This is a genomic window from Pseudobutyrivibrio xylanivorans DSM 14809 (assembly GCF_900141825.1).
GTDB lineage: Bacteria > Bacillota > Clostridia > Lachnospirales > Lachnospiraceae > Pseudobutyrivibrio > Pseudobutyrivibrio xylanivorans.
On the sequence record NZ_FQYQ01000004.1, the window covers coordinates 1 to 57,671 of the forward strand.

Annotated in this window: 39 protein-coding genes and 4 tRNA genes (1 of these 43 running past the window's edge); 35 read left to right on the forward strand and 8 right to left on the reverse strand. The window is 39.3% G+C overall.

Going from position 1 to position 57,671, the window contains the following annotated elements; genetic code table 11:
• The first annotated feature begins 20 nt into the window (after positions 1-20).
• From BUA88_RS04190 to BUA88_RS04205, 4 genes are all read left to right on the forward strand, one after another.
• Positions 21-93 (forward strand) — tRNA-Val (locus BUA88_RS04190).
• Between the two features lie 29 nt (positions 94-122).
• Positions 123-204, forward strand: a tRNA-Tyr gene (locus tag BUA88_RS04195).
• A 13-nt stretch (positions 205-217) separates the two neighbouring features.
• A tRNA-Met gene (locus tag BUA88_RS04200) sits at positions 218-291 on the forward strand.
• A gap of 6 nt (positions 292-297) precedes the next feature.
• Positions 298-370: transfer RNA gene (locus BUA88_RS04205), tRNA-Phe, on the forward strand.
• A gap of 97 nt (positions 371-467) precedes the next feature.
• Here BUA88_RS04205 and BUA88_RS04210 read toward each other — a convergent pair.
• Complete coding sequence (locus BUA88_RS04210; RefSeq protein ID WP_072913132.1) at positions 468-1,463, reverse strand: zinc dependent phospholipase C family protein; 996 nt, start codon at positions 1,461-1,463, stop codon at positions 468-470.
• A 321-nt stretch (positions 1,464-1,784) separates the two neighbouring features.
• On the opposite strand from BUA88_RS04210, the gene BUA88_RS04215 reads away from it, so the two are divergent.
• Genes BUA88_RS04215 through BUA88_RS04225 form a run of 3 tightly spaced genes read left to right on the forward strand, consistent with a single transcriptional unit; the run spans position 1,785 to position 5,033 of the window.
• Entirely contained in the window at positions 1,785-3,209 is a 1,425-nt protein-coding gene (locus BUA88_RS04215) for an ATP-binding protein (protein WP_072913135.1), read from the forward strand.
• A gap of 58 nt (positions 3,210-3,267) precedes the next feature.
• A complete protein-coding gene (locus BUA88_RS04220; RefSeq protein ID WP_072913138.1) occupies positions 3,268-4,095 on the forward strand; it encodes a transketolase in 828 nt (275 codons plus the stop codon).
• Complete coding sequence (locus BUA88_RS04225; RefSeq protein ID WP_072913141.1) at positions 4,095-5,033, forward strand: transketolase family protein; 939 nt, start codon at positions 4,095-4,097, stop codon at positions 5,031-5,033. Before BUA88_RS04220 ends, BUA88_RS04225 begins: the two co-directional genes overlap by 1 nt.
• A 185-nt stretch (positions 5,034-5,218) precedes the next feature.
• Here BUA88_RS04225 and BUA88_RS04230 read toward each other — a convergent pair whose 3' ends face one another.
• Positions 5,219-6,253 carry an aldose epimerase family protein gene (locus BUA88_RS04230; RefSeq protein ID WP_242939576.1) on the reverse strand — a complete coding sequence of 345 codons (1,035 nt, stop codon included), beginning with the start codon at positions 6,251-6,253 and terminating at the stop codon, positions 5,219-5,221.
• A gap of 482 nt (positions 6,254-6,735) precedes the next feature.
• Here BUA88_RS04230 and BUA88_RS04235 point away from each other — a divergent pair, with 482 nt between their 5' ends.
• Positions 6,736-8,706 (forward strand): transglycosylase domain-containing protein, encoded by a 1,971-nt coding sequence (locus tag BUA88_RS04235; RefSeq protein ID WP_242939577.1) that lies wholly within the window; start codon positions 6,736-6,738, stop codon positions 8,704-8,706.
• A 28-nt stretch (positions 8,707-8,734) separates the two neighbouring features.
• A complete protein-coding gene (locus tag BUA88_RS04240; RefSeq protein ID WP_072913150.1) occupies positions 8,735-9,673 on the forward strand; it encodes an ROK family glucokinase in 939 nt (312 codons plus the stop codon).
• Positions 9,674-9,733: 60 nt separating this feature from the next.
• Here the strand turns inward: BUA88_RS04240 and BUA88_RS04245 are convergent, their stop codons facing one another.
• Complete coding sequence (locus BUA88_RS04245) at positions 9,734-10,294, reverse strand: TetR/AcrR family transcriptional regulator (protein ID WP_072913153.1); 561 nt, start codon at positions 10,292-10,294, stop codon at positions 9,734-9,736.
• 268 nt (positions 10,295-10,562) lie between these two features.
• Between BUA88_RS04245 and BUA88_RS04250 the strand changes: the two genes are divergently transcribed.
• From BUA88_RS04250 to BUA88_RS04290, 10 genes are all read left to right on the forward strand, one after another.
• A complete protein-coding gene (locus tag BUA88_RS04250; RefSeq protein WP_072913156.1) occupies positions 10,563-11,042 on the forward strand; it encodes a MarR family winged helix-turn-helix transcriptional regulator in 480 nt (159 codons plus the stop codon).
• A gap of 3 nt (positions 11,043-11,045) precedes the next feature.
• Positions 11,046-12,818, forward strand: a complete 1,773-nt coding sequence (locus BUA88_RS04255; RefSeq protein ID WP_072913159.1) for an ABC transporter ATP-binding protein — start codon at positions 11,046-11,048, stop codon at positions 12,816-12,818.
• Positions 12,811-14,721 (forward strand): ABC transporter ATP-binding protein, encoded by a 1,911-nt coding sequence (locus BUA88_RS04260; protein ID WP_072913162.1) that lies wholly within the window; start codon positions 12,811-12,813, stop codon positions 14,719-14,721. Before BUA88_RS04255 ends, BUA88_RS04260 begins: the two co-directional genes overlap by 8 nt.
• 137 nt (positions 14,722-14,858) lie before the next feature.
• Positions 14,859-15,023, forward strand: a complete 165-nt coding sequence (locus BUA88_RS16140) for a hypothetical protein (RefSeq protein ID WP_155942184.1) — start codon at positions 14,859-14,861, stop codon at positions 15,021-15,023.
• 4 nt (positions 15,024-15,027) lie between these two features.
• The gene (locus tag BUA88_RS04265; protein WP_051194840.1) at positions 15,028-15,639 is read left to right on the forward strand and encodes a Fic/DOC family protein; all 612 of its coding nucleotides are present in this window, start codon (positions 15,028-15,030) and stop codon (positions 15,637-15,639) included.
• Between the two features lie 249 nt (positions 15,640-15,888).
• Positions 15,889-26,655 carry an Ig-like domain-containing protein gene (locus BUA88_RS04270; protein WP_072913166.1) on the forward strand — a complete coding sequence of 3,589 codons (10,767 nt, stop codon included), beginning with the start codon at positions 15,889-15,891 and terminating at the stop codon, positions 26,653-26,655.
• Between the two features lie 211 nt (positions 26,656-26,866).
• Positions 26,867-28,288 (forward strand): AAA family ATPase, encoded by a 1,422-nt coding sequence (locus BUA88_RS04275; RefSeq protein ID WP_072913169.1) that lies wholly within the window; start codon positions 26,867-26,869, stop codon positions 28,286-28,288.
• A 151-nt stretch (positions 28,289-28,439) separates the two neighbouring features.
• Entirely contained in the window at positions 28,440-29,618 is a 1,179-nt protein-coding gene (srtB, locus tag BUA88_RS04280; protein WP_072913172.1) for a class B sortase, read from the forward strand.
• Positions 29,619-29,661: 43 nt separating this feature from the next.
• Positions 29,662-31,350: a leucine-rich repeat domain-containing protein gene (locus BUA88_RS16325; protein ID WP_072913175.1), complete on the forward strand. Its 1,689-nt coding sequence runs from the start codon at positions 29,662-29,664 to the stop codon at positions 31,348-31,350.
• Between the two features lie 11 nt (positions 31,351-31,361).
• Positions 31,362-32,009 (forward strand): lysoplasmalogenase family protein, encoded by a 648-nt coding sequence (locus BUA88_RS04290; protein ID WP_072913178.1) that lies wholly within the window; start codon positions 31,362-31,364, stop codon positions 32,007-32,009.
• A 1-nt stretch (position 32,010) separates the two neighbouring features.
• On the opposite strand, the gene BUA88_RS04295 is transcribed toward BUA88_RS04290, so the two are convergent.
• Complete coding sequence (locus BUA88_RS04295) at positions 32,011-34,563, reverse strand: hypothetical protein (RefSeq protein ID WP_072913181.1); 2,553 nt, start codon at positions 34,561-34,563, stop codon at positions 32,011-32,013.
• Between the two features lie 137 nt (positions 34,564-34,700).
• Here BUA88_RS04295 and BUA88_RS04300 point away from each other — a divergent pair, with 137 nt between their 5' ends.
• Positions 34,701-36,887 (forward strand): LTA synthase family protein, encoded by a 2,187-nt coding sequence (locus BUA88_RS04300; RefSeq protein WP_072913184.1) that lies wholly within the window; start codon positions 34,701-34,703, stop codon positions 36,885-36,887.
• A 732-nt stretch (positions 36,888-37,619) separates the two neighbouring features.
• Here the strand turns inward: BUA88_RS04300 and BUA88_RS04305 are convergent.
• The 4 genes from BUA88_RS04305 to murC form a co-directional block, all read right to left on the reverse strand.
• A complete protein-coding gene (locus BUA88_RS04305) occupies positions 37,620-38,798 on the reverse strand; it encodes a ribose-phosphate pyrophosphokinase (protein WP_072913187.1) in 1,179 nt (392 codons plus the stop codon).
• A gap of 26 nt (positions 38,799-38,824) precedes the next feature.
• A complete protein-coding gene (locus BUA88_RS04310) occupies positions 38,825-39,817 on the reverse strand; it encodes an ATP-binding protein (RefSeq protein ID WP_072913191.1) in 993 nt (330 codons plus the stop codon).
• A 12-nt stretch (positions 39,818-39,829) separates the two neighbouring features.
• Positions 39,830-40,957: a DnaD domain protein gene (locus tag BUA88_RS04315; protein WP_072913194.1), complete on the reverse strand. Its 1,128-nt coding sequence runs from the start codon at positions 40,955-40,957 to the stop codon at positions 39,830-39,832.
• Positions 40,958-41,171: 214 nt separating this feature from the next.
• Positions 41,172-42,551, reverse strand: coding sequence for a UDP-N-acetylmuramate--L-alanine ligase (gene murC, locus BUA88_RS04320; protein ID WP_072913198.1), 1,380 nt, complete (start codon positions 42,549-42,551; stop codon positions 41,172-41,174).
• A 310-nt stretch (positions 42,552-42,861) separates the two neighbouring features.
• Between murC and BUA88_RS04325 the strand changes: the two genes are divergently transcribed.
• The 15 genes from BUA88_RS04325 to mfd form a co-directional block, all read left to right on the forward strand.
• Positions 42,862-44,136 carry a glucose-1-phosphate adenylyltransferase gene (locus BUA88_RS04325; protein ID WP_072913202.1) on the forward strand — a complete coding sequence of 425 codons (1,275 nt, stop codon included), beginning with the start codon at positions 42,862-42,864 and terminating at the stop codon, positions 44,134-44,136.
• Positions 44,133-45,266: a glucose-1-phosphate adenylyltransferase subunit GlgD gene (gene glgD, locus BUA88_RS04330; protein ID WP_072913205.1), complete on the forward strand. Its 1,134-nt coding sequence runs from the start codon at positions 44,133-44,135 to the stop codon at positions 45,264-45,266. Before BUA88_RS04325 ends, glgD begins: the two co-directional genes overlap by 4 nt.
• Before the next feature lie 5 nt (positions 45,267-45,271).
• On the forward strand, positions 45,272-45,532 hold the full coding sequence (gene spoVG, locus BUA88_RS04335) for a septation regulator SpoVG (RefSeq protein ID WP_028247506.1): 261 nt from the start codon (positions 45,272-45,274) through the stop codon (positions 45,530-45,532).
• Between the two features lie 6 nt (positions 45,533-45,538).
• Positions 45,539-46,108 carry an aminoacyl-tRNA hydrolase gene (gene pth / locus BUA88_RS04340; protein WP_072913208.1) on the forward strand — a complete coding sequence of 190 codons (570 nt, stop codon included), beginning with the start codon at positions 45,539-45,541 and terminating at the stop codon, positions 46,106-46,108.
• Between the two features lie 130 nt (positions 46,109-46,238).
• Positions 46,239-47,486: a BTAD domain-containing putative transcriptional regulator gene (locus tag BUA88_RS04345; protein ID WP_072913210.1), complete on the forward strand. Its 1,248-nt coding sequence runs from the start codon at positions 46,239-46,241 to the stop codon at positions 47,484-47,486.
• The gene (locus tag BUA88_RS04350) at positions 47,486-47,908 is read left to right on the forward strand and encodes a hypothetical protein (protein ID WP_072913213.1); all 423 of its coding nucleotides are present in this window, start codon (positions 47,486-47,488) and stop codon (positions 47,906-47,908) included. The genes BUA88_RS04345 and BUA88_RS04350 overlap by 1 nt, the downstream gene beginning before the upstream one ends.
• A gap of 23 nt (positions 47,909-47,931) precedes the next feature.
• Positions 47,932-48,906 carry a transglutaminase-like domain-containing protein gene (locus BUA88_RS04355; RefSeq protein ID WP_143151397.1) on the forward strand — a complete coding sequence of 325 codons (975 nt, stop codon included), beginning with the start codon at positions 47,932-47,934 and terminating at the stop codon, positions 48,904-48,906.
• An 11-nt stretch (positions 48,907-48,917) separates the two neighbouring features.
• Positions 48,918-49,970, forward strand: a complete 1,053-nt coding sequence (locus BUA88_RS04360) for a type II secretion system F family protein (RefSeq protein ID WP_072913487.1) — start codon at positions 48,918-48,920, stop codon at positions 49,968-49,970.
• Between the two features lies 1 nt (position 49,971).
• Positions 49,972-50,328: a hypothetical protein gene (locus tag BUA88_RS04365; RefSeq protein WP_083572390.1), complete on the forward strand. Its 357-nt coding sequence runs from the start codon at positions 49,972-49,974 to the stop codon at positions 50,326-50,328.
• Between the two features lie 24 nt (positions 50,329-50,352).
• On the forward strand, positions 50,353-50,892 hold the full coding sequence (locus BUA88_RS04370; RefSeq protein ID WP_242939578.1) for a DUF4860 domain-containing protein: 540 nt from the start codon (positions 50,353-50,355) through the stop codon (positions 50,890-50,892).
• Complete coding sequence (locus BUA88_RS04375) at positions 50,882-51,262, forward strand: hypothetical protein (RefSeq protein ID WP_072913218.1); 381 nt, start codon at positions 50,882-50,884, stop codon at positions 51,260-51,262. Before BUA88_RS04370 ends, BUA88_RS04375 begins: the two co-directional genes overlap by 11 nt.
• 20 nt (positions 51,263-51,282) lie before the next feature.
• Positions 51,283-51,651 carry a hypothetical protein gene (locus BUA88_RS04380; RefSeq protein WP_072913221.1) on the forward strand — a complete coding sequence of 123 codons (369 nt, stop codon included), beginning with the start codon at positions 51,283-51,285 and terminating at the stop codon, positions 51,649-51,651.
• A gap of 9 nt (positions 51,652-51,660) precedes the next feature.
• Positions 51,661-52,767, forward strand: a complete 1,107-nt coding sequence (locus BUA88_RS04385) for a type IV pilus twitching motility protein PilT (protein ID WP_072913224.1) — start codon at positions 51,661-51,663, stop codon at positions 52,765-52,767.
• 7 nt (positions 52,768-52,774) lie between these two features.
• On the forward strand, positions 52,775-54,424 hold the full coding sequence (locus tag BUA88_RS04390; RefSeq protein ID WP_072913228.1) for a SulP family inorganic anion transporter: 1,650 nt from the start codon (positions 52,775-52,777) through the stop codon (positions 54,422-54,424).
• A gap of 32 nt (positions 54,425-54,456) precedes the next feature.
• Positions 54,457-57,671, forward strand: partial view of a transcription-repair coupling factor gene (gene mfd / locus BUA88_RS04395; protein WP_072913231.1) — the 5' portion only. Its footprint extends 313 nt past the window's final position; the window shows 3,215 of its 3,528 coding nt (coding positions 1-3,215); its start codon is at positions 54,457-54,459; its stop codon lies beyond the right edge, outside the window.

Below are 57,671 nucleotides of genomic sequence, written 5' to 3' on the forward strand. Positions count from 1 at the left end.
AAAATTCATATTTTGAATGTGGGATCTTAGCTCAGCTGGGAGAGCATCTGCCTTACAAGCAGGGGGTCACAGGTTCGAGCCCTGTAGGTCCCATTCAATTGAATATAGTTAGTTAATAATATGGGCGGTTTCCCGAGTGGCCAAAGGGGACAGACTGTAAATCTGCTGCAAATTGCTTCGGTGGTTCGAATCCACCACCGCCCATCTTTTTTAATATCGCGGGATGGAGCAGTCTGGAAGCTCGCCGGGCTCATAACCCGGAGGTCGGTGGTTCAAATCCATCTCCCGCAACTACGTGCCCAGATAGCTCAGTTGGTAGAGCAGAGGACTGAAAATCCTCGTGTCGTTGGTTCGATTCCGACTCTGGGCACTTTAATTTTACCCTTCAGTAGAAATACTGAAGGGTATTTTTTTATAAACATATAAAAAAGAAGATGCCTTACGACATCTTCTAAGTTTAATATATTCTATAAAGGAAGTCCGCTTAGATAGCTTAAATCACTTAAGCTAACCAATAAAAGGTTTCTATAGCGAAGATAATTATTGGTTTCTTCTGTTGCGTTCATATCCAAACCAGATAAAGTTGCTATACCAACAGCTTTAGAATATAAGTTAATTCTTTCAATATAAGATGGCATAGTCTGATTTATAAGGTCTAAAACACTTTCCGTCCTGGTAATCTGTGGGTTCCACGGATTATTCCATTCATTATGTTCTAAATTGCATGGATCAGAATACTTAATAATTGTATCACTAGGTATCATAGAAGAAATAAAGGCACACTTAAAAAGTATTTGTTCTATATGTCTTAAATTTCGTTTTTTACGTCCAGTAGGGTCGTGCATAGCATGATTCAAATTAATAAAAGATTTAATAGCATTTTTGATTGTAGCAATGCGTATGCTGTTATTACCATATGTTTTAGTGATAGCTGCGTATAATAAACGTGCTATTACATCCTGTTCATGGTTAGATGGACGTACTGCAGCTGCATAATCAAAGCTAGTAGGCTTTAATTTCTTATAATGGTCCAATAATACGTGGTCTATATCTGTTTCTAAAGACACGTGTTTCCCAAAATCATATCTCCCACTAAGTTTTAAATTATTAAAATGGTCACTTTTATAATAGATGTATGGATGACAAGCTACATCAAGAGAATAATGGCCTATACAGCCTAGAATATAAGCATCGCAAATATTTCTATCATGAGTATCTTCAAAACCGTTTCTCGCATCAAAAAGGCTGTCAAAGAACAACATAACTCTTTCTCGATGCATAACATTTCCAATATTATGTTTATAAAATAAATAGGCTGGAATGTGATAGAAAAAGATGTCTGGCCCCTCTAACCCTAGATTAAAGCAGGTCTGATGGTGGTCGATAATCTTACGAGTTTCTGCGAATTCGATGAATGATAATGATTGTTCTCCAAAAGATAAATGTGCAATAAAACCAGGCATAGGCTAACCCTCATAATATTATATCTAGTAAATATAGAAAAATAACCTTCTTATTAATTATAGCATAATGAGATTTTATTACTGAGAAATAACTGTGTATTCAAATTTCTTTAAAATTTCACCCTGAAAGGTAAAAAAAGGGAAAGAATAGTTGCTAGAAATAAGAGATAATGCTAAAGTAAGAAAAGTAAGTATAGAAATAGTTAAAATACTTTACAATTATTAAAATAAAATAACGAAAATCGGTGATATTGCAGTAATAGTTGAAACGTGATACCATAGATTTGCACGTGCCAATGGGCGCTGCAGAGGAGAGGTGTTATGTTTAAAGGAAGAACGAATGAAATTCAGTTGTTAAATGGTTTTTATGAAGGAGATACCGCTGAAGTTGCAGTAGTATCAGGTTCTATTGGTGTTGGCAAAACAGCGCTTCTACAGGAGTTTGCAACTGATAAGGAAGCTATTTTCTTTGAAGCTTACGAGACTACAGGAAAGCATCAATTAGAGCGTTTAGCTCAATTGATGGGAGTAGAGTCACTTGATGCCGCATCATTCTGCGAAGAGATTGCTAATCGTGCAGCAAGTGCTAAGCAGCTCATTATTATCGATCAATATCCAAACTTTGTTAAGGCCGATCCTGAGTTTGATAAGGCTCTTCATGAGGCTATTAAGGGTTCATGGAAGGATTTGCCAATCAAATTAATACTTTGTTCGGATGCTTTTGTTTTACTTGATAAATATGTAAAGGGCAAGAAAGCAATCTGGAATAAGGATATTTCACTGGATTTACAGGTTAAGCCATTGGGCTTCTATGATTCGTGCCATTTTTTTGGTGATGCTAGTCCAAAGGAAGCGGCATATCTTTACGGAATAACTGGTGGAATACCTCACAATCTCTCAAGAGTAGCCGCGCTTCTTGGATTAGAGGGCTTTGATGGCTTTGGTCTGACTCCTATTAGCGGAGATGACAAATTAAAAGAGATTACTACAAGACTGTTTTTAGATAAAAATATAGCCCTTGGTCTTAATCCTGAAAAGATTATGGCTACAGAGCTAAGAGAGCTTGCATATTACAACTATATGCTTGCTACTTTGGCAAAGGGTCTCAACCGTGTAAATCAGATTTCTGCGGAGGTTGAGAAGCCAAAGGACGTGGTTGTTCCATACCTTAATTCCCTGATGGCTATTGGTATCTGCACAAAAGATACGGCTATTACAGAAATAACTAATCGTAAGAAGACAAGATATTCAATAGTAAATACCAGTACCTTGTTCTGGTACAAGTTTATTGTTCCAAATTATGACGCCTATATATCAGGCGATATAGAAGCTCTTTGGGGTAAAGTAGAAGCTTCTATGGATGAATATATGGAAACTGTATTCATCAAAATCTGTGGCGAATACCTTGCTGACAGAAGTGATAAAAACATGCTTCCATTCACTGTTGAGGAGATTGGAAACTGGTGGGTTAATGATGATGAGGCCGGTACAACAGATGGTTTTGACCTCGTATCACTAGGAAAATGCGAAGGTAAATCAGCTACTATATTTGCTCAGTGCTATTACAATCACGAGCCTATTGAAGTAGCGCAGTTGAAGCTTCTTATCGAGAAGACAAAGCAGCTTCATAGACAGGGGGATGCTTTCTATTTGGTGTTCTCAAATGCAGGTTTCCACGAAAACGCTATCACCATTTCATCAGCTATCAAGAACATCATGCTAATTACACTTGATGAAATGAGATAAAATAAGATAATTCATAGCCACATCGGCATTGGATATTTAAGTAATTAGGAGGAGAAAAATGACAAATCAAGAGCTTAAGAAAACAGCGATTGAGGTCCGCAAAGGCATCATCGAAGGTGTTCATGCAGCTAAGGCTGGACATCCAGGTGGATCTTTATCAGCAACAGAGGTATTTACATACCTTTATTTTGAGGAGATGAATATCGATCCAAAGAATCCTAAGAAGGCAGATAGAGATAGATTCGTGCTTTCAAAGGGTCACACAGCACCAGGTCTTTATTCTACACTTGCACAGAGAGGATTCTTCCCAGTTGAGGATTTAAAGACACTCCGTAGCATCGGATCACATCTTCAGGGACATCCATGTGTACAGCATACACCAGGTATTGATGCTTCATCTGGATCACTTGGACAGGGTATTTCAGTTGCAGTTGGTATGGCTCTTTCAGCTAAGCTTTCAAACGAGAGCTACAGAGTATATACACTTCTTGGTGATGGTGAGATTCAGGAAGGTCAGGTATGGGAGGCTGCTATGTTCGCAGCTGCAAAGAAGCTTGATAATCTTTGTGTAATCGTTGATAACAACGGACTTCAGATTGATGGACGTATCGAGGATGTAAACAGTCCATATCCAATTCCAGATAAGTTTAGAGCATTCAACTTCCATGTAGTAGAGGTTGCAGATGGAAATGATTTTGATCAGCTTCGCGCTGCTTTCGTTGAGGCTAAGGCAACAAAGGGTCAGCCTACAGCAATCGTTATGAAGACAGTCAAGGGCAAGGGCATTTCATTCATGGAGAATCAGGTAGGATGGCATGGAAAGGCTCCTAACGATGAGGAATATGCAATTGCTATGGAAGAATTAAAGAAAGCAGGTGAAGAGTAATGGCAGACGTTAAGAAAATCGCAACTCGTGAGAGCTACGGTAACGCTCTCGTTGCTTTAGGTGAGAAATATGATAATCTTGTAGTTCTTGATGCAGATTTAGCAGAGGCTACAAAGACAGGTATCTTTAAGAAGGCGTTCCCAGAGCGTCATATTGACTGTGGTATCGCAGAGTCAAACATGGTAGGTATTGCAGCTGGTATCGCATCTACAGGAAAGGTTCCATTCTGCTCTTCATTCGCTATGTTCGCAGCAGGACGTGCATTTGAGCAGGTTCGTAACTCAGTTGGTTACCCACACCTTAATGTAAAGATTGGTGCTACTCACGCTGGTATTTCAGTAGGTGAGGATGGTGCTTCACATCAGTGTAACGAGGATATCGCTCTTATGCGTACAATCCCAGGAATGACTATCATCAATCCTTCAGATGATGTTGAGGCTAAGGCTGCAGTAGAGGCTGCTTACAAGATGGATGGCCCAGTTTACCTTAGATTTGGTCGTCTTGCAGTACCTGTAATCAATGATAATGCTGATTACAAGTTTGAGATTGGTAAGGGTGTTGTTCTTAAGGAAGGTAAGGACCTTACAATTTTCGCTACAGGACTTGAGGTTAACGAGTCTCTTGAGGCTGCTAAGAAGCTTGCTGAGGATGGAATCGATGCTGAGGTTATCAACATCCATACAATCAAGCCTATTGATGCAGACCTTATCGTAAAGAGCGCATCTAAGACAGGTAAGGTTGTTACTGTTGAAGAGCATTCAGTTATCGGTGGTCTTGGTGGAGCAGTAGCAGAGGTTCTTTCAGAGAAGTGCCCTACAAAGATGCTTCGCATCGGTGTAAAGGATACTTTTGGAGAGTCAGGCCCAGCTGTTAAGCTTCTTGCTAAGTATGAGCTTGATGCAGAAGGAATCTACAAGCAGATTAAGGAATTTATTTAATCGTAAAGAAAAAGTAAGCCAACTCACATTACAGTGGGTTGGCTTTTTTAGTAAAAGCAATTGAAAAAATTGGCAAGCGCGAGCAAGAGGACCCCATGCAAGCTAGGAGGGAGCCCCGAAGGGGAAAGTTGCCTAGCGCAGTATGGGAGATGGCTTGCGGGAGCATGAAAACCTAAATTTTGCTTTTACAGAAACTTATAAATTGTAGTTGAGTGAGCTTTTTCTCCAGCTTTTGCGATTGGCTGTGCAAAGCTTGGTACATTTAATGCATTTGGGAAGTACTGAGACTCGAAGCAAACGCCGAAACGCTTGTCATATGGAGCTCCACCCTTTCCAATATGAGAAGAGTCAAGGTAATTACCAGCATATAGCTGCACTCCAGGTAAGTCTGTGTAAACTTCCATCTTTCTGCCGCTCTCAGGATCTTCAAGTGTGCAACTTGGCTTAGAAAGTGATGGGTTATTAAGGCAATAATTATGGTCAAAACCGCCTGCCCAGTTGAGCTGGTCGTAATCAGCTTCTGTATCCTTGATAAGTGGCTTTGGAGTAGTGAAATCCATTGGAGTGCCTTTAACTTCGCGACATTCGCCAAGTGGAATAGAAGCCTCATCTGTGTGAGTATATCTGTCAGCATCTATCCAAACGATGTGGTTCATAACTGAACCAGAGTCGTGACCATTCAAATTGAAGTAGCTGTGGTTTGTTGGGTTGAATACTGTATCAACATCAGAAACACCTGAATAATCAAGTCTTAATGAGTTATCATCACCAAGAGTATATGTGATTGTGATATCCATTTCTCCTGGAAAACCGCACTCGCCATCAGCCTTGTGACATGTGAATGTGATGTGCTTCTCATCTACTTCCTTGATATCCCAGATGCGTTTGTGCATTGGATTGAAGCCTGAGTGAAGGTTGTTCTTCCCGTCATTAACGTCAAGCTTGTATTCCACACCATTGAGTGTAAATTTAGCATCTCCGATTCGATTGCCGTTAGGGCAAATGCAGCAGCCAAAGCCAGGACCATTTACAAAGTAATCTTCGATTTTGTCATAGCCAAGTACTACGTCTGAAAGGATGCCTTCCTTGTCTGGTACCCAAAGCTCAAGTAAGTTACATCCGTAATTCATGATTTTAGCCTGCATACCGTTCTCGTTTACGAGAGTGTAGGCAATAATGTCTTCATTATTTTTGGTCTTGCCAAGAATTTCTTTTTCCACGATAAACCCTCCCTATATATAAGACTATATTTTGCCCCAGAAATCATAAAAGTGGGACATTAAACCAAACTATCAATATGATAATGGTCTGTGTTAGTAAATACAAGGGATATGAGACAATTAATCAATCTTTATAATAAAAGAAGTCAAAGAAGTGACATTTGAATTTTCTGTGAGCAATTAGTGAGAGATTTGTGGGGTGTATTGTACAGAAAATGACAAATGCGTAGAATAAAGGTATGAGTGGAACTGCGCAGAAAATAAAGATCGTTGATCGCAAAATCATACGATTGATTAAAGTTCAAATTGTACTACTACTCATATTTATGGCAGGTATAACTTTCTACTATGTGAGTGGTTATGCTTCTAAGGTCTCCATGCTCAAAACGGAGGCTTTTACTATCGTGCGGCATTCCAGCCCGTCAACCTTTAGGCAAACTGAAACAAGTGAAGTTTATGCAGCAAACGGAACTAGGATATCAGTGCTAAAAGGAGAAAAGGACGTCTATTACATAACCTTCGATCAAATCCCAACATACGTTACTCAGGCTATAATTTCAATAGAGGATAAGAAGTTTTATCAGCATGGGGGAGTGGACTACAAGGCCATTATCAGAGCGCTGATTGCAACAATGCGTGATAAAGAGATTACACAGGGCGGTAGTACCATCACACAGCAGTTGGCTAGAACGATTTTCTTAAGCAGCGAAAAAACCTGGCAGAGAAAGGTTGAGGAGATTTATATAGCCTCTGAAATGGAGAAAAAGTATTCTAAAGATCAGATTTTGGAGTTCTATTTAAATAATGTTTATTTTGCAAATGGATATTACGGAATTCAGGCAGCAGCCAAGGGGTATTTTAGTAAAGATATAGGGGATTTAACGCTGTCGGAAATCTGCTATCTTTTAGCGATACCAAATAGTCCAACATATTATGACCCCATTGTAAATCCGGAAAATACAATAACCAGAAGAAACCTTATTTTAAAGGCAATGTATGATGATGGTGTAATTGGGGACAAAACATATCAAGCTGCTCTCGGAGAAGAGATTATACTTAATAGAACCACAAATACTAAGAATAATTATGTGGAAACATATATATATTATTGTGCGACAAGGGAGCTGATGGCTCTTGATGGTTTTGAGTTTAATAATGATTTTAGTACTGCAGAGGGAAAGCGAGCCTATGACAAGGCATACGAGGAGTCATATAATCAGTGGAATAAGAGCCTGTTCACTTCTGGGTATCGTATTTATACAAGTATTGATTTAAATATGCAGACCGAGCTACAGGAGGCTATAGATACAAATCTTGCAGATTTTACTGATGTGAATGAAGAGGGAATCTATGCTTTACAGGCGGCTGCAGTCTGTATAGATAACAAAACAGGAATGACAAAGGCGATTGTAGGAGGAAGAAGCCAGGAGGTTAATGGATATACACTTAATCGTGCTTACCAAAGCTTCAGACAGCCGGGTAGCTCAATAAAGCCATTGATAGTATATACGCCTTCGCTTGAGCGAGAGTATACTCCGGACACTCTTGTTGTGGATGAGGAAATAGAAGATGGTCCTGAAAATGCAGGAGGAACCTATGCTGGAGAGATGACCTTAAGACAGGCGGTGGCTTTATCAAAGAATACTATCGCATGGAAATTATATGAAGAACTGACTCCACAGGTAGGTATTGGATATCTTAAAAAGCTCGGTTTTTCTAAGATAGAAAGGGATGATTACGGTATGGCTGCATGTCTTGGTGGTCTTACTGTTGGTGTAAGTCCTCTTGAAATGGCAAAGGGATATGAAACGATATATAACGATGGCTACATGAGAAATCCTACATGTATTACAAAGATTACCGATTCAAAAGGAAATGTAATATATGAGACAGCCGAGGAAGAAGTTGAAGTTTATAAAGAAAATGCTGCACGAACAATGACAGATATGCTACAATCGGTAGTGACTGACGGTACAGCGAAGGGTATTGACCTTGGGGAAATGCCTGTTGCGGGGAAGACAGGTACCACCAATAACAATAGAGATGGGTGGTTTGTGGGTTACACAGATTACTACACGACCAGCGTATGGGTGGGATATGATATTCCTAAGGAAGTTCCTGGTTTAAAGGGATCTACTTATCCGGCGAAGATTTGGAATGAATTCATGGCAAAGATTCATGAAGGTCTGACACCAGTGCCTTTCAAGAAACCAGTAGAATATATTGGTAATGAGGAGCAGGAAGCCGAGGCAGAAGTCCCAGAAGACATGGAAGATATGGAAGGCGAAGAGCCATATGGTGTCTTTGACGAGGAAAATCCCGAGGGAGTGGAGCAGCAGGAAGAACAGCCGGCATACAGAATCATAACGCAGACATTTGAAGGAACGGAGATTCCAGCGGGCGCAATACCTGAAGATGCTACAGATATTGAGATTACTACGGTAACCGAATAATATAGTTACGAAAGGGAGAGAAGAAGTAATGGCAAAGTATGGATTTGGCCTTGATTTAGGCGGAACAACATGTAAGTGTGGGTTGTTTACCACAGAGGGAGAATTAGTTGAAAAATGGGAGGTTCCTACAGATACTACTAATGGTGGTGTTAACATTTTAAAGAATCTTGCACAGGCAGTTATCAAGAAGATGGAAGAAAAGGGTATTTCTGCTGACGATGTTTCAGGCGTTGGTATTGGTATCCCAGGTCCTATTTCTGATGATGGCGTTGTAAATCGATGCGTTAACCTTGGATGGGGCGTATTTAACGTAGAGAAAGAGTTCTCAGAGTGCCTTGGTGGTCTTAAGGTTAAGGCTGGTAACGATGCAAACGTTGCAGCTCTTGGCGAGGCTTGGATGGGTGCTGCTAAGGATTACTCTAGCTCAGTAATGGTAACACTTGGTACAGGTGTTGGCGGCGGTGTAATTATAAATGATGATATTATTAGCGGTGCAGCAGGTGCAGCAGGTGAAATCGGACATATTCGTGTAAATTACAACGAGGAGAACGCTTGTGGTTGCGGAAATCACGGATGTCTTGAGCAGTATTGCTCAGCTACAGGTATCGCTCGTCTTGCTAAGATTCGCCTTGCACAGAATGAGGATGCAAGCTCACTTAGAGAAGTAGAGACTCTTGATGCTAAGGCAGTATTTGACGAGGCTAAGAAGGGTGATGTTGTTGCTAAGGAAGTTGTTAAGAGAGCATGCGAGTACCTTGCACAGGGATTAGAGGTTATTTCTTGTGTAGTAAACCCAGAGGCATTCGTTATCGGTGGCGGTGTTTCTAAGGCTGGCCAGTATCTTATTGATGAAGTTGAGTATAGATTCAACGAAATCGCATTCCACGGCTGCAAGAACACAAAGATCACTCTTGCTACACTTGGAAATGATGCAGGTATCTATGGAGCTATGAAGCTCATTCTTTAATATTAAATTTAGATAAAAAAATGGCCCGGATTATCCGGGCCACTTTTTTGTGTTCTGAATTTATTTCTTTTTAATAATTCCAGCATATCCATTCTCAACAATCTTACTAGCCTGTGCTGTAAGAACATCAAATGGAATCTGCTTACCGCTCTTAAGCCAATCTCTATAGATAAATGTGATAGAGATTGTGTATGAACGAACAATTGATGGATACTCTGTACGCTCAAAGAATCTTGAGAATGGAACGCTACGGAGAACGCCCTCTGTAACAGACTCATAGAAGAATGAGTAATGTTCGTCGCAAAGAAGCTTCTGCTGAACTTCATTACAAGACTCAAGATACAGATAGAAGTTTGTGATACATCCAGCTAAGTCAAAAGCTTCAGCATTTGATCCGATATGATCGAGAATGTCAGCCACAATCTCTTCTTCAATCTCAGCTACAAAATCATCAAGAGATGAAAAATGTAAATAGAATGTCTTTCTGTTAATGCCAGCTCTTTCTGTAAGTTCGGTAATAGAGATTTCGTTATAGTTCTTCTCTAATACAAGCTCGAAGAACGCACGTCTGATTGAATTGATAGTTCTTCTAACTCTTAAATCCTTACTTCTTTCTCTCATATTTGTACTCCTTATTGTATTATTTATCCCCTCGAAACACATATATATGGAGTAAACACATGATGTCGCCTAAAACCCATAATAACAGAACTATTTCTTTTCTTAGTTCATTGTCTACTATACCACGTGAAAGGCCTCTCGTGGAATTTTTAATAGATTTTTTATAAATTGTTTGTTGAATGAACACATTTTAGAGTGTATAATGTGGATTAGTTCGGAACCGGACAATTCGGAATCGAACTAAAATATAAGGGAAAGGAGAAGAAAAATGCTGGCAGATTTTGATAGCAGAAGACATTTAGGAATTTTACTGTATTGTGTATCTAGAGAAATTAGAAAAGCTGTAAACCGAGGAGTGAGTGAAATAAATGTAGAAAATTGCAACGTCAATCACGGATGGTTGGTAGGTTTTTTAGAGCGTCAGACAGAGCCAGTCTTCCAAAAAGACTTGGAAAAGATATTCCACTTTCCAAAATCTACTCTTGCCGACATGGTACAAACCTTGGAGAAGAGTGGGTACATTGCTAAGGCTCCAATAGATGGAGATGGCAGAAAAAAACAAATCATTGTCACTGAGGAGGGCAAGAAGTTCACAAGTCTAGCTGAAACTCAGATATTGGCAGTTGATGAGTATATTACTAAGGACATAACTCCAGAGCAGATGGATCTTGTTGTGGAGGTCCTTGAAAAAATGAGAAAAAACGCAGAGGACTACAAAGCCTATGTGGAAATAAAGAAGGAGGATTAAGTTTTGGTCAAGAGAATTTTACAGGAAATAAAAGAATACAAGCTAGCGGCTATAATGACTCCTGTATTTATGGTTCTTGAGGTTGCTATGGAAATGCTTATACCACTTCTTATCGCAGATCTTGTAGATAAGGGTGTTGAACAAGGTAACCTTACAGAAATATACAGCATAGGAGGTCAGATGCTGATATGTGCCTTAATTGGATTGTTCGGTGGTATTATGGGAGCAATCTTAGGAAGTAAGGCATCAGCCGGCTTGGCAAAGAATCTACGTAAGAAGATGTTTGAGAACATTCAGACCTTCTCATTTGAGAATATCGATAAATTCTCTACAGCAGGTCTTGTAACAAGACTTACAACAGACGTAACAAACGTGCAGAATGCGTTTATCATGGTTCTTCGAATGGGATTTAGAGCCCCTGTTACAGTAGCAGTTGCCATGATTCTTTCATTTAAAATTAATGTACGTTTAGCTTCTGTATATTTAGTTGCCATGATTGTATTGCTTACAGTTATGGGCTTTGTAATGGCAAAGGCACGTCCATTGTTTGATACATTATTTAAGAAGTATGATGCTTTGAATGCTTCAGTACAAGAAAACATCACTGGTATGCGTGTTGTTAAGGCATACGTACGAGAGCAGTTTGAGAAGAAGAAATTTACAGATGGAAGCCACGGAATATATAAGGCAGCAACCTCTGCTGAGAAGATGGTAGCTTTCACAATGCCGTTCATGAATGTAGTTGTTTATACATGTATTATTCTTATCAGCTGGTTTGGAGCAAAGTTTATTGTATTAGACGGCACACTTACAACTGGTGAGCTTCTTTCTCTTTTCAGCTACTGCATGAACATTCTTTTCTCACTTATGTTCTTTGCTATGATTTTCATTATGATTACAATGTCAATCGCCAGCATGCAGCGTATATATGAGGTACTTGAAGAGAAGAGCACTATTACAAATCCTGAGAATCCTGTTTATGAGGTAAAGGATGGTTCTATCAAGTTCAAGGATGTAGTATTTGGCTACAATAAGACTGCTGACAGACCAGTACTTGATCACGTTAACTTAGAGATTAAATCTGGTGAGACAATCGGTGTACTTGGTGGAACGGGTTCAGCAAAATCAACACTGGTTTCCATGATTTCACGTCTTTATGACGTAAATGAGGGCGAAGTTATTGTCGGTGGAAGAAACGTAAAAGATTATGACGTGGAGACAATCAGAAATGAGGTTTCTGTGGTGCTTCAGAATAATGTGCTTTTCTCAGGAACTATCGCAGAAAACCTTCGCTGGGGTGATAAGAATGCCACTGATGAAGAAGTAAAGCATGCAGCTAAGCTCGCATGCGCAGATGAGTTTATCGAGAAGTTCCCAGATGGTTACAATACCCACATCGAGCAGGGGGGTACAAATGTATCCGGTGGACAGCGTCAGAGACTTTGTATTGCAAGAGCTCTTCTTAAGAAGCCAAAGATACTTATTCTTGATGATTCAACCTCAGCTGTAGATACAGCTACTGATGCAAAGATTAGAAAGGCTTTCCGTGAGGAGATTCCAAACACAACAAAGCTTATCATTGCTCAGCGAATTAACTCAGTTATGGATGCAGACAGAATCATTGTTATGGATGATGGTAAGATTGATGATTTTGGTTCCCATGATGAGTTGTTAGCAAGAAATCAGATTTACCGCGAGATTTTCGAGCAGCAGACAGGTGCTGGAAGCGGTGATTTCGATAAAGTAGATGAGGAAGGAGGTAAGGACAATGCCTAGAGGACCACAACCAGGATCAGTTCCTAAATTGACAGCAGAGCAGAAGGCAAAGCGACGCGGAGTCCTTGGCCGCCTGTTCAAATACATCGGAGCCAATTACTGGCTTCACCTTATAGTAGTAGTTATAGGAATTTTTACTGCAGTTATCTGCAATGCCAAGGGAACTGCTTTCATGCAGACTCTTATCGATTCCTATATTGTGCCAATGCTTAAGTCAGGAAGCACAGATTTTGGACCACTTGCAGCAGCTATTAGAGAGCTTATTGTTTACTATGCACTTGGTGCAATTGCTATCTTTGTTTACAACTATACAATGATTTTCGTAGGACAGGGTACACTTCGTTCCCTAAGAGATGACATGTTTGAGAAGATGGAGGATTTACCAATTCGCTACTTCGATACACATCCACACGGCGATGTAATGTCAATCTACACTAACGATATCGATACAATGCGTCAGATGATTTCACAGAGTTTTCCACAGATTCTCAATAGCGCAATCACAATCGTTACTGTATTTACATACATGGTGCTTACATCATGGCCACTTACAATCGTAACAATCATTATGATTGCCCTTATTACTTTTACAACAGCAGCAGTAGCTGGTCGTTCTGGAAGCTATTTCAGAAAGCAGCAGAAGGCTCTTGGTGCAGTAAATGGAAATATCGAAGAGATTATGAAGGGTCAGAAGGTTGTAAAGGTATTCTGCCATGAAGACGAAGTAATGGAGAAGTTTAATGAGCTTAATGAAGAGCTTTACAACAATGCATACAAGGCTAACCGTCTTGCGAACTGCATCGGTCCTGTAAATATGCAGATGGGTAACATCAGTTACCTTGCATGTGCCGTAGTCGGTGGTGTCCTTGCCATAAATGGTTGGACAGGCCTTACACTTGGTGGTCTTGCAGCATTCCTTCAGTTCAACAGAGCTTTCAATATGCCTGTAAATCAGATTTCACAGCAGTTCCAGTCAATTGTACTTGCTATGGCTGGTGCTGAGCGTGTATTTGACCTTATCGATGAGAAGCCAGAGGCAGATGAAGGTTATGTAATGCTTGTAAATGCAAAGGAAGAAAATGGTGAAATCGTAGAGTGTGAAGAGCGTACAGGTATGTGGGCTTGGAAGCACTATCATAAGGCAGAGGGTACAACAACTTACGTGAAGCTTACTGGTGACATAGTATTCGACGATGTTGATTTTAGTTACAACCCAGACAAGCCAGTACTTCATAACATCAAGCTTTTTGCTACTCCAGGACAGAAAATTGCCTTTGTAGGAGCAACTGGAGCAGGTAAGACTACTATCACAAACCTTATCAACAGATTCTATGATATTGCTGATGGTAAGATTCGTTATGACGGCATCAACATCAACAAGATTAAGAAGGCTGATTTACGTAAATCGCTTGGTATCGTTCTTCAGGATACACACCTTTTCACCGGCACTATCGCAGACAATATCCGCTACGGTAAGCTAGATGCTACAGATGAAGAGGTTGTTGCAGCAGCTAAGCTTGCCAACGCAGACAGCTTTATCCACAGATTACCACAGGGTTATGACACAGTAATCACAGGAGATGGCGGAAACCTTTCACAGGGACAGAGACAGCTTCTTGCAATCGCTCGAGCTGCTATTGCAGATCCGCCAGTACTCATCCTTGATGAGGCTACATCCTCTATCGATACACGTACAGAGAAGATTGTTCAGGATGGTATGGATAAGCTGATGCACGGACGTACAACATTCGTTATCGCCCACAGACTTTCTACTATCCGCAATTCGGACTGTATCATGGTTCTTGACCAGGGTAGAATCATCGAAAGAGGATCTCATGAAGAACTCATAGGTGAGGGCGGTAAGTATTATCAGTTATATACAGGAAAGATTCAAAATGCTTAATTTACAGGGTTCTGGCGCTTGTCGTCAGAACCCTTTTTTTATGTTATAATGAATAACAATAGATGATGTTTTTATGTAATTACGGGGGAGCAGAGTTCATTATTATGACATTTGAGACGATAACTAAGGAGAGACTAATGTCTACAGACGAGAAGATCGCTAGTGTACAGGCATCCTTTGCTATGGAGGATATGATTCTCACTGCAGAGGAGATTGAGCGTGGGAGAATGATAATTGAAGATAAGGTAGATGTGGAAGATGTAGTTCGAGAGATTACATCCAGATATGTTTCAGTAGGATAAGCCTATGATGGATGAATATTACCGTTATGAGTACGAAGATAACGGCCAGTACTGTTATCCACATACTCACATTCTCAAGAACAAACTTGATATTCATGACAAGGAGGAGCTTTTCAAGGCTGAGCAGGAGCTAACCTCTGCCAGATACTTTGAGCTTGTGAAGCATCCTATTCCTGGAGATTTTTCTTTAGACCATCTTTGTGCCATTCACAGGTACTTATTTCAGGATATTTATGATTGGGCGGGAAAGATTCGCACAGTCGATATTTCAAAGGGCACGATATTCTGCCTTACTCAGTTTATAGAAATAGAATTTAAAAAGGTTCAGGAATGGCTTATAAACAATAATTACTTACAGGACGTGCACGATAAAGAGGTTATGGCCAAGCGTCTGGCGTACCTGATTGGTGAGATAAATATGATTCATCCATTCCGAGAGGGCAACGGAAGAGCCCAGCGTGTGTACATCGAGTATGTTTGCAAGAACAGTAAGACCTTTGATATTGATTTTTCAAAAACTACAAAGAATGACATGATACTTGCCAGCAAGGAATCGGCAGTGCTGAACTACGAGCCCTTTGAGGAATTGCTGTATATGTGTTTGGTAGAAATGTAAATAATAGTCTATTAAGAGGGAATGGTTGAATTAAAGCCATTCCCTCATACTTTATTCATAGAAAATTCATAGTTAATACCCCTTAACATTATAAAATTAATAATAATTACAGCCGATATTGAAAATGTAGTAGTATATCTGCGTTTATTTTTGCGTGCAAAAATATTCACTGGAAGATATGAGAAAAGCTACAAATTTTCAAGAAAGACATGGGAAAATGGGGTTTTTCATGTAAAGGGGAATTGGCCTATGAGAGAGAACTTAAACGCAATCAAAAGATTAGTGGCGTTTACGCTCACGGTTCTGTTGCTGGGAACAACCATCTGGAACGATGTGTTCGTAATAGCAACAGAAGAAAATCACTGCTCGGAGTATGTGGATGAACAGACATATGCAGCCAACATACTTCAGCCAGTGGGAGAAGGAGACGGATACTGCGATCATTGCGGTCAGGTAGAGCAGGCTCATGTGCATGTGGAAGAGGAACCTGTAGTCGAAGAAGATGCAGCAGTAGAAGATGCAGCAGTAGAAGAGGTACAGCCAGCTGAAGAGCTTCCAGCAGAAGAGCCGGTTGAGGATACCTCTGTGCCTGAAGAGCCACAGCCTGAGATTGATAGCACAGAAGAAGCTGTGCCTGTTAATGATGAAGAAATAGTCCCAGAAGATACCCCTGTAATAGATGAAGAAACCCCAGAAGAGAATATAGAGAACCCAGAGGAAGAGATAGTTGAGGAAGAAGAGTGTGAGCATGAGTGGACTTACACCTCTAATGGTGATGGCACTCATGTAAAGAAGTGCTCTAAGTGTGATGAAGAAAGCACAGAGGATTGTGTATTTGGTGAGGACGGAAAGTGCATCCACTGTGGTTATGAGAAGGAAGAAGAGTGCGAGCATGAGTGGGAATACATTTCTAATAATGACGGTACTCATATCAAGAGATGTAAGAAGTGCGGTGAAGAGGTAACTGAGACTTGCCAGCTTGACGAGAACGGTATCTGCCATGACTGTCTGTATGAGGATGAGAGACTGATGTATCAGGAGTTCTCGAAGACAATCCATGGAGTAAAAGTAACTGTAGCCGGTGATATGCCTAGAGGTGCTAAGGCTACTATATTCTCAAACCCTCTAGATAGAGCAAATAGAATCGTCAATGAAAGTCTTGAGGAAGGAACATTTACTGCCTTCGAGGTGTTTGATATTGACATTTATAGACGTGGTGGAGAGAAGTATCAACCAGATGAAGATGGAAATACAGTTAATGTATCTTTTGCTGGTATTTCAGAACTGAGAGATGTAAATCCTGAGGAAGAAATTCAGGTATATAGAATTGAGGATGATAATACTGTCACAGAAATTGAAAACGATGTAGTAGGCGAAGAGGTTTATTTCGATGCTGAACATTTCTCACGTTATGTTGCTGGTACATACGAATCACAAAACTGGGTATATCTTGATGAGAGTTTTGCTACGATTCAGACAGCACGTAATAATATTTATACAAAGGTCCTTAAGGCGAAGTTTGATGTTAATGTAACGGATGCAAGCCAAGATTTAATATTTGATGCATATGTTTATAAGAATCTTACAAAAGATAATGATCCAACTTATGGAGGAATTAAGGTTGCAGAGAGTAGAAACGTTACGATAACACCTGATGGTACAGGAAAGGGTTATGTTGAGATTGATTTATCCAACACAACAAATGGATATATTGCTGAGGGAGAAAAGTATTCAATAATTGTAGAGTGTCAGAATGATTTAGTTCAGGTTGGATACGGAAATGTGCATGAACAAACAAATACATACGATGCGCCTACATTCGTTACTAATAGCGATGGTAAATGGGAAGCATCTGATTATGATGAGATCTTCTATATTGTACCAGGTGATACAATTCAGCTTACCGATAAGACTGATGATAGTTATGAAATAGATTCGATTACTGCTGCTACGGGAAAGGCAGATGGCGACGGAGATTTCCATTACAGTAAAGGAGATACAGACAAGCTTACAGCGATAATTAAGGATGCAGCTGGAAATACAGTAGACCGTGCAGTTACTTGGAGTGTAAGTCCTTCGGATAATTCTATAGTTAAAATAGATGAAAATGGTAATATTGAGGCTATTGCAGCAGGTGAAGCAACTGTAACTGCCACATATACGAACAGTACAAAAACCGTTACAAAATCTGTAAAGGTTTTTGTAGTAAGCTTTACTTTAGCTGGTTGGGACCCTGATGCTCCTGTCGATCCACAGACAAACGTCAAACCTACATGGACATATAAGGGAAGTGCTATAACGCCTGCAGTATTAGTGTATGAAGCCAGTGGATCTACCATGCCTAGTGACCAGCTAACTACGGTTTATGCTAATAATGAAGATGCTAGCACATCAACAAATAAAGCCAGTGTTACTATTAGCTTCACAGTAAGTGGTGTAACCTACACCTTTGTAAGAAGCTTTACTATTGATAAGGCTCCTATTACAGGGGATTATTTTACCTCTGCAACACTTGACCCAGCTACTGGAAAGATAAGTGGAATATCTACTGTAAATGGCTTAAAGCCAGTTCAAGATAAAGATTTTATGGTAGATGTTTCGAGTCCTACGGCTAGTTCTACGGGTATGACCTATCAGGTAGATATCATAGCCAAGGAAATAAACTATACCGGAACATATACATGGACAAAGACTATAACTGGAATCGATGTGTCTAAAGTTCTTACAGCAAAGCTTACATCTCAGGGTGTGAACCTTAAGGAAAAACAATTTGATGGAAAGAAGGTAGACCTTACTACCGATGAAGTAACTGGCGCATGGAAAGAAGTAGCTTTCTATAATAATGATGGCTTGCAAGTTTATGACATCATTAAACCAGGTAATGCTACCTATGTGATTACAGATAAAGATGGAACGACGGAGAGTCCTATTTCAGCAGGAAGTAAGACGATAACCTTTACAATGGAACCTAACAAAGGTTATGTTGGAAGTATTTCGATTGATTTTACTATCCGTCAACGTAATATGAATAGCACTACTATAAAGTGGAAACATGGCGGTGTTACAGATAATAGTAGTTTTGACCATACGGGCAGTCCTATTGAAGTAGTACCGGGAACGGATTTTGATGTTTACTATGGAGATATAAGACTTATACCTTATGATGATACAAAGTCTGAAGCAGAAAATAAGGATGCAGATTATAAGATGTCATATGTAGGAGACCGTACTAAGATATCGGATACTCCTATGATTCGTGTGACAGCAGTAACAGATGGTAACTATACTTCTTATAATCAGTCTTCATTTGAAATTGTGCCATGCTATGAAAATGATTTGATGGTAATAATTGACGATGGCATAGAACATATAGGAACAAAAGCTAATGGTTATGTGACAGGTTATAACGAATATTATAATCCTAACCAAACTAGCAAATATTTCGATCCTTCGGATACACAACATTATAGCCCAACAGAGAATAGTCCATATATTAGGGTTGTTCTTGATGGTGTGACGGATTTTACTTTAGGTGAAGATTATAAGATAGAAGTATTTGATGATAAAAATTTAAGCATAAAGCTAACGAATTCTGTTGAAAATGGCACCACAAAGTATATCAAGGTGTCTGCTCTTGATGACGGAAAATATGCCGGAAAGAAACCTGTTGTCGCTACATACATAGTAGATAAGACACCATTATCTACCTTAAATATAACTTATAAGAATAATGTAAGAAGGACATTTACTGGTAAAGATCAGTTTATTACTTATAATACGTCAGGTGCAGATCTTGTGATTAAACAGGGCACTTATGAGCTAGTAAAGGGCACAGATTATGACATTAATTATAAGAATAATATCAATGCAGGAACGGCTACATTTGAAATTGTAGGAATGAATAACTATACAGGAACTTTAAGTAGTGACAAGTATAAGTTTACAATTGAAAAAGCCAGCCTGGCAAAAAATAACGCAGATGGTGTGGTAGTGGGTCTTGATGAGACCACCACATATCCTTATAACGGTAAGGTATACAAGCCAAAGGTAAAGGTTTCAATAGTTAAAAATAATGTAACTACATTTGAAGAAAAACTAGATCCAAAGAATAATACAAGTCTTACAACAAACAATTATAGCGTTACCTATGAGGAAGATCCGTCACCGGGCGTAAAGAAAGTGACGTTTACAGCAACATCAAATGGTAATTTTAAAGATGCGATAGTTGCTGAGCTATATACAGTTGGAAATAATACATCAGGATATAAGATTTATGTAACTGGCGTAAACGGCAGTACTGAGGCTAAAGCTATGCCTTCTGGTCATGAAGTAACAGATGAGAGTTCTGGAGTAATTACAAGATATTATTATCTAGATTCGAATTTTATTACTTATTATTCTGGAAGTACTCAAAGCTGTGCTATTAAGGTTATAGATAGTGAAGGTAACGAGCTTACAAAGAATACACATTACAAGTCATACTATAATCCTACAACATCTGTAAATGCATATACTGGTGATACGACAACTTACAACACAACAGATTCACCATTTATACAGATAACAGGACGAGGTAGTTATAGCAAGAATAATGCTGTTGTTTACTTCAATATTCAGCCAGCATCTATAGAGAATGCAAATATTACCTATAAAGATGATTTAGATTATGATGAATCGGCGACTGACGCTCCAGTGCCTGATTTCACAGTAATGATTGGAACAAAGAAACTTGAAAAGGGCGTTAACTATACAGTAACATCTAAGAATTATGATGAAACTACAGAAACAGAATCCGCTGGTGACAAATCCGCTGGTAAGAAGCATGCTATTATAACAGGTACAGGTAATTACACTGGTACAGTTATTAGGGAATACACAGTAGGTTTAAATATTGCGGATGCAACTGTTGAGTTGAAGAATCCATATGACGAAGATGATACTACTTATCTTAAGACATCTGCAAGTGGAATGTCAGTAAGATGGGAAAACGGGAATGCACCTATAATCTATCTGAAATGGAAAAATGGAGCAGTAGTAGAAACTTATAATGGAAAAACTGATATAGCAAGTGCAGTTAGCAGTTCTAACTCTCTGACTTATACACCAGTAGCAAGTATAACGGCAGACGGAATGGGACTGTATGATGCACGTGCGCCAAAAAATAAGGTAGAAGAATATAACGTTATTACCTTATCCATAATGCATAAGGAGGGAACATCAACTCAATTTTATGGCAGCAAGGATGTAGTATATACAATTAAGGCAGTCAATATCAATCATAATAATTCTGAGCCATACAAAGTAACCTATTCAGGACAAATGTATAAAGACTATACTGGTGCAGATATTGAGGCTGATATTGGTGGAAAATATAACTACGGCAAACAAGATGGAGACAAGTATGTACTTACTGAAAATGATTTCTATTTGGAACCAGAAGCAATACCATCCACAGTAGGTGCAAATTCTACTCAAAACCTTAAAGTATATGGTTATGGTAATTTCTACGGAGAAGATGTCGCAACTTACCATATAGATCAAGGTAAAGTAAAGGCATATCGTATAGTTGGTGCAGACAAGAAGGCATTGGGTATCTCTGATGAAAATGGAGCAACTTATGATTTGACTGATGCAACAAAGGATTATAAGGTTACATACACATATACTGGCGAGTCACAATATCCAGAAATAGTTCTTACTGCAGAAAAATCTGAAACTACTGAACTTATTGAAGGTACAGATTATGAAATAAAGTATGAAGATGATACAAAACATACAGATGATAGAGTTTCACCTGGACCTAAAACTATAACAGTAACTGTAAAGAATAGTACATCCTCAAATTATAAAGCTCAGGTTATAACAATAAAGTATGAGATTGTATCGAAAGAATTAAAGAATTATGATGCGGTATTGTCAGATGTGCCATATAACGCAATATCAGCAGCAGATGGTGGAATTTCGCCTACATTAATACAAACATATATTGCGAATAAAACTTGTACTCTGAAAGTAAGTTCTTCTACTGAATCATTAGAGTACGGTGAAGACTATGTTATTGTAACAGATGCGTCAGAATTAGCTGCTATTCAGGCACAAGATAGTACAGAGACATCCATAAAGGGTGAGAATCTTATTCCTAGCTATATGTATCAGGATGATGAGAATGGTGTTAAGAAGGCGGTAAACTGGATTTATATTAAAGGTCGAGAACCGTTTAGCGGATATAAAAAGGTACCATTTACTATTCAGTTGAATCTTAATTCAAATATGGCATTTGTTTCAATTAAGAAAGCTTCCTATAAGCTTAATGCTGATGGTACACCTAGTGAAGCAATCGAGCCAGTGATCTACTATAGAGCACCAGGTGGAGCAGATGGTTCATATGATAGAGATAATCCATTGGAAAGCAGCTTCAATTTGAACGGTACTACAGTTTACAACTATACCGTTGAGAGAAGCAGAGATGGAAAACCTGGTCCTGATGAAAACATTACAATAAAGGGTCAATATGTCTGCAAAAATACTAAAACAAAATGTAAGTATTACACTGATATAACAAAAACAGGAAGTGTAGTATATTTCTTGGTAGATTTGAAGACTTATACAAAGATTAACATGACCAGCGCAAAGGTTAGAGACTACACTGGACGGGCAATTACGGCCACTTTCTCAGGATTAGATGGCGCTACTATGGTTGCAAATAGTGATACATCAACAGACGCCCAGAGTGGAGATTATAGAATAGCATATACAACGGATTATGATAGCTATAATACGACAGCTGATGCCATAAATGTAGGTGCATGGTACGCAGTTATTGTACCTACAGAGGGTAGTAAATACTTTGTATATGGCGAGGATGCAAATCATACATCAGGAAATAGATATAGCTTCACAATTAAATATAACCTGAGTACAGCCAAGATGGTATTTAAAGAAGGAACAAAGGAAATTACATCTACAGGTTATACGGGAGCAGAAATAAATGTGCCCGCTGTTATAACAATACCAGGCTCAGGTAATGGCACAGATCCAGATACAGATACTATAATTTATACTTATAGTGATTTAAGCAAGCCATATGTAACGCTTAATCCTAATAAGGTGAAAATGATGCAGACATATTCCATTGTTGCAGAAGCTAATAGCGATACCACTGAGGGACAAAATTATGTTTATGGAAGCATACAACGTAATTTTACTATTACAGGTATATCGTTGAAGAGTGATAATGTTACAGTAACTGCTACTCCTAGTAGTACTGTATACACAGGAGAGAGGATTACAGCCACAGTTAAGGTAGAGGTTGATGGACTACCTGATTTGAAGGAAGGTACTGATTATACTGTTTCTTATAAGAATAACATTAACGCCAGCACAGATACACAGAAGATGCAGGTAATTGTGACGGGTATTAATGCTTATTCTGACAGTGTAACCAAGGAGTTTACAATTAGTCCTAAGCCTATAACAGCAGACATGATTACTGTGGAACCATGTAATTACCTTGGTGAAAACTATGATGATGATGATGGTAGAATTTATCTTTATCCTAAGGTTACTGTATTAAATGGTACTACAGAGCTTATGGAAGGTGTAGATTATGAGGAATTGGACTCTGGTTCTTATGCAAACAATCAATCTATAGCCACAAGTGTATTTAATTCTCAAATACCGAATGAAAGTGACTGGACATATCCTCAGGTTACCGTTACAGCTAAAGAGGGTGGAAATTATACTGGTTCAGCAATAAAGACCTTTATAATTGATAAATTGGATCTTACAAATATTAATGAGGTAAGTATTTCTCCAAAATCTGTTGAGTATACTGGAGAATTTATAGACCCTTACGAAATTATAAAGCTGAAAGTAAAGGCAAATGGTAAGACTGCTACATTAGAGCCGTATGACCAATCTACTCAATTGGGTGATTATACAATAGCAGTACTCAATTCAGCTGGTAAAGCTACCCAAATTAAGGCCATGGGTACCTATAATGTAGTAATTACTGGAACGAACAGCTGTGATAGCGATAAAGCAGTAACCATAGACTTTACAGTTAATAAGCGTTCATTGGCGGACAATTACCACTATTATTTCCAGGAGGGTGAAGAGCAAGGTTATTGGCATTATGATAAGAATCTATTTGGTACAGGCAAACCTGGATTTATAACTAATGGTGGATTAACAGGAGACTCATTAAAGATTAAGATTGCCGATGTAACATCAGTAACTGAGAATGCAGATAATAGACCAGATGAAGCGGATATTATTATTGTTGATGAAGAAGTTGATGATCCTGATAATGATGACTCAACTGTGAAATACCAGTTAGTAGAGGGTAAGGATTATAAAATATCTGTTACAAATGCGAAAAAGGCAGGTACAGGTGATTGGAACAGAGCTGCTACTGCAGATAAACATGCCAAGGTAGCTGATACATCACCAGCTATAACAATCACTGGAATGGGTGATTATACGGATAGTATTACTCTGCCATTTAACATTGGTAAGAATATTAATACTTTAGGATTAACAATTAAATACTATGTTCCAAATGCAGATTTGCAGGATTCTAATGATTGGTATACATATCAGGATACAAAAGAAAATGATGTGGCATGGCATTATACATATAATGGTGAACCACAAATTCCTGATGTTTCAGTATACAATGGAACAAGTCCTATTTCCTTGAAGAATTACACTATTACTTATACTAATGGAAATAGTGAAGAGGACGAATCTATTGATGCAGGCTACAAGTATGTGGTAATTACCGGAACGGGTGATTATTGTGGAATTATAAAACAAAAGTACGCAATCAATAGAAAAGCATTGTTGGATACAGGAGGTCCATATACAAACGAGGACCCTATGGAAACAGCAAAGAAGCAATTATCATTTGAGATAGTAAGTACAGATGTAACGAAGTTGACGGATGCAAACATACAAACCTACTTAGTTGATGAGGGTATTATCAAGAATTCTAGTGATCCTAAGAAGACTGCGTTCAAGAACATGTACTATGCTATATACAATGGAAATGATATCAAACCATCGGTAAGAGTTACAGATCATACTTTAGGAGGAAATGGTAAGACTTCTTATGAAATCAAGGCAAGTGATTTGGATATAGAATATAAAAGATCCAATGAAGTCGCTAAATTTAGCTATAATTCTGATGGAATGATAACAAATCCTGAATTCGCTGAAATACATGTGACGTTCAAAACGCCAACTAATTCTACAACGCCAGAAGAGTCCTTTGGTGAAGGTAATTACTACGTTGGAGCAGGTGGTTCTAATGAGTTTGTAATTCAGTACATGATTATTAAGCATAATATCGTAAATGACTTTAGTATTCAGGTATTGAACGGATTAAATGATGATCGTACAAGCTTTGATGAAGGAAAACAAAAGATTCTGGATATATTAGTAACTAATGGTAATGGCATAGACCTGGTAGAAGGCACAGATTATACTGTTTCCTACAAAGACGACGATGGAAAACTGACTAACGTCTTACCAGGAAAAGCTACATTACGAGTTAAAGGTATAGGAAATTATACAGGCGAGAAGACAAAGGATTTCTATATTGATGCTGATTTGTCACTTACAACACCTTATTATGATAATGGTTCAGGTGTGCTTGTGCCGGGAATACCTTTACAGACAGAGCCGGGAGCTCCAATTACACGTGGTAATCCTGAAATAAAACTTGTTTTAACTCGTAGGGGCTATATGACAGAAGACTTAGTACTGACTTATGGAAATCAGTACAACATTGTAGATACCCCTGAGACTGATGATGATTTTACAACAAATGGAAAGGTTACTTATTCAGGAATACAAAGCAAGTATTGGACTGGCAAGAAAGAAATAGAATATAGCATTAAATTCACACCGTCTGCAGTTAAGATAATGAACTTACAGTCTTCTTACGAATATACGGGCTATCCAATTATTCCTAAGTTAGAGTTAACGGTATCAACCGCAGATTTCGATGAGAGTGACGCTAAATTCTATCGTGATGATGATAAGACTAAAGAAACAACTGATTTCACAACACCAGGTAAGATAACTATCGACTTACCATATTCTATAGGTGGTCGTAGTTACACATTATCTGAAAGCTATGAAATCATAAAACGAAGTCTTACAAGCTGTAAGGTAGTTGTATCTCAAGAACAGCGCTACACAGGTAGAGTTGTAAAGCCAGCATTCACGATTTATGTTGATTCAAAGAATCTGGAGACTGGAAAATCACAAATCTATACTATACCAAAGTCTGAATACACTCCTGACTATGGTGAGTATAAGACGGGAACGGCATGTAAGCTAAAGATTGATGCAAATTCTAATTCTGAATTCTTTAGGAATACTACTTATGCTACTTATAATATAGTATTAAGTGAAGTTGCTAATTTGAGAGTAGATAAGAAAACAGGTACAGAACTAACAGTAGAATGGGATAATGATTTATATGCTGATGGTGCTGAGCTCAAGTTGGAAAAACTTGATTCTACAGGAAAATATGTAGAGATTGAATTAAGTGCAGCAGGAAATCAGTATTATCCATATGTCAGAGTACCAAAGAGTACAGGTAGCAGCTATGTATTAGCAGGACTTGATAGTAGTACTCAGTATAGGGTAAGCGCAAGATCATACTCATCAGCTTTGGCTTCAAGCAACTGGCAAACAATTATTACCAATACACAGGTTAAGGCTGAATCTATAAATGTTGAATGCTATTCACCAGGTACGGCTACAATTGAGTTCTCAGATCCTGGCTCAGTAACTCTTTACTACATTTATAGATGTAACACTAATGCATCTATTGACGATGATCCAGGCAAACTAGTAGCTATAATCCCTGCAAGCACAGGTAGATATACTAACTCAGGATTATCAAGCGGAACATATTACTATTATGTAATTGGTAAGTATCTGCATAATGCAACACTTACAGAGGTCGGAAGATCATCTAAGGAAAAGGTAGTAGTAGAGTAGAATAGTTAGTGTGGTAGACCAAGGGCAGTAAAACTTGCCCTTGGTTTTTTTAGGATATGAATACTTGAGAATAGTTTCAACCCCACTTAATCTATCGTAAAAACAAAGATTTAGTGGGGTTGAATTGCGTTAAAGGTTGAAAATGGAAAATAATTGAGTTAGACTTTACTTAAAGTAATAATAAAATGAAGATTAAGTGGAGTTGAATCATATGATTATTGGAAGAGAAAAAGAAATAAATGTTTTCCATAAGGCTATGAGTGATGATAAACCGCATTTTATTGCTGTATATGGTCGAAGAAGAATAGGAAAAACCTTTTTGATAAGAGAAGCTTTCAATTACAGATTTACATTTCAGCATGCGGGATTATCTAAGGGAACCTTAGGTGATCAAATTTTTGCGTTTCAAGCATCAATAAAAGATGCAGGTGGCAAACCTAATGAAAAATGCAAAAATTGGCTTGAGGCTTTTGAGGATTTAAAAGATTTAATAAGAGCTTCTCAAGAGAAGAAAAAGATTATTTTTATAGATGAGCTTTCTTGGATGGATACGCAGAATAGTGATTTGCTTGTTGCGTTGGAGCATTTTTGGAATGGTTGGGCTTCAGCGAGAAATGACATAATCCTAATAGTGTGTGCGTCAGCGACCTCTTGGATGCTTTCAAACATAATACATAACAAAGGTGGGCTGTATCATCGATTAACTGAAGAAATCTCATTACCTTCGTTTTCTCTTTCTGAATGTGAGCTGTTTATAAAAGAAAAAGGCCTTGCACTTACAAGAAATCAAATTCTCCAATATTATATGATTTTTGGGGGAGTGCCATTTTATTGGACTTTCTTGGAGAAAGGATTGAGTTTATCGCAAAATATTGACAATATCTTATTCGCAGAAAACGCTCCTTTAAGAGATGAGTTCGAATATCTATATGCATCAATTTTTAGACACCCTGAGATGTATATTAAGATAGTAGAAGCTCTCGGTAAAAAGAAGGTTGGTATGACACGCGAAGAGATTATAAAGGCAGCCAAGTTAAGGAATTCTGGGGAGTTAACAAAGAAGCTTGAAGAATTAGAGAGTTGTGGGTTTATAAGAAAATACTATGCATTTGGTATGAAAAAGAAAAATGCTGTGTATCAGCTTATAGATAATTTTACGCTTTTCTATTACCAATTTATGGAGTTAGAGCCAACAGATGAACATTTTTGGTCACATCAAATAAATACACCTTCTATAAATACCTGGCTTGGCTTGGCATTTGAGAGAGTATGTTTGGAGCATATAAATCAAATTAAGCAAAAATTAGGAATAAGTGGTGTAAAAACAGATATTAATTCTTGGTACACAAAGGAAGATAAGGAACTAGGAATTAACGGATCACAAATTGATTTACTTATTGTCCGAAATGATCAAGTAATAAATCTTTGTGAGATGAAATATTCTAATACTGAATATACGATTATTGAAAAGGATGATAAGAGTATTAAAAATAAGATATCTGATTTGGTAATTGGTACAAAAACCAAGTTCGCAATTTATCCTACTATTATTACTACATATGGTTTAGTAAACAATAGTTATGCAGGAGAGATACAATCCGTGGTAACTATGGATGATATGTTTGCTAATTAATAGCTTTCAACTCCGCTTAATCTATTAAAATAACAAGGATTAAGCGGAGTTGAGTTGTATTATATGGTAAAAACGAAAAATATGTGGAATAAATGCATTTATAAGTAATAACTGCTAAAATAGAAAAAAAATATATGGGGCGTATTAATGTATGGCGGAGAACAAAAGGTTCATCATAGGTGGCTTCGAGTTTGAGACCTACTATGAGTACAGAGCAGCACAGGAAGATGTAAAGAAAATAGAGTGCATCAATGCGGAGCTTGATATCCAAGATCCTGAGGTTGCTTTGCGCCTTTATAACGACATTCGTGATGGTATTATTACGTTCAATAGCCCTATAGGAAAGCAGTATGTAGACCACGTAGCAGATATCGTTGCAAATAAGTCTGCAGGTATGCTTGATGACAGGGAAATCATAGAGGAAGCAGCAGGAAAGGCTAAGAGTTCTAGGCTCTTTGGCCTTATTTTTGTGGGTATTGCAGCAGTATTGATAGTTATCTTTGCTGGAATTGAAATTAAGGAGATAGCTGAGACCAGAAAAATCGCTAAGTTACAGGAAAGTGTCCAAAAAGCATCGAACACTAATAATTCACAAAATAACGTTAAAATTGATAATGAAATTGACGATATAGGTACTGTAGAGGATTCAAATGCGGGTCAGAGTGAGGAAAATAACTCACCTGCCAAAGTCATTGAGGATGATTTGATCAACAGTCCTTGGGATACTCATTATACCGAGGGCGAGCGAGAGATTCTTCCAGAGCTTACAGAACTATATTCGGTAAATCATGATTTGGTAGGAGTTTTAGAGGTGGTAGATACTGATATCAACTATCCAGTTGTCCAGACACCTAATGACCCAGAATATTATCTTCGCAGGGATTTTTATGGTAATGATAGCACAGGCGGCACTTTATTTGTGGACTATCGTTGCGACATATTAAACCCAACCACCAATACAATAATTTACGGACACAATATGCGTAAAGGTACAATGTTTGGTGGCTTAAAGCGATACCTGAATCATGATTATTATCAGGCGCATAAGAAGATAATATTTAAGACTCTTTATGAAGAGCAGGAATATGAAGTTGTAGGAGTAGGATTATCTGAAGTCGGTTATGATGATGACGATACCTACAAATACTACGATTTTATTGATGCCATTACAGGCGCTGAGCTTCAGGAGTTTTTAGATAACATCCAAAGTTTATCTGCATTTGATGAGACTATCGATATTTCAAGTACTGATAAAATATTGACTCTCAGCACGTGTAATACTTATAAGGAAGACGGTAGAATGTTCATCGTAGCAAAGAGAGTCAAGTAGTTGACACTTAAGTTTTTGCCTTGATATTTTGGGTGGGGATGCTATGGTGAAAAAAGGATTTTTTAAAAAGACAGGATGTATTCTAATTAGCGTATCTATTATTCTTGCGGGCTTCACGTTCTTTGGAAGCACAACCTCAGATGCTGGATATGATTCAGGTGCATTTACAGATGATACGGGTAATGCAAGCATTTCAAATGATGAATATGATGATTATATTGATGATTTCAATCTCGTAACCGCTTCAGGAGATTTAAGAGTAGATGATTTTGGCTTGGATGGGTATCATGCTTTAAGCACCGTAATAGTCACAGGAAATCTTAGCGTTGGTAAGTATGCATTTACAGGAGATTATTCATTAAGTGGAATAAATTGTGGTTCTATGAGTAATGCAACTGGAATGGCTTTTGATGGTTGTAGAAATATTTCGTTCTCAATAGGAGATATTTCCGGTGGTTGTTATACAGATGGCGCTGGTGCGTTGTACAATGGCACAACTCTAGTGTGTGTCCCTAGAAGTGTTGGTACCAGTTATACTATAAAATCCGGTACAACTAAAATAGATGAAGGGGCATTTAACAATTGTCTAGTCTCAGAAATAAATTTTGAAGATAATGCAGGTGCAAATCTAATATCTAGTATTGGAGAACAGACAGGATGGCCAAGTGGAGACTTGGTAGTTCATGCGTATGGTTCAAATAAAGACGACGCGAAGACAGTTCATGATTATTTTACTGCATTGAATGGTGTGGCAGGAGAAGTAACAATATTATATGAAACAGGTGGAGGAACAACACCAACTACAGCGCCAACACCTACTAGTGACCCAGGTGTATCACCAACACCTACAGTATCACCTTCAGGAGATCCAGGCGTTACTCCAACACCAACGGTAACACCTACACCAACAGTAACTCCAACACCTACACCACCACCTTCAAATGGTAAGATGTACACAGTTACTGTAGTGGACGAGTTCTACAAGTCTAATATGTCTACCATAACAAAGACTATTACCCGTTCAACAAACAAGTATGTTGACGGATCTTCATATTCATTTAGCCCTGTAAGCTATACTGGTTATTCACATTGGGGCGGAAGAAATGAGTCAGGTGTAGTACACGGTGATATAAAAGTTTACTTCTTTTACAAGCCTTCTGATGGTAAATCAGATGTTGCTACAACAGGAACAAATGGAACTGTTAATAAGACCGGAGAAGGAATTACAGCGAGTGCAGTAGCACAGCAGACTAATAAGTATTTAATCACCAAGGGCGGTGGACAGGTAGTAGCTCAGAGTGGCGGCCCTGTAACAATCGTATGTAACGGTGAATTAAATAAATTGTTATACATTCTTGTGGATGGAAACGTATTAGATAAGGCCAATTATACAGTGGCATCAGGTTCCACAATCCTGACTCTTACAAAGGAATATATTGCAAGTCTCAATCCTGGAGACCACGTAGTACAGTTCCAGTATGATGATGGTTATGCCATGACAGGTCTTAAGATTACAGCTTCTAAGACAACCACAACTGTATCTTATAAAGTTAGCTCAGATGGTTCAATTTCATCTGGTCACACCAAGGATACAACCCCAAAGACAGCGGATGGATTTGATGCCAGATATCTGCTTTGCCTGGCAATCTTCCTTCTTGGAGCGGGTTCGATCCTTATGGGTAGACAGAGAAAGCTGGAAATGATTTTGGCTGAACAGCGAGATGATTATTAAGGTGGAGAAAAATGATTATTGAGACTATTATTTACGTGGCACTGTTAATTGCATTATTTTCAGTATGTGATAATAGCTTATCTAGGAGGTACTATGTCCCTTTAAAGGTGGTATGTAGTGCCTCCTTTTTAGTGATTCTTTGGATTAATCAATGCTTTTCTAATAAGCTTTGGTTGTTGTTCTGGCCGCTTTTAGCATGTTTTGTTGGAGATCTTTTGCTGGGTCTGTTTAATACATACATGCGAAAGCAGTTTATGGTTCTTGGAATCATTGCATTTATGTTAGGTCATGTTGGTCTCCTTAATTACATGTGTCGAATCACAGATGATACCAGCTGGCTCGTATATATATTGCCGATTGCTGTTTGCCTGTTTATGGTATGGATGAAAAAAGCATGGCATCTGCATATGGGTAGATTATTTGTACCTTGTCTTATTTATTGTTACTTTGTGACGACCATGACATTCAAGGCAATAGAATGTGGAATGAGTGGAATGGGCGAGATTGCCTGTGCTGGAGTACTTTTTTTACTCAGTGATTTCACAATTCTCTTTTTGTACTTTTTCCACTTTCCGGACAAAAAAAATAAGAGACTTGTCCACTTCGTAAATCTTGCGACCTACTACATGGCAATTCTCTTATTTATATTTAGCCTATAGGCTATTTAATATAGCTTACAAATACATTACCAAATGATGCGAAATAGTCCGTGGCTTCGGTCATGGACATTTTTGCGTTTGCACCCTTGATAGGATCAAAGTAAATGATTGAGGTGGAATCATAACCGATTATCAGAACGGCTGTATCTTCACCTGTGTACGCATAAACTGGTGTGCCATTACTTACGTAATAAAGAACCTCGGAAAGAGTGGCACCTGTTAAGTCTAAAATGCTGTAATCCTTAAGTGTTTTTGAAAGGATGGAAATAGGTGTCTCACCGTTTTCTAATAGTGTATGTACCTGTACGTTTTCACCTTCATGCACAAGCATTGCTGAAAGTGCTCTTGCTGAACCGCTGGCTTCAAAATCGCTGGAACCAATAGTGATAGGACTAATGGAGGTCTGGTATGCCTTACGGCCACGCTTCCATATATATTTAGGCTCGTTATCGAGGACGATACCCATTTCCTCATCTGCCATGGCGATTGCATCGATAAGGTTATCTGTAGCAAGCTTAACCTTGCTGCCGGCATATACAAAGTACTGAGTTGAGCTGGTAGCAGAGGCAACAGAAATACTGTGGTTTTCATCAGCAAGAACTAAATCAGTAACCTCGTATTTAATCTTGCCCAGCTTTTCACCCTCCTCAAGTGGAGTCATATTTAAAATGACAACCTGCTGTTTTACATCATCTATATCAGTGGTGATAGGAACGGCCTTGTTCTGCTCACCGGCACTGTTTTTGATATTACCCTGGTCAGCCTGAAGGATATTTCCATCAGCATCAAACTGGATGCGGTCGAGATATATAGAATATGATTGAATAGAAACATCAGTAATATAATATCCATTCTTGCTATAGGTCTTTCTAGGACGCTCTGTACCGCTTGTAATATCAGAAATAGTAAGAGAATACATTGGGTAAATTGTGGCTCCTGCACCGTCGGTAGTAATGTCCTTTTCGTAGAGAGTGCCATAGATTAAATCTTCGTCCATAAATGCCAAAGGTCTAAGTAATTGGCCAGATTCAGCTGTAATATCGAAGTTGTTGCCTGTCTCCAAATCCATTACATGAATCTGCTCGGAGATAGTGGCTTTATCCATCCATGCAAGATAACGACGAGAGCCAGATGATGCATATTGGCGGTCATCAAGTCCGGTAAGGAGCTCCTTTGTAGTTAAATCATTAAGATTCATATAAAGAAGAGTTCCGTTTACCATGATATAGAATTCATTGTCCGCTGTCTCATACAAAAGGTCTGAGAAGTTGGCGTTCAATATCTGGAATGAGCTTGTAGATGGAATAAATATCTGCTCAGTAGAGATATTGTTGATTGCATCGTAATGGTAAAGATTGATACCGCAGAAGCCCTCGTGAGGACCTGCATTCATATATCCGTAAACAACGTAATCCATGGTACCAGACTCATCGATATTAAGGATGAGAACCTGGTGCTGATTGTAAGTGGATCTGATATCAGCAGGATTATCAACAAAGCTGAAGATTTCCTTTACCTGACGGTCATTCTGATTATATTGATAAAGGCTGCCGTTCTGAACGAAGGAAACAATAGTACCAGTTTCGTTTGATAGATACTGAACATCAGCATCTGTTATACCAATATTAACCAGATTATCCTTGATAGAGATGGAATTCTCATCAAGAATCTGATTCATGGTACGGTCGTAGGAAAGTAGATAGATGCGGTCTGCAGTGTAGCGGATACGATAATCCTCAGAGCAGGTGTAGTATTCGTTCTTTCCATTATTATCTAAGTTAAGTGTGTAGTCTAAAGTAAGGCTGATATAGTTTGTGCTTATATCAGTGATAGATACATTAGTGTCGCCTGCCTGAGTAGCCTTAAATGTACCATAGGAAACCTGAGAAAGATTTGAGTTTATAGTAACGTGACTCAAATCCTGGTTGGCCATGGAAGGCTTAGGCTCGATATATGTGGCCAAATCAGCGGCATCCTCAGAAAGAGCTGTATTATGGAAGTACTGGGCAAAATCCAGAATCTCTTCCTCATTACAACCTTCTGGCTGCATAATACGGGTATAGTAATAAATCTTATTAGATTTGCTAGTGACGGTAATTACGAGCAGGTATTCTTCATTGGCGTCGATAAGGTTCTCAGCCTGGAAGCTGGCTGTAAGAGTGCCTTTCTTATTTTTATACTTAAGGGCGTTCTTAGAGATATTTCTCTGAGTATCAAGAGACCGTATCTCATATGAAAGACCATCAACAGGATAATCACCCACGTCTATAGATAAGGAAATATTACGTTCTGAATCAAGTGGGATAATAGCATCACGCATGTATGCTGGATCCATCTCAGAGACATAACCGTGCAGCTCAGTGGAAGCATCATTAAGATAATTCACTCTCACAATAGGAAGAGTAGGAGATGCCTGACTAGAGACTTCAACCACTTCAGATACGTTTGTTATTATTTCAAAAAAGATAAGGGATGCCACAAAAACGACGAATAAAATGGCTATTCGCTTAATTATTTTGGTAGGAATCCCCTTTTTGTAGAATTGTAGTTTCATTAAGGACTCGCTTTCTTGCTTAATAAAAAATAAAGTGATATAATCCGTGAGATTAAAACACGTATTAATAATATCATTCTTTTATAGTACTGTCTTGTTAAATTAAGATAGATGAGGTATTTAATATCGGAGGATTCATGAAGAAAGTACTTAAGAAAATAAAAGCCGGGTTTAGTTGGCTTGGAAATAATATAAAGAAGCCTTTCATAAAGCTCGCAAATTCAAAGGCTGTTCAAGGCTATCTCAGCTCTAAGTTCCATAGAACATGGATGATGCTTTGGGATAAATATTCATTTTGGATGCACATTCCACTTTCGCTAATAATAATATTCCTTATGGAGTGGATGTCCCGTCATTCGTTTACAGCTGCATGCACATTCGTTTCAGACCATACAGGTCCTTACCTATTTAATTCTTATTGTGTATTTGTAGCATTATCTATAGTATTTCTTAGCAAGAGAAGAGGCTGGTGGCGAGTATTTATCAGTATGATATTTATAATTCTTGGAATTATAAACTGTGTCATTCTGTTGAATCGAGTATCACCATTTGGATATACAGATTTATATATGATTAGCGACCTGCTTACTATGCAGGATTCTAATTACTTCTCACCTCAGCAGGCTATGCTGGCCATCATTGCATTGATTGTCTACATTATACTAATGATTATCTATGCAGCGCGTGGTCCTAAGAAGCAGGATGGAAAGCCATTCTGGCAGAGATTGATACTTGTTGTTGCTTTATTCGTATCACTTTATCCATCCACTATCCTTCTTAGAAATTCCGGAATCATGACATCATACTTCGGAAACCTTGCACAGGGATACCTTGATTACGGTTATTTATACGGTTTTTCTACTTCAGTTTTAGACAGAGGTATGAATAGACCCTTCGGATATTCAGAAGCTAAAATCGACACTATTCTGGAGAACGATGGAGCATACATCCAGACACTCCAGACAGCAGATGGAACAAGACCTAATATAGTAGTAATCCTCTTGGAGTCATTCTATGATGTATCAGAATGCAAGTTCCTTGAGACAAGCGAGGATCCAATCCCATTTATTCACTCATTGGAGCAGAACTACTCTACTGGACACTGTATCGTGCCTGTAGTTGGTGCTGGTACATGTAACTCAGAGTTCGAAGTTCTTACAGGCCTCAGCTGTAACTTCTTTGGACCAGGTGAGTACCCACAGAAGACTATCCTTAAGGAAGTAGATGTAGAAAGTTATGCCGATGTTCTTAATGAGATTGGTTACACTTCTCATGTAGTTCACAACAATGGTGGTAATTTCTATTCTAGAAAGAACGCATTCTCCCAAATGGGATTTGATACCTTCACATCGAAGGAACTTTTAGATATCACAGAGTACACACCACTCGGCAACTGGCCTACAGATGATATTCTTCTTCAGGCTACACTTGATGCTATGGATACTACAGAGGGTAGTGATTTCATTTACACTATCACAGTAGAGGGACATGGCTCTTATCCAGAGTACGAGGTGGAGAAGGACCCTGAAATCAAGGTTAAAGCCAATGGAAAGACAGAAGGACAGAATTATGCTTGGGAATACTATGTAAACCGTATTCACAACGTAGATGACTTTATTAAGCAGTACATCCAGGCCTTTGATGAGCGTGGTGAGGACACCATCGTAATCATGTTTGGTGACCACCTTCCAACAATGGGTCTTACAAATGACGAAGTAAAAACTGGTGATTTATACAAGACAAAATATTTCACATGGAATAACTTTGGAATGGAAAAGAATGATATGGATCTTACTTCATATCAGCTTGTATCAGAGTATTTAAACAGACTTGGTATCCACAACGGAAATATCAATGGATATCACCAGACAGCAATGGCTGCAGGTAAGAAATACGGCACAGGCGAGTACATGAATGACCTTAGAATGCTTCAGTATGACATCATGTACGGTGACCGCTATACATATAAGGCCGGTAAAGAATACAAGGCTTCTGACATCATTATGGGTGTTAACGAGGTAAACGTAGACAGAGCTTATTTCTTCAATGGAAGGCTTCATATCTACGGTGATGAATTTACTAAATGGTCTAAAGTATTCGTAAATGATGAGCAGGTATCTACAAAGTATGAGTCTGGTCAGGTTATTACGATAAATGCCAAAGATGTTAAGAATGGCGATAAAATTAAAGTGTGCCAGGTAGGTAGTTCAAATACAATCTTCCGTGAATCCAACGAGTACGTGGTCTACGATCCACACTACGTAGAGGAGACTGAGGAAGAGGCAATTGAAGATGGAGAAGCCGAAGCTGATTCAGCTGACTAAGCCCAGAGCCCCTTTTCAAGGGGCTCTTTTTTAATGCCGCCCAGTACAGACCTAGCCCACAGGCCCTTTCAAAATTCACATATCCTGCCCTCTCAAGCTGGGCCTACTGCCACACTGCACATATACAATCCCATAATACTGATTTTCTAAAATACTGCGTGTCGCTTTCTTATTGATATGTGTCTTTTCAATTCTTTGCACTCCTATCAAGAATGTGTGTCATAGATGGACAATAATAAACTAGAATTTCTTCTTACACTCAAACCCAGTAATAATTGCAATGAATATAGTGAGACTCTAGTAGAGCAAAAATGATGTTTGGATTAGCATAGGCACGCTGAGCCATGGACGGCGAAGCGAGCCTGATAGTGAAACGGACTGAACTTGAAGGCGGTGCCTATGCTAACCAAACTCATTTTGTAGCTCTACTTAGGCGAACGATGTTGATATTGCAATTATACTGGGATTTGAGTGTAAGGAAGAATTGAGAGATAAGAATGTCCATCTCTGACACAGCATTCTCTTCGAAGTGCAAAACCAATGAAAAGACACATATAAAAGCTCCACATGCAGTATTAAGAAAATCTAGTATTCTGCTCAAATGTATATGTGCAGTGTGGCAGCAGGCTCAGCTTGGGGCAGGCATAATAAAGGAGTGAGAGGGCCTGTGGGCAAGAGAACAAGAAGAGGGCATTAAAAAAGAGACTCCACATTGTGGAGCCTCTGGGCTTTTTAGTATTCGCCGTTTTTGTAGCGTGTGATGAGCTTTTCGATACGTCCGTATGGGTTGAGGAGCTCTGAGATTGAGCACTCGTGATTAAGAGTATCGATGATGTAAGCGATGTACTTAGACATATCACACTTGATGAAGTAGTCTTTGCTCTGAACTTCTTCTGGAAGGTAAGTGAGGTTTGTAGTAACAACTCTGTAGATGATGCCCTTTTCTACGGCTTCATCGAACTTAGCCATACCATTTGTGAAGAGTCCGAATGTGGCTACTACGAAGATACGCTTAGCATTACGCTTCTTAAGCTCTGTAGCTACATCTATCATTGACTCGCCTGAAGAAATCATATCATCAACGATGATAACGTCCTTACCGGCAACGTCATTTCCAAGGAATTCATGAGCGACGATAGGATTACGTCCATCAACGATGCGGCTGTAATCACGACGCTTGTAGAACATACCAACATTTACACCTAAAACAGATGCCATGTAAACGGCACGCTTTGTACCACCTTCATCTGGCGAGATAATCATAAGATTATCATTATCAAGCTTTAAGTCCTTGCAGTTCTTAAAGATGCCCTTAAGGAACTGGTAAGTAGGTGATACTGTCTCAAAGCTGTGAAGTGGAATCGCATTCTGAACACGTGGGTCGTGAGCATCAAATGTGATGATGTTATCAACACCCATGTTAACGAGTTCCTGAAGTGCCATAGCACAATCAAGGGATTCACGAGCACTTCTACGGTGCTGACGTCCTTCATAAAGGAATGGGATAATTACAGTAATGCGTTTTGCTTTTCCCATAGCTGCTGCGATGATACGCTTTAAGTCACAGAAGATATCATCTGGACTCATGTGGTTCTCATGGCCACAAACAGTGTAAGTAAGACTGTAATTTGTAACATCAACAAGGATGTATAAATCGAGTCCACGAACAGACTGCTTAATAATACCCTTTGCTTCGCCTGAACCGAAACGTGGACAATCAGCATCAACAATGTAGGAATCACTACGGTAACCTGCTAGGGTGATGATAGACTGGTCGCTCTTGCGCTCCTGTCTCCACTGAAGAAGGTAGTCATTAACTCGCTCCGCGATGGCTGTACAGCTCTTGTGTGGAATTAATCCAAGCTCAGCCATAGGTGGTGTGTTTTCCAACACGATTTCATTATTTGGCATTGTTTGCTCCTTGAAAGATATTTTATTTATTTATTCATCATTACTTTCTTAATACGAATATCGTCTCCAATGAGCCTGATGGCATCATAGTATGAAAATACTCGCGAAGTAATTCTTTCACTGTAAGTATCTCTCAACTCTTCGAGAGAAAGGTTTGTGGAAATAACTGTTGATTTGTTTCTGAGCAATCTTTCATTTAAGCACTGAAATAGCTTTGTAATAGTGAAATTATTAGGAAATTCAGTGCCAAGGTCGTCGATGATGAGCAAATCACAATCAAAAATCTGGTCGTGTAAATCCTCTACATTAACGTTCCTTTTGAAAGTCTGATCCTCAAATACTTTGAATAGCTCAGAGGCTGTAAAGTAAATAACAGATATGCCTTCGTCTAATAGAGCCTTAGCTATGCAGTTGGATAGAAAGGTTTTTCCGCAACCAGTCTGTCCAAGCAACATTAAATTACCACCTTTTGTCTTGAAATTCTGCACAAAGTTTTGCGCTCTTTCTAGGGCTATTTGTGCAGTAGCCCTTGCGCTGACGTCGGAATTACCCTCATAGTAATTTTCGTCGTATACATTTAGGTCAAAATAGTCGAAATTCTCCTTTGAAAGGATGTTGCTGATGTTTGACTGTTTATAAACAAGATTGATGGCAGCCTGAGTGAAACAGTGGCAACGTTTTCCATTGATGTAGCCAGTGTCTTTGCAATCAGGGCAATCGTATGGTGGTTCGAGGTAATCAGCTGGGAAACCTGCTGATTCCATAAGATTAATGCGGCGTAACTTTAATTCAGAGAGCTTGCGTCTAGACTCTGCAGCCGCTGTTTGTAAATCGCTGCCATTGAAAATAGCAGTGATAGAAGATACGGAAATCTTTGAAACCTCTTCATCTAACTGTGAAAGAGCAGGAATAGCTGCGTATACTTCGTCAGTACGGTAAGCAACGATTTGATTGTTACGAGCCTGCTTATGGTTGTACTGACGCATAAGAGCATCATACTGTTCGTTAGTTAATGCCATATGTATTCCCCCTTAATTTCCTAAAATTCTTTTCTCTAATTCATCAAAATTATAATCTCTCTGTGAGAAATTATGGAACTTGGTGTTAGTTCTAGGTTTAGCAGCAGTGTTAGTGTTAGCACTATTATTTCTGGTGCGTGCTGCTGTTGAAATGTTAGCAACGTTTGCCATGCTATGTTCAAGGTCAAGTCTCTCAACATCTCCCATTGTTCTAACACCTGCTTTGTGCCAGCTTGTAAGAATAGAATCTGCATATGGGAATGATGGCTTGTTAGTCTGCATGATAGTACGCTTGCAGGCTTCACATATTAAATCGAGAGCCATTCCGTATGAACCTGACCACTTGTTAACATAGTTGAGCTCGGACTCAACCAAAACTCTTCCTGAAATACCAAAAGACTTCATAATAGAGTAAACAAGATTGTTACGAGCACTTGATGTGCTGATAGCTTCGTCCACAGTAGTTATACCGTCCTCTGCCCAGTTGCGGGCTACAGTGTCCATGTAGTGGAAGCTGTTGTGGCCACCGCCGATGCAAGTCTCGACAAGGTACTGGATAAGATCCACTGAGAAGTGGAGACTGTCATACCAGAATAGAAGGGTGGTAGTATCGCTGATAGACAGTGGACGCTTCAGATAAGTCTGAATAGCGAAAATTAAATCCTCTACCTGCTGGTCTTCGCTGAAAGCCTTGAGCTGATCAGGGCTGTAGCTAGGCTTAGTATCAACGGTGGTGTAAACAGGAGCTATATTGTTATTTGCAGTAGATGTGCAGTGAGTAACCTTGTTCATGGATGTAATGTTGGATATGACAGGGCTTTCAGTCTTGCCATATCCATTACCATTCACATCTACTAAGTAGATTCCAGAAAGCTCATTATCTGAAGAATACTCAAGGCGAAGAATGCCCACTTTCTCCCAATAAGTAAAGGCACGCATTACGTCTTTTTCTGTGTGGTCTAAACAGTCCGCCAACTGCGAGATGGAAAATTCGAACCCATCCCTAGTAAGACAACGAAGCAGATAAAGGTAAACCTTTACATATTCTCCATTAGCGTCTTTCATGAAATCGTCTATGAAAGAATTTGAAACACAGGTAAAGCCTGTGCCCCCAGTTGTGTGCAACATGATGTCAGCCATAAATTATTCATCTCCCTCTTAACTATGTGGCAAATTATAGCAAAGTCACATTGAAAAGAAAAGGGTCTGAAGTCCCGCAAGCCTTGTAAATAAAGGGTTTGTGAGGATTGTGGATAATGTGGAAAAGTGCCCTCGATATAGCAAAAAAGGGACAAAAAAATCCACATCTTTTTGTGGGGAAAAAACCTCAAAAAAATGTGGATAATGTGGATAACTATTTTTTAAGTAGATTTTCGCCTACTAAATACACGTCTCCGGCACCCATAGTTATCAACAAGTCATTGTTCAAAACATTTTTTTCTAAAAATTTTTCACAGGCCTCAAAAGTGGCTAAATAATGGGCTTCTGTTCCGAGCTTTTCCAAACGGTCTGCAATGTCTTTTGAGCTGACACCATAAATGTCTGGCTCACGGGCTGGATAGATGTCTGGAAGGATAACTATATCTGCGGTGCTTAATGCATCTGCGAAATCATCTAATAAGCTGAGTGTACGTGTGTAGGTATGAGACTGGAAGCAAACAATTATACGATTGTGTGGGTAGTTTGCTGCAGCTGCAAGGCTGGCACGAATCTCTGTTGGATGATGAGCGTAATCGTCGATAACAGTAGCACCCTTGTAAGTACCCTTAAGCTCAAAACGACGGTGAGCACCACCAAATTTAGAAAGTCCAGTCTTGATACATTCGTAATCAACACCCATTTCAATACAAAGAACAATAGCTGAAAGAGCATTGCTGATATTGTGGTCTCCAGGTACGTGAAGAGTGATACGCTCAAGAGCCTGTCCATTGTAAACAGGAACAAAAGAAGCAAATCCTTTTTCATCGTAAGAAATATCTGTAGGAACAATATCTGCTTCACCATGAAGAGCATAAGTGATTACCTTGCACTTAAGTCCGTCAGTGAAGTAAGAAACATTTTCAATCTCATTATTAATAATAAGAGCACCATCATCTGATGTGTTCTCTGCAAACTGTCTGAAGGATGCACGAACGTTATCAAGATTCTTGAAGAAATCAAGATGATCAGCTTCTACATTAAGAATAATGTTGTACTTAGGGAAAAAGCTGTGGAAGCTGTTTGTGTACTCGCAAGCTTCTGCAACGAATACATCGCTGTTACCAACGTGAACATTGCTGTGGATGGCATCGAGAATGGCACCTACAGTGATTGTTGGCTCAGTTGTTGTCTCAAGAAGAATCTGGCTTACCATAGAAGTGGTAGTAGTCTTTCCGTGAGTACCTGCAACTGTGATTGAGTTAGCATAGTTCTCCATGATTTCACCAAGGAGCTCGGCACGAGTGAGCATTGGCTTACCAGAGGCCTTTGCTGCCATAAGCTCAGGATTGTCCTCAGAAATGGCTGCTGTGTAAACAATCAAATCGATATCATTTGTGATGTTCTCAGCTGCCTGTGGGTAATTTATCTTTGCACCCATTGCTTCAAGATGCTTAGTCAAATCTGAAGAAGATCTGTCTGAACCAGAAATAGTGAAGCCAGCACCAAGAAGAATCTCGGCAAGGCCACTCATGCTGATACCACCGATTCCGATAAAGTGGACGTGGCACTTGTTATTAAAATCAATTTTATACATTGTTTTTTCTTCCTTTTTTCTTATTAAAGAATAACCTCCCCTACAATACCCCCAATTGCATCTACTTTCAAGGGTCAACTTAAGGAAAATTATGGATTATTTTGTTTAATATGACGGTGAATTGTCAAATAATTAACGAATTAATCGTAAAAAATTAGAATAATATTGCGTGTAAATTATCACTTTGTTATACTAAATGCATAAGAGTGTAGAATTCGTTAGATTTTGCAACTCTTAAAGGGGAGTGCTATGGGTTCTTTTTAATTGGCACATCCTTGACGGACACCATGAGAAAGGCAGATGAAAAAGGATGATTAGAAAAGAAATGATCGCAATGCTTTTGGCTGGTGGGCAAGGAAGCCGTTTGGGCGTACTAACGTCAGACGTGGCAAAGCCAGCTGTCTCTTTCGGAGGTAAGTATCGTATTATCGACTTTCCTCTATCAAATTGTATCAATTCAGGGATTGATACCGTTGGCGTACTAACTCAGTATCAGCCTCTTGTTTTGAACTCTCATATTGGAATAGGTATTCCATGGGATTTGGATCGAAACAACGGAGGAGTTACTGTTCTCCCTCCTTACGAGAAGAGTGACACTAGTGAGTGGTATTCTGGTACTGCTAACGCAATTTTCCAAAACCTTAAGTACATGGAGAGCTATAACCCAGAGTATGTGCTTATCCTTTCTGGAGATCACATATATAAGATGGATTATGAGGCCATGTTAGATTTTCATAAGGCAAAGGGTGCTGATGTTACTATCGCAGTAATACCAGTTCCTATTGAGGAAGCATCGCGATTTGGCGTAGTTATTGCTGATGACGATAAGCGAATCAGCGAGTTTGAGGAGAAGCCACCTCAGCCACGTAGTAATTTGGCTTCAATGGGTATTTACATCTTTAGTTGGAAGGCACTTAAGGAATCACTTTTGGCCCTTAAGGATCAAAGCAATTGCGATTTTGGTAAGCACGTGCTCCCATACCTTCACGAGAAGGGTTCGCCAATGTATGCTTATGAATTTAACAGCTATTGGAAGGATGTAGGAACACTTGGTTCATATTGGGAAGCCAATATGGAGCTTATAGATTTAATTCCAGAGTTTAATCTTTACGAGGAGTTCTGGAAGATTTATACAAATCAGAACATTATCGAGCCACAGTTCGTAGCAAATTCCGCAGTAGTGGAAAAGGCGATCGTAGGTGCGGGTGCTCAGATTTATGGAGAAGTATATAACTCAGTACTAGGCGCAGGCGTGGTTATTGAGGAAGGCACAGTGATTAGAGATTCCATCATCATGGAGGGAGTCAAGATAGGAAAGAACTGTGTAATAGATAAATCGATTGTTGCCGAAAACACAGTCATTGGCGATAACGCTAAGATTGGTCAGGGCGAGGAAGTAGAAAGCAAGCTGAATGCCAGCGTATATTCATTTGGATTAGCGGTAATTGGTGAGAATTCTATTATCCCAGCAAATGTAACTATTGGAAAGAATACAGCTATCAAGGGCGAGACAAGCGAGGGAGATTATCCTGACGGACAATTAGCAAGTGGTGGCTACATTATCAAGGCAGGTGATCGATTATGAAAGCATTAGGAATTATACTAGCAGGTGGAAACAGCAGCAGAATGCAGCAGTTGACGGACAAGCGTGCCATCGCTGCAATGCCAATAGGCGGAAGCTACAGATGTATTGATTTTGTTCTTTCAAATATGACAAACTCACACATCCAGACAGTAGCAGTACTTTCACAGTACAACGCAAGATCTCTAAACGAGCATCTTAATTCATCAAAGTGGTGGAACTTTGGTAGAAAGCAGGGAGGACTTTTCCTTTTTACACCAACAGTAACCACAAATAATAGCTGGTGGTACAGAGGTACTGCAGATGCTATTTGGCAGAATATTGATTTCTTAAAGAAAAGACATGAGCCATACGTAATCATTGCAAGTGGAGATGGCGTTTATAAGCTGGACTTCAACAAGGTTCTCGATTATCATATTGAGAAGCAGGCTGATATCACAGTGGTTTGCGCTAAGCTTCCAGAGGGAGACGACATCAATAGATACGGTGTGGTTACAATGGATAGAGATGGCAGAATCACTGAGTTCGAAGAAAAGCCTATGGTGGCAAACTCTGATATGGTTTCTGCTGGTGTCTATATCATTAGAAGAAGAGCTCTTATCGATTTATTGGAGGAGTGCAATCGTGAGGGCAGGTACAACTTTGTTACAGACATTCTCATAAGATACAAGAGCATGAAGAAGATTTACGGCTACAGGATGGAAGGCTATTGGTCTAACATTGCAGACGTAGATAGTTACTTCAAGGCAAACATGGATTTCTTACGCAAGGATGTTAGAGATAATTTCTTCCACACAGAGCCAGGAGTCTTCTCAAAGACTCACGACCTTCCACCTGCAAAATACAACGCAGGCTCAAAGGTTTCAAACTCACTTATTGCTGGAGGATGTATCATTAACAGCACTGTAGAGAATTCTGTACTGTTCAAGAAGGCGTTTGTTGGAAACAATTCAGTGGTTAAAAACTGCGTCATTTTGAATGGAGCATATATAGGAGACAACGTACATGTAGAGAATTGCATCGTAGAAAGCCACGAGACGTTGCTCAGCGGATCAACATATATTGGGGAAAATGGTATCCGCATCGTTACCGGTAACAAAAACAGATATGATATGCCAGTTGGGGAGGTATAACACAAATGCAAATTACAGACATCAGAATTCGCAAGATTGAAAAAGAAGGCAAAATGAAAGCTGTTGTTTCAGTAACAATCGATGAGGAGTTTGTAATCCACGACATCAAGATTATTGAAGGAGATAAGGGACTGTTTATCGCAATGCCATCAAGACGTGGCTCTGAGGGTGGCTATAAGGATATTGCTCATCCTATCAAGTCTACGACTAGAGAGCAGATGCAGACAATGATTCTTAATAAGTATAAAGAAGAGTTCCCTGAGTAGTATTTTATGTATTTAATTGTAGGTCTAGGTAATCCAGAGAGAAAGTATGATGGAACCAGACATAATGTAGGATTTGAGGCTATCGATGCCATCTCTAAGCAGTTTGGAATCGAGGTGAACCACAAGGAACACAAGGGAATTGTGGGAAAGGGAATCATTAACGGAAAGAAAGTGATTCTTGTAAAGCCACAAACTTACATGAATCTTAGTGGTGAATGTGTCTTGCCACTTACAGATTATTATGAAATTGATCCATCCACAGAAATGGTAGTTATTTCAGATGATGTATCTCTTTCTACCGGAAATATCCGAGTGAGAAAGAAAGGCAGCGCAGGTGGGCATAATGGTCTGAAAAATATCATTAATCTTCTTGGAACCAACGAATTTCCTAGAATTCGTGTAGGCGTTGGAGAGTGCGAGGGCGATATGATTGCTCATGTACTTGGAAGATATGACGCTGAGGACAGGGAAAGAGTAGACGCTTCCATGGAAAAAGTTATTGGAGCAGTTGAATTGTTCCTGGATGGTGATTTGGACGCTGCAATGAATAAATACAATAAGAAAGAAGAGAAATAGGATAAATCTTACGGGCACACTTAAAAGTGTGCCCATTTTTGTAACAATGTTATTTACAATAACGATTAAAAAATCTATACTTAAGGTTGTAACAAGTAGGCAATATCTAGTAGTAGAAAAGGGATGAGTGATGGTTAATCAAACAATTATTATCAAAGCAAGAATGTTGGGAAATGTGGAGGTTTTGTACAATGATAAACCTTTCACAATCGAGCGAAATAATACTACAAAGGTAAATCAGCTTTTCCAGATGTTATTGTATTACACAAACGGTTTACCTCGTGAGCAGGTAATGTATAACTTGTTCCATAACGAGGATATAGCTGATGAGTCTAACAGTTTAAGAGCGCTTGTATTCAGATTAAGAAAGGCACTTCCAAAGGTAGGCCTTCCTGATGAGGATTATGTACATGTAAAGCGCGGACAGTATCGCATCAGCCCTAATGTAACTGTAGAATGTGATGCTATAGAATTTGAAAATATTGCTAGACAGGCTCTTGCTTCAGAGGATATTAAAGAGCAGCAGAAGCTTTTAGAAGAGGCTGTTAAGCTTTACAACGGAGACTTTTTACCAGGTCTCAGTGGTGTAGAATGGGTTGTAACTGTTCAGGTTAAGCTCAAGAAACTTTATGACAGATGCTTAAAGCAGCTTATGGAGATGTATATTCTCCAGGAGAAGTTCGATAAGCTTTATAAGGTTAGTCATAAGGCTGATGGATTATATCCATACGACAACTGGCAGACATACGAGATGCAGGCTCTTATCGAGCTTGGCAAGGCTAAGGAAGCGCTCAAGCTTTATGAGGATACAGAAGCCCTCATGTTCCAGGAGCTTGGTGTTTCAGTTTCTCAGAGTATGTCAGCACAGCTTGATAAACTTGGTGAACAGATTAAGAATAATACAGATGTAATCAGCGAGGTAAAGAAGAACCTCGATACTTCAAAAGAGGATATTGAGGGTGCGTTCTACTGCACATATCCAATCTTCGTTGAAAGTTATAGATACATTAAGCGTGTAATTCGTCGTTCAGGCCAGTCTGCATGGCTTATGCTTTGCACAATTACTGACGGAAAGGGATTTGCCCTCAATGATTCAGATCGATTAAATCTTCTTTCAGACGAGCTTTCTGAGGCTATTAGAACATCAGCCCGTGGAGGCGATATGTATGCAAGATACAGCAACAATCAGTTTGTTGTACTTCTTCTCGATATCACTCAGGAGGACTGTGTATTGGTTCAGGCTAGAATTAATGAGAACCTCAGCAAGGAATCTAGAAAGAGATATATTAAATATCACCTTGCTCCAGTTAATTTGGCAAGTGCAGGAACTGATAACGATACAGATGAGCTTCAGGATATTGTAAGGGGTGAGGATTAATGCCAGTATCAGCTAGAATGAAAAGAACTCCAAATTGTGTTGGAATCTGCATTGAAGAGGCAAAGAAAGGCTTTAAGGGAAGAGTGTATAATTGCTTTTCCAAGGAGCCACAGAGCTTCAACGATATCAATGAAATGTTTTATATAGTAGAAGGTGTTATGGATGCACTGAATTTCCCAGCAGTCAAAACAAAGAACAGAACCTTTAAGAAGACTTCTGTAGACTTTGAAGTAAAACCGCTTGATGTTGAGAATAAGGTTTTGGAAGCTGAGGAATTGATTCCTGCAGATGTTAAGGATGGCTACGTACTTATGGTTACCAGCCGCGATAACGTTACATGGCAGGGAATGATATATGACAAAAAGAAAGATGTTGAATTTACTTTCAATAGTGAGGTAGAACTTATAAGATTGCTAAAATAATGTAGAGCAAGTGGAGGAAGCAAGTGGGAAGATTTAAGTATTTGCTTTCACTGATTGTTCTGAGTATTAGCCTTGTGGCATGTGGAACCCTCGAAGGGACATCCGCTATACAAAGCAGCGGACCAGGAGATACTGTAAGCGTTTCATCGGGAGGCACTCGGGCAAAAGAGTCCAATGGTGTCAGAACCAATGAGATAGTTGTACTTGAACCTGTGGCAAGCGGTGTTACTGTTTATTCAAACAATGATGCCGCAATTGATGCCAGCAATGCTGCTGATGGATATGTGATGGTAAAATATACCGGAAGTGCCGCAAAGGTTAGAATGCTAATAGAGACACCAGCAGGGAATACATACAATTATCTGATGGCGCTTGATGGGAATTATGATGTTTATCCATTGTCTGAAGGTAGCGGAAAATACAAAATCGGTGTCTATGAGAACCTACACGATGACCAGTATGCAGCAGCATTTACTCAGTCAGTGAATGTCACTCTAAAAGATGAATTTAGCATGTTCCTGTACCCAAATGCCTATGTGGATTTCAATGCATCCTCAAAGGCAGTATTAAAGGGTGCAGAGCTGGCAACAGGATGTAATACCGATCTTGAGGTGGTACAGAATGTATATCATTACATTATTGAAAATATTACCTATGACCATCAAAAGGCGGCTACAGTCCAGTCAGGTTATATTCCAACGGTGGACGAAACTTTGGCCACTGGAACAGGAATATGCTTTGACTATGCCTCTTTGATGGGAGCAATGCTAAGGTCACAGGGTATACCAACCAGATTAGAGATTGGCTACGCTGGAACGGAGTATCATGCATGGATATCTGTTTATGTTCCAGATGTGGGTTGGATAGACAAGATTATACAATTTGACGGTAAAAAATGGACATTGATGGATCCAACACTTGGTTCCTATGCAAGTAAAAGTATAGTTAAGAAATATCTAGAAGACGACAGTTACTATCAATTGAAATATAAATATTAATGGGTGGGGCTATGAGTGAGAAATCTAGAAAGAGATTAACGTCAGAAGAACTATATGCATTCTCAGATGAAATGGGAATGATGATTTCAAGTGGTGTATCGGCAATTCAGGGACTTGCCATGATGATTGATGAATCAGAGGGTGGTGAGGAAAAAGAGCTTCTTACAGAGATGGAGAAAGTTGTTGGTGAAACAGGTTCTTTATCCAAGGCTATAGAGGGAGCAGGCGTTTTCCCTGATTATTTCGTAGAGATGGCAAAGATGGGTGAGCAGACCGGTAAAATGGATTCTGTTCTGGTAAATCTTGCGGCTCATTATTCTAGAGAAATGGCTATAAGTAATGCCATTAGAAGTGCGGTTACTTATCCGCTGATGATGGTTGCTATGATGCTAGTAATCATCATTGTATTAGTTACAGAAATTATGCCTGTCTTTGACAGGGTCTTTAAGCAGCTGGGTGGCACAATGGATGGCCTTTCAGCAGGCTTTCTTTCAGTTGGAAAATTCATGAAAAGCAATGGCGTATTATTCTTAATTCTTTTGGCTGCCATTGTGGTATATCTCATTGTTATTAATAAAACTTCATGGGGCAAGGAGCACAGAAACGGCATCCTATATAAGAGCCCAAGATTTAAGTCTATTCATTCAAAGATTGCTACAAGTAGATTCGCATCGGCTATGGCAATGACTCTTTCAAGTGGTATGGATGTAATGCAGTCGCTGGATGTCAGTGGACGAATTGTAGATGCTCCAGAATTTGAGCAGAAGGTTGAAAAATGTAAGGATTCCTTTGCGGATACAATGGATATTGGAAAAGCATTTTCAATGTCAGGAATCTTTGGAGGACTCTATGGAAGAATGGCAATCTTAGGCGCAAAAACAGGTAATATGGAGACAGTTTTAGAGAAGGTTGCTACAACATATCAGCAGGAGGCTGACGAGGAAATTAATGACCTTATCGCAGTTGTAGAGCCAACATTGGTTATTATCCTTTCGGTAATTGTTGGTATTATCCTTCTTTCAGTTATGTTACCACTGTTAAACATTATGTCAGGGATGATTTGATATGGCTAAAACAAGATTTGGAAGCCTTGATGGCATTCATCAAATCAAAAAAAAGAATGTGGCCTCGACAACACTTATATCTGCAGGGCTATTCATTCTCATATTTATAGCGTTCCTGTTTGCTGTATCCAAGGCATCTGAGGGCTCTGTTGAAGAACAGAAAAACAACTTGTCTAATGCGATAGACAGGGCTGTTATGCAGTGCTACGTCACAGAGGGACGTTATCCAGAAAGCTTTGAATACCTTAAGGAAAACTATGGAATTATTTATGATGACGAGTTGTTTAGGGTAGATTATGTAATCTTTGGAACTAATATGAAGCCGGATATTACAATCATAAATATCGGCGAAAGGTAGTTTTGGGAGGAAAAAGCCTTGGCAATGAACAAGAATCGATTGAAAAAACATAATATCGATATCATGTTCCTTATGATTCTTTTCTTGATATTCACTTTTTCTGCAGTGAGTGTTCTTTTGCTGGCCGTTAATTCTTATAAGGCTGTAGTTGTGTCTAATGAGAAGAATTCAAACACAAGAGCAGCAACAGCTTATATTAGAGAGAAGGTGCGTCAGCACGACAAAAGTGGAAGTATAGATATCTCACAAATCGATGGAATCGAAGCTATCAAAATGGATGAAGGAGAAGGATATTATCTTTATATCTATTACTTGGATGGCTATCTGATGGAGTTAGAGGCTAAGGATGATGCTGGAGTAACTGCTGATTTTGGAAATCAGCTGATAAAGATAAATAATCTTGAGTTTAGTTGGAAGAACACTCAACTGATTGAGGTGGAGGTAGAAGAGGCTACTGGAGAGAAAAGGGTAGTAGATATAGGAGTTAAATCAGCATTATATATTGATGATAACACCGCTGATTCTGAGGGATTAACAGAAGAGGAGGTGGCAAATGAGAACTAGAAATAATGGCTCGCGTATTTTTATGACGGAGCTTATGTTTTCAATATTATTCTTCATTATAGTATCTGCAATATGTATACAGTGTTTTGCTACCGCCTATGCAAAGAGCAGAGATGCAAGTGAAATTACAGGTGCTGTAAATGCAGCAACAAATGCAGCAGAGAGATATCTGGTAGAACCTGATTTTGAGGGATTTACAGAGTATTACGATGAAAACTGGCAGATTGTAAGTAATGAAGGAGCATATAAAACAACTGCAATTATAACGGATGCAGAGGATAAAAAGAGCTGTCAGTCGCTACATATAGTAGTAGCCACTAATGACGATAGGGAAATCTATTCACTGGTTGTGGAAAAAGCTTTGAAATAAGGGTATTGGTGTGGATTAATATGGAAGAACAGAAGAGTCAAGCACGTTCAATAATAAATATTGGAACCTCGCTGATGGTTGTGATTCTCATTGGCTTGGCTTTTGCTGTAATTGCAGCTTTGGCTATATCTTCAAGCCACAATAATTACAGCTTAAGCGAGAAGCAAAAAGCTCATACAGACGAATACTATGCTGCATCTAATGAGGCGTATGAAAAGATAGCGGCATCAGAATGGGCTAATCAGGAGTTTTCAGTGAGTATAAATGATACACAGGACTTAAGTGTAAAGGTAAGTGGTGGAGAAATAGTCGTCTGGGAGGTTATCAATAATAGCAGCTGGGAGGCAGACAGTACTCAGCCAGTAATAACTTTAGATGACTGGAATTAAGGAGGAACTATGGCTGTAGATATCGTAACCTACTTAACTGATGCGGTAAAAAAGTACAAAGCTTCTGATGTATTTATTATTACAGGACGCGAAATATCATTTAGAGTAAATGATATGGTCCTTACCAGATCCGATCTGGAAAGCAGCAGTGTTGAGAAGTCTGAGCAGGATGAGGGTCCTGTTATGCCTGCAAAGGCAGAAGAGTTGGTTACTCAGATTTATCAGCTGGCAAAAAGAGATATGGAATCCTACAAGAAAAATGGAGATGACGATTTTTCTTTCGCAATAAAGGATGTTTCCAGATTTAGAGTAAATGCATTTAAACAAAGAGGTACTTACGCGGCAGTAGTACGTGTAATTACTTTCTCTTTGCCTGATTATAGGCATTTAGGCGTCCCTGAGTCTGTAATTAATCTGTCAAATGAATCAAAGGGACTGGTGCTTGTAACAGGTCCTGCAGGTAGTGGAAAATCAACTACACTTTCTTGTATTGTAGATAAGATAAATAAAAACTATAATAAGCATATTATCACCTTGGAGGATCCGGTTGAGTACCTCCACAGACATGATAAGTCTATTGTTTCCCAGCGAGAAATACATCTTGATACGGAAAACTATGTTACGGCTCTACGTGCGTCTTTGCGTCAGAGTCCTGATGTTATTTTGCTTGGAGAGATGCGTGATGCAGAGACTATCTCTGTAGCTATGACTGCTGCTGAAACAGGACATTTGATTTTATCAACCCTTCACACAATAGGCGCGGCAAACACTATAGATAGAATTATAGATGTATTCCCATCAGAGCAGCAGCATCAGATTGCGCTTCAGCTTTCGATGGTTATTAAGGCTGTAGTTTCACAGCAGCTTGTTCCCGCAATTGATGGAACACTAGTGCCAGCATTCGAAGTTATGACTGTTACACCAGCCATTAGAAACATGATTAGGGAGAATAAGGTGCCACAGATTGAGGGTGTAATTTACTCAAGTGACACTGATGACATGGTTTCTATGGATTCTAGTCTTTACAAGTTGGTAAAGGATGGTAAAATCACTAAGGACACTGCGTTAGAATTTTCAGTTAATGCAGAAATGTTAGGAAGAAGATTAGGAGTGTAATTGAAAAATGGAACAATTTAAACCTATGCTGTTCACCTGTATGAAAAAGTACAGTAAGGAGCAGTTTGTAAAAGATGTAGTTTCTGGAATTATCGTGGCAATCATTGCATTGCCACTTTCTATTGCCTTGGCTCTTGCCTCTGGCGTAGGCCCAGAGCCAGGTTTGTACACAGCTATCGTAGCAGGATTTTTGATTTCCTTCTTCGGTGGTAGTACAGTTCAGATTGCTGGTCCAACAGCAGCTTTTGCTACAATTGTAGCAGGTATTATTGCTACTGATGGAATGGATGGTCTTATCATCGCTACTATAATGGCTGGTATTATCCTTATTTTACTTGGTGTTTTTAAGGCGGGTGCACTTATTAAGTTCATCCCTTATACAATCACTACAGGATTTACAGCAGGTATCGCTGTAACTATTCTCATTGGTCAGTTCAAGGATTTCTTCGGTATGGATTTCCATGGCGAGAAGCCAATCGAGACAATGGATAAGCTTAGACTTTTCTTTGTAAATATTGATACTATCAACTGGCAGGCAGTACTTGTAGGTGTTGTTTGTCTTGCAGTTCTTATTATCTGGCCTAAGTTTTTCCAGAAGGTACCAGCATCTATTATTGCTGTATTCGTTGGAATCGCAATGGTTAAGGGTCTTGGAATGAATGTAAACACAATCGGTACTCTTTATCCTGATTTAAAGGCTGGGTTACCTTCTGTTTCAGTGCCTCATTTCTCATTTAGCGTGATTATGAATGAGATGCCAAACGCCTTTACAATCGCTATTCTTGCTGCTATTGAGTCACTTCTTTCAGCTGTAGTTGCTGATGGTATGGTAAACAGCAAGCATAGAAGTAATCAGGAGCTTATTGGTCAGGGTATTGGAAATATTGGTTCTGTATTATTTGGCGGTATTCCTGCAACAGGCGCTATTGCTCGTACAGCAGCCAACATCAAGAATGGTGGACGTACACCTATCGCTGGTATGGTTCATTCAATTACTTTACTTATTATTTTGGTAGTGCTTATGCCTTTCGCAAAGTTCATCCCAATGCCATGTATTGCAGCTATTCTTTTCCAGGTAGCTTATAATATGTGCCAGTGGAGACCTTTCACAAGACTTGTTAAGTATGCGCCTAAGTCAGATATTATTGTTCTGGTGCTTACATTCGTGCTTACTATCGTATTTGACCTTGTAGTAGCAATCGAATGGGGTATGATTGTAGCTTGTATCCTCTTTATTAAGAGAATGAGCGAGGAAACACATGTAAGTGGCTGGACATATCAGAGTGATGAAGAAGAGTTCGTAGATGATCTTCGTCCAGTTGCAAAGGAAATTCGTGTATTTGAAATTACAGGACCACTTTTCTTTGGTGTTTCAGATATGCTAGCTGAGAGCATTAACGTAAAGGATTATACAAAGGTTCTCGTTATGAGAATGCGTTCTGTTCCAGCAATCGATATCACAGCTCTTCGTGCTCTTAGAGATTTAGTAGAGCGTGCAGAGAAGAAGGGTGTTACAGTTGTATTCTCACATGTAAATGAGCAGCCTCGTCAGATGATGGAAAAGGCTGATTTCATTAAGATTGTAGGCGAGGAAAACTTCCAGCCTAACATTGATGCCGCTCTTGATAGAGCAGAAGCTCTCCTTTGGTTAAAGTAATTTACTAGATTATTAAATACAGGTTAAACTTTATGAAGGCATTTTTAGAACCATTTGAATCACTTACAGCAGTAGAGTCTCTTAGAGAGGCTCTACTTAAGTTTGGAAAGATATATGATATTACTGGGTGCGCTGATAAGGCGCACCTTATTTATGGTATAGGACATGATATTAACTATAAGCTTATTGTTACAAGCGATGAGCTTAAGGCCAGAGAATTGTATGAGGAATATCGATTCTTCGACAATGATGTTGTGTATTTCCCTGCCAAGGACTTTCTTTTCTATCAGTCTGATATCAGGGGTAATGCTCTTACAAGAGAGCGTATGCAGGCAATAGAGGCTGTAATCAGCAATAACGCCTGTACTGTTATTACTACAATCGACGCCCTTATGAATAAGCTACCAGCTCTTTCATATTTTGAGGAAGGTGTGGTTGCTATTTCTGATACAGATAGTGTAGAGCTGGAGGCGCTGCGTCGCAAGCTTGTTGCTATGGGCTACGAGAATGTGGGCACCTGTGAGCATCCAGGAGAATTTGCAGTGCGAGGTGGTATTATCGATGTCTATCCACTGACAGCGGAATTACCAGTTCGTATTGAATTATGGGGTGACGAAGTAGATAGTATTCGTTCCTATGACCCTACAAATCAGAAATCTATCGAAAATATAAATTCTGTTTTAATTTTTCCAGCGGTCGAGCTGATACTGGGCGCTAACGAGGTTGAAGCAGGCTTGGCAAAGATTGAAAAAGAACGCGATGAAAGGTATGAAGCATACCGTAAAGAGATGAAAACAGAAGAGGCTTTTCATCTGAAAACCTATGCTGACAGAGTAATCGAGGAGACACGAGAGTGGGGACTTAGTCAGGAGCTGGAGACTCATTTGACTTACTTCTGTGATAAGCTGGGTTCCTTTGTAGATTTTATGCCGAAGGGCACATATGTCTTTATTGATGAGGTTCAGAAGGTAATTAACAAAGCTGAGGTTACTGAAACAGAGTTTGCTGATGCGATGACCCGCCGTGTAGAGGCAGGATATATGCTTAAGGGCCAGATGGATATGCTTTACGGCGTGGCAGAGGTCTTTGGAAAGCTGGAAAGATATCCTATCACTCTTATGTCGGTCCTTGATGCGAAGAACAAGTTGCTTAAATCAGCAGATCACTTTAGCATCGCTGTACAGGGTGTAAATGCATACAATGGTAGCTTCGAGCTACTTACGAAGGAGCTTTTACAGTATAAGAAGAGAAAATATAAGGTGCTTCTGGTAACAAGCTCCGCTACCAAGGGGCAGCGTCTTGCAGAAGACCTTTTAGACGAAGGATTGAACTCATATTTCACTACAGATTTGGATCACAGGATAAATCCTGGTGAGACAATGATTTGTGTAGGAAATATTAAAAGAGGATTTGATTATCCCGATTCAGCCTTTGTAATGCTGTCAGATGGCGATATCTTCGGACATGTCAGAAAGAAGAAAAAGAGGGTTAAAAAGTACGAAGGAGAGAGTATTTCTTCATTTTCTGATCTACATGTTGGAGATTATGTGGTCCATGAAAATTATGGTTTGGGTGTCTATAAAGGTACCGAGCAGATGGAATTGGACCGAGTAATTCGAGACTACATAAAAATCGAGTATGCAAAGGGAAGTAATCTTTATGTACTCACGAATCAACTAGACCAGATTCAGAAGTATTCTGGACCAGATGGAAAGAAACCAAAGCTTAATTCCCTTGGTGCGGGAACCCAGGAATGGACTAAAACAAAGCAGAAGGTACAGTCTGCGGTAGGTGTTGTGGCTAAGGAGCTGGTGGATTTATATGCACTGAGACAAAATACTGACGGCTTTGTATATGGGCCTGATACCGTATGGCAGAAGGAATTTGAGGAAAGCTTCCCTTACGAGGAAACAGAGGGGCAGCTTACAGCAATAGAGGCAGTCAAATCTGATATGGAGTCCAGAAAGATTATGGACCGCCTTATCTGCGGTGATGTAGGCTTTGGAAAGACAGAAGTGGCTATGAGAGCGGCCTTCAAAGCTGTTCAGGAGGGAAAACAGGTTGCTTATCTTGTTCCGACTACCATCCTCGCACAGCAGCATTACAATAATTTTGTTCAGAGAATGGGCGGTTATCCAGTAAACATGGGACTTCTCTGCCGTTTTAGAACACCGGCTGAGCAGAAAAAGACAATAGAAGACCTGAAAAAGGGCATGGTAGATATAGTTATAGGTACACATCGCCTTCTGTCAAAGGATGTTGAGTTCAAGGATTTAGGCCTGCTTATCATCGATGAGGAGCAGCGTTTCGGTGTAAATCACAAGGAACGAATCAAGCAGATGAAAAAGACAGTGGATGTGCTTTCTTTGTCTGCTACCCCAATTCCACGTACTCTTCATATGTCCCTTGTTGGAATTCGTGATATGAGTGTTTTGGATGAGGCTCCTATGGAGAGAACTCCTATCCAAACCTTTGTATTTGAATATAACGAGGAAATGGTAAGAGAAGCAATCGTGCGTGAAATGGCGCGCGATGGTCAGGTTTATTATGTATTCAATCGAGTTCGTGGAATTCAGGATATGGCTGCGGAAATAGAAAGGTTGGTTCCAGAGTCAACTGTAGGCTACATTCATGGCCAAATGACAGAGGCTAAAGTCGAGGATGTGATGATGCAGTTCATTAATCACGAGATTGATGTACTGGTTGCTACCACAATCATCGAAATTGGTCTGGATATTTCCAACGTTAATACAATTATTATTCATGATTCAGATAATATGGGCCTTTCGCAGCTTTATCAGCTTAGAGGACGTGTTGGACGAAGTAACAGAACAGCTTATGCATTCCTTATGTACAAGAGGGATAAGATGCTTAAAGAGGTGGCTGAGAAGCGTTTGGCGGCTATTAAAGAGTTTACGGACCTGGGTTCTGGCTTTAAAATTGCCATGCGAGACCTGGAAATCCGTGGAGCTGGAAATCTCCTTGGAGTGGAGCAGCATGGAAATATGACGGCTGTAGGTTACGACCTTTACTGTAAGATGCTTAATGAGGCGGTTAAGCGTGAAAAGGGCGAGGTTAAGGAAGACAGCTTTAATACCTCAGTTGATATTAATATCGAGGCTTACCTGCCAGATACCTACGTTTCAAATGAGGAACAGCGAATCGATATATACAAGCGAATTGCTGCCATTTCTTCAGAGGAAGAAAGAGACGATATGCTGGATGAGCTTGTGGATAGATTTGGAGA

Coding starts and splice junctions, on each gene's coding strand:
- BUA88_RS04275 (WP_072913169.1), top strand. CDS start 26,867: ATGATTATTGGAAGAGAAAAAGAAATAAATGTTTTCCATAAGGCTATG.
- BUA88_RS04215 (WP_072913135.1), top strand. CDS start 1,785: ATGTTTAAAGGAAGAACGAATGAAATTCAGTTGTTAAATGGTTTTTAT.
- BUA88_RS04315 (WP_072913194.1), bottom strand. CDS start 40,957: ATGGCTGACATCATGTTGCACACAACTGGGGGCACAGGCTTTACCTGT.
- spoVG (WP_028247506.1), top strand. CDS start 45,272: ATGCAAATTACAGACATCAGAATTCGCAAGATTGAAAAAGAAGGCAAA.
- BUA88_RS04300 (WP_072913184.1), top strand. CDS start 34,701: ATGAAGAAAGTACTTAAGAAAATAAAAGCCGGGTTTAGTTGGCTTGGA.
- BUA88_RS04325 (WP_072913202.1), top strand. CDS start 42,862: ATGATTAGAAAAGAAATGATCGCAATGCTTTTGGCTGGTGGGCAAGGA.
- BUA88_RS04370 (WP_242939578.1), top strand. CDS start 50,353: ATGAACAAGAATCGATTGAAAAAACATAATATCGATATCATGTTCCTT.
- BUA88_RS04350 (WP_072913213.1), top strand. CDS start 47,486: ATGCCAGTATCAGCTAGAATGAAAAGAACTCCAAATTGTGTTGGAATC.
- murC (WP_072913198.1), bottom strand. CDS start 42,551: ATGTATAAAATTGATTTTAATAACAAGTGCCACGTCCACTTTATCGGA.
- BUA88_RS04375 (WP_072913218.1), top strand. CDS start 50,882: ATGAGAACTAGAAATAATGGCTCGCGTATTTTTATGACGGAGCTTATG.
- BUA88_RS04305 (WP_072913187.1), bottom strand. CDS start 38,798: ATGCCAAATAATGAAATCGTGTTGGAAAACACACCACCTATGGCTGAG.
- BUA88_RS04260 (WP_072913162.1), top strand. CDS start 12,811: ATGCCTAGAGGACCACAACCAGGATCAGTTCCTAAATTGACAGCAGAG.
- BUA88_RS04295 (WP_072913181.1), bottom strand. CDS start 34,563: ATGAAACTACAATTCTACAAAAAGGGGATTCCTACCAAAATAATTAAG.
- BUA88_RS16325 (WP_072913175.1), top strand. CDS start 29,662: ATGGTGAAAAAAGGATTTTTTAAAAAGACAGGATGTATTCTAATTAGC.
- BUA88_RS04220 (WP_072913138.1), top strand. CDS start 3,268: ATGACAAATCAAGAGCTTAAGAAAACAGCGATTGAGGTCCGCAAAGGC.
- BUA88_RS04385 (WP_072913224.1), top strand. CDS start 51,661: ATGGCTGTAGATATCGTAACCTACTTAACTGATGCGGTAAAAAAGTAC.
- BUA88_RS04210 (WP_072913132.1), bottom strand. CDS start 1,463: ATGCCTGGTTTTATTGCACATTTATCTTTTGGAGAACAATCATTATCA.
- BUA88_RS04250 (WP_072913156.1), top strand. CDS start 10,563: ATGCTGGCAGATTTTGATAGCAGAAGACATTTAGGAATTTTACTGTAT.
- BUA88_RS04270 (WP_072913166.1), top strand. CDS start 15,889: ATGAGAGAGAACTTAAACGCAATCAAAAGATTAGTGGCGTTTACGCTC.
- BUA88_RS04360 (WP_072913487.1), top strand. CDS start 48,918: ATGAGTGAGAAATCTAGAAAGAGATTAACGTCAGAAGAACTATATGCA.
- BUA88_RS04390 (WP_072913228.1), top strand. CDS start 52,775: ATGGAACAATTTAAACCTATGCTGTTCACCTGTATGAAAAAGTACAGT.
- BUA88_RS04310 (WP_072913191.1), bottom strand. CDS start 39,817: ATGGCATTAACTAACGAACAGTATGATGCTCTTATGCGTCAGTACAAC.
- BUA88_RS04225 (WP_072913141.1), top strand. CDS start 4,095: ATGGCAGACGTTAAGAAAATCGCAACTCGTGAGAGCTACGGTAACGCT.
- BUA88_RS04240 (WP_072913150.1), top strand. CDS start 8,735: ATGGCAAAGTATGGATTTGGCCTTGATTTAGGCGGAACAACATGTAAG.
- BUA88_RS04265 (WP_051194840.1), top strand. CDS start 15,028: ATGATGGATGAATATTACCGTTATGAGTACGAAGATAACGGCCAGTAC.
- glgD (WP_072913205.1), top strand. CDS start 44,133: ATGAAAGCATTAGGAATTATACTAGCAGGTGGAAACAGCAGCAGAATG.
- BUA88_RS04345 (WP_072913210.1), top strand. CDS start 46,239: ATGGTTAATCAAACAATTATTATCAAAGCAAGAATGTTGGGAAATGTG.
- BUA88_RS16140 (WP_155942184.1), top strand. CDS start 14,859: ATGTCTACAGACGAGAAGATCGCTAGTGTACAGGCATCCTTTGCTATG.
- pth (WP_072913208.1), top strand. CDS start 45,539: ATGTATTTAATTGTAGGTCTAGGTAATCCAGAGAGAAAGTATGATGGA.
- srtB (WP_072913172.1), top strand. CDS start 28,440: ATGGCGGAGAACAAAAGGTTCATCATAGGTGGCTTCGAGTTTGAGACC.
- BUA88_RS04245 (WP_072913153.1), bottom strand. CDS start 10,294: ATGAGAGAAAGAAGTAAGGATTTAAGAGTTAGAAGAACTATCAATTCA.
- BUA88_RS04365 (WP_083572390.1), top strand. CDS start 49,972: ATGGCTAAAACAAGATTTGGAAGCCTTGATGGCATTCATCAAATCAAA.
- BUA88_RS04290 (WP_072913178.1), top strand. CDS start 31,362: ATGATTATTGAGACTATTATTTACGTGGCACTGTTAATTGCATTATTT.
- BUA88_RS04380 (WP_072913221.1), top strand. CDS start 51,283: ATGGAAGAACAGAAGAGTCAAGCACGTTCAATAATAAATATTGGAACC.